57 protein-coding genes (1 of these 57 running past the window's edge) are annotated in these 54,940 nt (G+C 74.3%); 17 read left to right on the top strand and 40 right to left on the bottom strand.

Features of this window, described 5'->3' with window-relative positions:
* Positions 1-35: 35 nt before the first annotated feature.
* From VFZ92_RS09275 to VFZ92_RS09260, 4 genes are all read right to left on the bottom strand, one after another.
* On the bottom strand, positions 36-1,247 hold the full coding sequence (locus VFZ92_RS09275) for an acyl-CoA dehydrogenase family protein (protein WP_330875416.1): 1,212 nt from the start codon (positions 1,245-1,247) through the stop codon (positions 36-38).
* A 3-nt stretch (positions 1,248-1,250) separates the two neighbouring features.
* On the bottom strand, positions 1,251-2,252 hold the full coding sequence (locus VFZ92_RS09270; protein ID WP_330875415.1) for a phosphotransferase family protein: 1,002 nt from the start codon (positions 2,250-2,252) through the stop codon (positions 1,251-1,253).
* Positions 2,249-2,896 (bottom strand): HAD family phosphatase, encoded by a 648-nt coding sequence (locus VFZ92_RS09265; RefSeq protein ID WP_330875414.1) that lies wholly within the window; start codon positions 2,894-2,896, stop codon positions 2,249-2,251. Before VFZ92_RS09265 ends, VFZ92_RS09270 begins: the two co-directional genes overlap by 4 nt.
* 313 nt (positions 2,897-3,209) lie before the next feature.
* Complete coding sequence (locus VFZ92_RS09260; RefSeq protein WP_330875413.1) at positions 3,210-5,999, bottom strand: AfsR/SARP family transcriptional regulator; 2,790 nt, start codon at positions 5,997-5,999, stop codon at positions 3,210-3,212.
* Positions 6,000-6,171: 172 nt separating this feature from the next.
* On the opposite strand from VFZ92_RS09260, the gene VFZ92_RS09255 reads away from it, so the two are divergent.
* Positions 6,172-6,576: a hypothetical protein gene (locus tag VFZ92_RS09255; RefSeq protein ID WP_330875412.1), complete on the top strand. Its 405-nt coding sequence runs from the start codon at positions 6,172-6,174 to the stop codon at positions 6,574-6,576.
* Between the two features lie 49 nt (positions 6,577-6,625).
* On the opposite strand, the gene VFZ92_RS09250 is transcribed toward VFZ92_RS09255, so the two are convergent.
* The 6 genes from VFZ92_RS09250 to VFZ92_RS09225 form a co-directional block, all read right to left on the bottom strand.
* The gene (locus VFZ92_RS09250; protein WP_330875411.1) at positions 6,626-6,838 is read right to left on the bottom strand and encodes a hypothetical protein; all 213 of its coding nucleotides are present in this window, start codon (positions 6,836-6,838) and stop codon (positions 6,626-6,628) included.
* Positions 6,839-6,951: 113 nt separating this feature from the next.
* On the bottom strand, positions 6,952-8,718 hold the full coding sequence (locus VFZ92_RS09245; protein WP_330875410.1) for an IucA/IucC family protein: 1,767 nt from the start codon (positions 8,716-8,718) through the stop codon (positions 6,952-6,954).
* A gap of 63 nt (positions 8,719-8,781) precedes the next feature.
* A complete protein-coding gene (locus tag VFZ92_RS09240) occupies positions 8,782-10,350 on the bottom strand; it encodes an ABC transporter ATP-binding protein (protein WP_330875409.1) in 1,569 nt (522 codons plus the stop codon).
* Positions 10,347-11,231, bottom strand: a complete 885-nt coding sequence (locus VFZ92_RS09235) for an ABC transporter permease (protein ID WP_330875408.1) — start codon at positions 11,229-11,231, stop codon at positions 10,347-10,349. The genes VFZ92_RS09240 and VFZ92_RS09235 overlap by 4 nt, the downstream gene beginning before the upstream one ends.
* Positions 11,228-12,232: an ABC transporter permease gene (locus VFZ92_RS09230; protein WP_330875407.1), complete on the bottom strand. Its 1,005-nt coding sequence runs from the start codon at positions 12,230-12,232 to the stop codon at positions 11,228-11,230. The genes VFZ92_RS09235 and VFZ92_RS09230 overlap by 4 nt, the downstream gene beginning before the upstream one ends.
* Positions 12,229-13,992 (bottom strand): ABC transporter substrate-binding protein, encoded by a 1,764-nt coding sequence (locus tag VFZ92_RS09225; protein ID WP_330875406.1) that lies wholly within the window; start codon positions 13,990-13,992, stop codon positions 12,229-12,231. Before VFZ92_RS09225 ends, VFZ92_RS09230 begins: the two co-directional genes overlap by 4 nt.
* Positions 13,993-14,102: 110 nt before the next feature.
* On the opposite strand from VFZ92_RS09225, the gene VFZ92_RS09220 reads away from it, so the two are divergent.
* Positions 14,103-14,918, top strand: coding sequence for a M55 family metallopeptidase (locus VFZ92_RS09220; RefSeq protein WP_330875405.1), 816 nt, complete (start codon positions 14,103-14,105; stop codon positions 14,916-14,918).
* The gene (locus VFZ92_RS09215; RefSeq protein ID WP_330875404.1) at positions 14,911-16,197 is read left to right on the top strand and encodes a M20/M25/M40 family metallo-hydrolase; all 1,287 of its coding nucleotides are present in this window, start codon (positions 14,911-14,913) and stop codon (positions 16,195-16,197) included. The genes VFZ92_RS09220 and VFZ92_RS09215 overlap by 8 nt, the downstream gene beginning before the upstream one ends.
* On the opposite strand, the gene VFZ92_RS09210 is transcribed toward VFZ92_RS09215, so the two are convergent.
* A complete protein-coding gene (locus VFZ92_RS09210) occupies positions 16,189-16,383 on the bottom strand; it encodes a carboxylesterase family protein (RefSeq protein ID WP_330875403.1) in 195 nt (64 codons plus the stop codon). The two genes, VFZ92_RS09215 and VFZ92_RS09210, sit on opposite strands and share 9 nt — an antisense overlap.
* Positions 16,384-16,520: 137 nt before the next feature.
* Between VFZ92_RS09210 and VFZ92_RS09205 the strand changes: the two genes are divergently transcribed.
* Complete coding sequence (locus tag VFZ92_RS09205) at positions 16,521-17,051, top strand: hypothetical protein (protein WP_330875402.1); 531 nt, start codon at positions 16,521-16,523, stop codon at positions 17,049-17,051.
* Here VFZ92_RS09205 and VFZ92_RS09200 read toward each other — a convergent pair.
* Positions 17,044-18,099 (bottom strand): aldo/keto reductase, encoded by a 1,056-nt coding sequence (locus VFZ92_RS09200; protein WP_330875401.1) that lies wholly within the window; start codon positions 18,097-18,099, stop codon positions 17,044-17,046. The genes VFZ92_RS09205 and VFZ92_RS09200 overlap by 8 nt on opposite strands.
* 150 nt (positions 18,100-18,249) lie before the next feature.
* Between VFZ92_RS09200 and VFZ92_RS09195 the strand changes: the two genes are divergently transcribed.
* The 3 genes from VFZ92_RS09195 (at position 18,250) to VFZ92_RS09185 (ending at position 21,748) form a co-directional block, all read left to right on the top strand.
* The gene (locus VFZ92_RS09195; RefSeq protein ID WP_330875400.1) at positions 18,250-19,122 is read left to right on the top strand and encodes an AraC family transcriptional regulator; all 873 of its coding nucleotides are present in this window, start codon (positions 18,250-18,252) and stop codon (positions 19,120-19,122) included.
* 114 nt (positions 19,123-19,236) lie between these two features.
* Positions 19,237-20,181: an SDR family NAD(P)-dependent oxidoreductase gene (locus VFZ92_RS09190; protein ID WP_330875399.1), complete on the top strand. Its 945-nt coding sequence runs from the start codon at positions 19,237-19,239 to the stop codon at positions 20,179-20,181.
* Positions 20,182-20,257: 76 nt separating this feature from the next.
* The gene (locus VFZ92_RS09185; RefSeq protein WP_330875398.1) at positions 20,258-21,748 is read left to right on the top strand and encodes a BTAD domain-containing putative transcriptional regulator; all 1,491 of its coding nucleotides are present in this window, start codon (positions 20,258-20,260) and stop codon (positions 21,746-21,748) included.
* An 8-nt stretch (positions 21,749-21,756) separates the two neighbouring features.
* Here the strand turns inward: VFZ92_RS09185 and VFZ92_RS09180 are convergent, their stop codons facing one another.
* The 4 genes from VFZ92_RS09180 to VFZ92_RS09165 form a co-directional block, all read right to left on the bottom strand.
* Positions 21,757-23,190, bottom strand: coding sequence for an aminotransferase class V-fold PLP-dependent enzyme (locus VFZ92_RS09180; protein WP_330875397.1), 1,434 nt, complete (start codon positions 23,188-23,190; stop codon positions 21,757-21,759).
* Complete coding sequence (locus tag VFZ92_RS09175; protein WP_330875396.1) at positions 23,187-24,812, bottom strand: ATP-binding cassette domain-containing protein; 1,626 nt, start codon at positions 24,810-24,812, stop codon at positions 23,187-23,189. Before VFZ92_RS09175 ends, VFZ92_RS09180 begins: the two co-directional genes overlap by 4 nt.
* A 167-nt stretch (positions 24,813-24,979) precedes the next feature.
* Positions 24,980-25,690 (bottom strand): helix-turn-helix domain-containing protein, encoded by a 711-nt coding sequence (locus VFZ92_RS09170; RefSeq protein ID WP_330875395.1) that lies wholly within the window; start codon positions 25,688-25,690, stop codon positions 24,980-24,982.
* A gap of 69 nt (positions 25,691-25,759) precedes the next feature.
* Positions 25,760-26,278 carry a hypothetical protein gene (locus VFZ92_RS09165; RefSeq protein ID WP_330875394.1) on the bottom strand — a complete coding sequence of 173 codons (519 nt, stop codon included), beginning with the start codon at positions 26,276-26,278 and terminating at the stop codon, positions 25,760-25,762.
* 485 nt (positions 26,279-26,763) lie between these two features.
* Here VFZ92_RS09165 and VFZ92_RS09160 point away from each other — a divergent pair, with 485 nt between their 5' ends.
* A complete protein-coding gene (locus VFZ92_RS09160) occupies positions 26,764-29,199 on the top strand; it encodes a helix-turn-helix transcriptional regulator (RefSeq protein ID WP_330875393.1) in 2,436 nt (811 codons plus the stop codon).
* On the opposite strand, the gene VFZ92_RS09155 is transcribed toward VFZ92_RS09160, so the two are convergent.
* From VFZ92_RS09155 to VFZ92_RS09130, 6 genes are all read right to left on the bottom strand, one after another.
* A complete protein-coding gene (locus tag VFZ92_RS09155; protein WP_330875392.1) occupies positions 29,129-30,607 on the bottom strand; it encodes an FAD-binding protein in 1,479 nt (492 codons plus the stop codon). The genes VFZ92_RS09160 and VFZ92_RS09155 overlap by 71 nt on opposite strands.
* Positions 30,608-30,697: 90 nt before the next feature.
* Complete coding sequence (locus tag VFZ92_RS09150) at positions 30,698-31,075, bottom strand: hypothetical protein (RefSeq protein ID WP_330875391.1); 378 nt, start codon at positions 31,073-31,075, stop codon at positions 30,698-30,700.
* The gene (locus VFZ92_RS09145; protein ID WP_330875390.1) at positions 31,072-31,848 is read right to left on the bottom strand and encodes an FHA domain-containing protein; all 777 of its coding nucleotides are present in this window, start codon (positions 31,846-31,848) and stop codon (positions 31,072-31,074) included. The genes VFZ92_RS09150 and VFZ92_RS09145 overlap by 4 nt, the downstream gene beginning before the upstream one ends.
* Before the next feature lie 263 nt (positions 31,849-32,111).
* Positions 32,112-33,392 carry a hypothetical protein gene (locus VFZ92_RS09140; RefSeq protein ID WP_330875389.1) on the bottom strand — a complete coding sequence of 427 codons (1,281 nt, stop codon included), beginning with the start codon at positions 33,390-33,392 and terminating at the stop codon, positions 32,112-32,114.
* On the bottom strand, positions 33,385-34,002 hold the full coding sequence (locus tag VFZ92_RS09135) for a sigma-70 family RNA polymerase sigma factor (protein WP_330875388.1): 618 nt from the start codon (positions 34,000-34,002) through the stop codon (positions 33,385-33,387). The genes VFZ92_RS09140 and VFZ92_RS09135 overlap by 8 nt, the downstream gene beginning before the upstream one ends.
* 55 nt (positions 34,003-34,057) lie before the next feature.
* Positions 34,058-34,399, bottom strand: coding sequence for a nuclear transport factor 2 family protein (locus VFZ92_RS09130; RefSeq protein ID WP_330875387.1), 342 nt, complete (start codon positions 34,397-34,399; stop codon positions 34,058-34,060).
* Positions 34,400-34,624: 225 nt separating this feature from the next.
* On the opposite strand from VFZ92_RS09130, the gene VFZ92_RS09125 reads away from it, so the two are divergent.
* On the top strand, positions 34,625-34,891 hold the full coding sequence (locus tag VFZ92_RS09125; RefSeq protein ID WP_330875386.1) for a hypothetical protein: 267 nt from the start codon (positions 34,625-34,627) through the stop codon (positions 34,889-34,891).
* Positions 34,892-34,930: 39 nt separating this feature from the next.
* On the opposite strand, the gene VFZ92_RS09120 is transcribed toward VFZ92_RS09125, so the two are convergent.
* On the bottom strand, positions 34,931-35,743 hold the full coding sequence (locus VFZ92_RS09120) for a nitroreductase/quinone reductase family protein (RefSeq protein ID WP_330875385.1): 813 nt from the start codon (positions 35,741-35,743) through the stop codon (positions 34,931-34,933).
* A 223-nt stretch (positions 35,744-35,966) separates the two neighbouring features.
* On the bottom strand, positions 35,967-36,815 hold the full coding sequence (locus VFZ92_RS09115) for an EamA family transporter (RefSeq protein ID WP_330875384.1): 849 nt from the start codon (positions 36,813-36,815) through the stop codon (positions 35,967-35,969).
* A 69-nt stretch (positions 36,816-36,884) separates the two neighbouring features.
* Between VFZ92_RS09115 and VFZ92_RS09110 the strand changes: the two genes are divergently transcribed.
* Entirely contained in the window at positions 36,885-37,730 is an 846-nt protein-coding gene (locus VFZ92_RS09110; RefSeq protein ID WP_330875383.1) for a LysR family transcriptional regulator, read from the top strand.
* Between the two features lie 43 nt (positions 37,731-37,773).
* A complete protein-coding gene (locus VFZ92_RS09105) occupies positions 37,774-38,526 on the top strand; it encodes a GNAT family N-acetyltransferase (protein ID WP_330875382.1) in 753 nt (250 codons plus the stop codon).
* A 3-nt stretch (positions 38,527-38,529) separates the two neighbouring features.
* On the opposite strand, the gene VFZ92_RS09100 is transcribed toward VFZ92_RS09105, so the two are convergent.
* The 4 genes from VFZ92_RS09100 to VFZ92_RS09085 are packed head-to-tail and all read right to left on the bottom strand — an operon-like array spanning position 38,530 to position 40,920.
* A complete protein-coding gene (locus tag VFZ92_RS09100) occupies positions 38,530-39,192 on the bottom strand; it encodes an RraA family protein (RefSeq protein WP_330875381.1) in 663 nt (220 codons plus the stop codon).
* Between the two features lie 9 nt (positions 39,193-39,201).
* A complete protein-coding gene (locus VFZ92_RS09095; RefSeq protein WP_330875380.1) occupies positions 39,202-40,260 on the bottom strand; it encodes a TetR family transcriptional regulator in 1,059 nt (352 codons plus the stop codon).
* A 51-nt stretch (positions 40,261-40,311) separates the two neighbouring features.
* The gene (locus VFZ92_RS09090) at positions 40,312-40,446 is read right to left on the bottom strand and encodes a hypothetical protein (protein ID WP_330875379.1); all 135 of its coding nucleotides are present in this window, start codon (positions 40,444-40,446) and stop codon (positions 40,312-40,314) included.
* A 9-nt stretch (positions 40,447-40,455) separates the two neighbouring features.
* The gene (locus VFZ92_RS09085) at positions 40,456-40,920 is read right to left on the bottom strand and encodes a GNAT family N-acetyltransferase (RefSeq protein WP_330875378.1); all 465 of its coding nucleotides are present in this window, start codon (positions 40,918-40,920) and stop codon (positions 40,456-40,458) included.
* 96 nt (positions 40,921-41,016) lie between these two features.
* On the opposite strand from VFZ92_RS09085, the gene VFZ92_RS09080 reads away from it, so the two are divergent.
* The 4 genes from VFZ92_RS09080 to VFZ92_RS09065 are packed head-to-tail and all read left to right on the top strand — an operon-like array spanning position 41,017 to position 43,784.
* Positions 41,017-41,442 carry a helix-turn-helix domain-containing protein gene (locus VFZ92_RS09080; protein WP_330875377.1) on the top strand — a complete coding sequence of 142 codons (426 nt, stop codon included), beginning with the start codon at positions 41,017-41,019 and terminating at the stop codon, positions 41,440-41,442.
* Positions 41,439-42,263, top strand: coding sequence for an alpha/beta fold hydrolase (locus VFZ92_RS09075; protein WP_330875376.1), 825 nt, complete (start codon positions 41,439-41,441; stop codon positions 42,261-42,263). The genes VFZ92_RS09080 and VFZ92_RS09075 overlap by 4 nt, the downstream gene beginning before the upstream one ends.
* A complete protein-coding gene (locus VFZ92_RS09070) occupies positions 42,260-42,577 on the top strand; it encodes a DUF4180 domain-containing protein (RefSeq protein WP_330875375.1) in 318 nt (105 codons plus the stop codon). Before VFZ92_RS09075 ends, VFZ92_RS09070 begins: the two co-directional genes overlap by 4 nt.
* A 40-nt stretch (positions 42,578-42,617) precedes the next feature.
* Positions 42,618-43,784, top strand: coding sequence for a glycosyltransferase (locus tag VFZ92_RS09065; protein ID WP_330875374.1), 1,167 nt, complete (start codon positions 42,618-42,620; stop codon positions 43,782-43,784).
* Here the strand turns inward: VFZ92_RS09065 and VFZ92_RS09060 are convergent.
* The 5 genes from VFZ92_RS09060 to VFZ92_RS09040 form a co-directional block, all read right to left on the bottom strand.
* Entirely contained in the window at positions 43,773-44,033 is a 261-nt protein-coding gene (locus VFZ92_RS09060; RefSeq protein WP_330875373.1) for a hypothetical protein, read from the bottom strand. The two genes, VFZ92_RS09065 and VFZ92_RS09060, sit on opposite strands and share 12 nt — an antisense overlap.
* A 16-nt stretch (positions 44,034-44,049) precedes the next feature.
* A complete protein-coding gene (locus tag VFZ92_RS09055) occupies positions 44,050-44,262 on the bottom strand; it encodes a hypothetical protein (RefSeq protein WP_330875372.1) in 213 nt (70 codons plus the stop codon).
* Between the two features lie 19 nt (positions 44,263-44,281).
* On the bottom strand, positions 44,282-45,991 hold the full coding sequence (locus VFZ92_RS09050) for a M6 family metalloprotease domain-containing protein (protein ID WP_330875371.1): 1,710 nt from the start codon (positions 45,989-45,991) through the stop codon (positions 44,282-44,284).
* Between the two features lie 223 nt (positions 45,992-46,214).
* Positions 46,215-46,583: a hypothetical protein gene (locus VFZ92_RS09045; RefSeq protein ID WP_330875370.1), complete on the bottom strand. Its 369-nt coding sequence runs from the start codon at positions 46,581-46,583 to the stop codon at positions 46,215-46,217.
* A gap of 264 nt (positions 46,584-46,847) precedes the next feature.
* Positions 46,848-47,573: an SDR family oxidoreductase gene (locus VFZ92_RS09040; protein ID WP_330875369.1), complete on the bottom strand. Its 726-nt coding sequence runs from the start codon at positions 47,571-47,573 to the stop codon at positions 46,848-46,850.
* A gap of 95 nt (positions 47,574-47,668) precedes the next feature.
* Here VFZ92_RS09040 and VFZ92_RS09035 point away from each other — a divergent pair, with 95 nt between their 5' ends.
* Positions 47,669-48,505 carry a LysR family transcriptional regulator gene (locus tag VFZ92_RS09035; RefSeq protein WP_330875368.1) on the top strand — a complete coding sequence of 279 codons (837 nt, stop codon included), beginning with the start codon at positions 47,669-47,671 and terminating at the stop codon, positions 48,503-48,505.
* Positions 48,506-48,509: 4 nt separating this feature from the next.
* On the opposite strand, the gene VFZ92_RS09030 is transcribed toward VFZ92_RS09035, so the two are convergent.
* From VFZ92_RS09030 to VFZ92_RS09005, 6 genes are all read right to left on the bottom strand, one after another.
* Complete coding sequence (locus VFZ92_RS09030; protein ID WP_330875367.1) at positions 48,510-49,151, bottom strand: adenosylcobinamide amidohydrolase; 642 nt, start codon at positions 49,149-49,151, stop codon at positions 48,510-48,512.
* Positions 49,148-49,534: a hypothetical protein gene (locus VFZ92_RS09025; protein ID WP_330875366.1), complete on the bottom strand. Its 387-nt coding sequence runs from the start codon at positions 49,532-49,534 to the stop codon at positions 49,148-49,150. Before VFZ92_RS09025 ends, VFZ92_RS09030 begins: the two co-directional genes overlap by 4 nt.
* Positions 49,531-50,010: a hypothetical protein gene (locus VFZ92_RS09020; protein ID WP_330875365.1), complete on the bottom strand. Its 480-nt coding sequence runs from the start codon at positions 50,008-50,010 to the stop codon at positions 49,531-49,533. The genes VFZ92_RS09025 and VFZ92_RS09020 overlap by 4 nt, the downstream gene beginning before the upstream one ends.
* A gap of 122 nt (positions 50,011-50,132) precedes the next feature.
* Positions 50,133-50,918 carry an ABC transporter ATP-binding protein gene (locus VFZ92_RS09015; protein ID WP_330875364.1) on the bottom strand — a complete coding sequence of 262 codons (786 nt, stop codon included), beginning with the start codon at positions 50,916-50,918 and terminating at the stop codon, positions 50,133-50,135.
* A complete protein-coding gene (locus VFZ92_RS09010; RefSeq protein ID WP_330875363.1) occupies positions 50,915-52,024 on the bottom strand; it encodes an iron ABC transporter permease in 1,110 nt (369 codons plus the stop codon). Before VFZ92_RS09010 ends, VFZ92_RS09015 begins: the two co-directional genes overlap by 4 nt.
* 16 nt (positions 52,025-52,040) lie before the next feature.
* Positions 52,041-52,964 carry an ABC transporter substrate-binding protein gene (locus VFZ92_RS09005; protein ID WP_330875362.1) on the bottom strand — a complete coding sequence of 308 codons (924 nt, stop codon included), beginning with the start codon at positions 52,962-52,964 and terminating at the stop codon, positions 52,041-52,043.
* A 238-nt stretch (positions 52,965-53,202) separates the two neighbouring features.
* Between VFZ92_RS09005 and VFZ92_RS09000 the strand changes: the two genes are divergently transcribed.
* Positions 53,203-54,045: an alpha/beta hydrolase gene (locus tag VFZ92_RS09000; RefSeq protein ID WP_330875361.1), complete on the top strand. Its 843-nt coding sequence runs from the start codon at positions 53,203-53,205 to the stop codon at positions 54,043-54,045.
* Between the two features lie 26 nt (positions 54,046-54,071).
* Here VFZ92_RS09000 and VFZ92_RS08995 read toward each other — a convergent pair whose 3' ends face one another.
* On the bottom strand, positions 54,072-54,940 hold the 3' portion of the coding sequence (locus VFZ92_RS08995; RefSeq protein WP_330875360.1) for a hypothetical protein. The gene runs 25 nt beyond the window's last position; only the last 869 of its 894 coding nucleotides appear in the window; its start codon lies off the right edge, out of view; it ends in the stop codon at positions 54,072-54,074.

The following is a 54,940-nucleotide window of genomic DNA, read 5'->3' as shown; positions in this document are numbered from 1 at the left end:
GGAGGCGCGGGGGAACTCCCGCGCCTCCCGAGGGGCTAGCGGTACTTCTTCAGCTCGCGCTTGGCGAGCGACATGCGGTGCACCTCGTCGGGACCGTCGGCCAGCCGCAGCGTGCGCGCCGCCGCCCAGAGGTTCGCCAGCGGGAAGTCCTGGCTCACGCCACCCGCGCCGTGGGCCTGGATCGCCTTGTCCAGCACCCACTCCGCCATCAGCGGCACCCCGATCTTGATCGCCTGGATCTCGGTGTGGGCGCCCTTGTTGCCGACGGTGTCCATCAGCCACGCCGTCTTGAGCACCAGCAGCCTCGCCTGCTCGATCCGCACGCGCGACTCGGCGATCCACTCCTGCACGACGCCCTGCGCGGCGATCGGCTTGCCGAAGGCGACGCGCTCGTTGGCGCGCTTGCACATCAGCTCCAGCGCCCGCTCGGCCATGCCGATCAGCCGCATGCAGTGGTGGATGCGGCCGGGACCCAGCCGGGCCTGGGCGATGGCGAAGCCCTGGCCCTCACCGGCGATGAGGTGGTCGACGGGCACGCGCACGTCGGTGAAGACGACCTCGGCGTGACCGCCGTGCGGGCCGTCGGTGTAGCCGAAGACCGTCATGCCGCGCTTGACCTCGACACCGGGGGTGTCGCGCGGGACCAGGATCATCGCCTGCTGCTGGTGGCGCTCGGCCTCCGGGTTGGTCTTGCCCATCACGATGAAGATCGCGCAGTTCGGGTTCATCGCGCCCGAGGACCACCACTTGGTCCCGTTGATCACGTATTCGTCGCCGTCCCGCTCGATGCGGGTCGCGATGTTCGTCGCGTCCGAGGACGCCACGTCGGGCTCGGTCATGCAGAACGCCGAGCGGATCTCGCCGTCCAGCAGGGGCCGCAGCCACTGCTTCTTCTGCTCCTCGGTGCCGAACATCGCCAGCACCTCCATGTTCCCGGTGTCCGGCGCGGCGCAGTTGAACGCCTCCGGGGCCAGGTGGGGGCTGCGGCCGGTGATCTCCGCGAGCGGCGCGTACTGGAGGTTCGTCAGGCCCGCGCCGTGCTCGGCGTCGGGCAGGAACAGGTTCCACAGCCCGGCCTCGCGGGCGCGGGCCTTCAGCTCGTCGACGACCGGCTTGCGCGTCCACTCGTCGTCGGAGGCCGCGAGCTGCTCCTCCAGCACCGCCTCGGCGGGGTAGACGAACTCGTCCATGAACGACAGCAGCCGGGTGCGGAAGTCTTCCGTCTTGGCGTCGTACGCGAAGTCCATCGGTCAGTACTCCTTGATCGCGAGCAGGCCCTGGCGCACGAGCGGCAGGGTGAACGAGCCGAGCTGGGAGAACCCCGCGCCCACCGTCTTGCCCGTGGTGTAGCGGTAGTGGATCCCTTCGAGGATCACGGCGAGCTTGAAGTAGCCGAACGCGACGTACCAGCCGAGGTTCGACACGTCGGCGCCGGTGCGGGCGGCGTAGCGGGCGACCAGTTCCCCGGCGCCGGGGAAGCCGGGCAGCGACGGGACGGTGCCGGTGATCGGGTCCTGGTCGATGCCGAGGCCGTGCCAGTAGACGTGCAGCAGGCCGACGTCGGCGAGCGGGTCGCCCAGCGTGGCCATCTCCCAGTCCAGCACCGCGCTGATGCCCAGGGGGTCGCGGGTGACCAGCACGTTGTCCAGCCGGTAGTCGCCGTGGATGATCGTCGCCCGCGCCGAGTCGGGGACGCGGTCGCCCAGCCTGTCGCGCAGGTCGTCGATGCCCTCCAGGTCGCGGCTGCGCGAGGCGTCGAGCTGCTTGCCCCACCGCTTCACCTGCCGCGCCAGGAAGCCCTCCGGGCGGCCGAAGTCGCCGAGGCCCACCGAGTCGGGGTCGACGGCGTGCAGGTCGGCCAGCACGTCCACCAGGCGGTTCGCCAGCACCGCCGCGGCGTCGGGGGTGAGCCAGTCGCACTGGGCGCGGTCGCGCAGGGCCGCGCCCGCGACCTCCTCCATCAGGTAGAACGGCGCGCCGATCACCTCGGGGTCGGTGCACAGCAGCTCCGCGCGCGGCACGGGCACGGCGGTGTCGGCCAGCGCGGAGATCACCCGGTGCTCGCGGGTCATGTCGTGCGCGGTGGCCAGCACGTGGCCCAGCGGCGGGCGGCGCAGCACCCAGCGGTCCCGCCCGTCGGTCACCCGGTAGGTGAGGTTCGAGCGGCCACCGGGGATCAGCTCGCCGGTCAGCGGGCCCGTGCCCAGGTGGGCGGCGAGCTTGTCGAGGTCCAGGCCCGGCAGGTCGGTCACGGCTTCACTCCCAGGTCGGCCAGCGCGGCACGGGTGCTGTCCGCGTCGGTGTGCAGGTGCGCGTGCAGGCCCACGGCCCTGGCGCCGTCCACGTTGACCTGCATGTCGTCGAAGAAGACGCACCGGTCGGCCGGCAGGTCCAGCAGGTCGAGGGTGTGCGTGAAGATCGCGGGGTCGGGCTTGCGCAGCCCGATGCGACCGCTGATGACGAGCGTGTCGAACAGCTCCAGCAGCAGGTCCTCGGGGTAGCCCTCGCCCCAGCTGTTGGACAGCAGCACGGTCCGGACGCCGCTCGCGCGGACCTCGCGGACCAGCTCCACCATCGCCGGGTCGGTGTTCGCGGTGCCGAACATGCGGCGCAGCAGGCCCGACGCGGCGATCTCGCCGCCGTCGACGGTGACCAGCTCGGCGGCCAGCAGCCGTTCGAACTCCGCGACCGGCAGCTGACCGGTCTCCAGGCGGGCGACCGGGTTGTCCGGGAGCGCGTCGCGCCCCATCCAGGCCCGGATCGTCACCCCGTAGCGCTCGCGGTCGATGTTCTCGCTGTGCAGCCAGTCCTCGACGAACCGCGGCACCGACACCGTGAGCACCCCGCCCCAGTCCAGCACCACCGCGTCGATCTGCCGTTCGTCGTCGTTGCCCACGACCAGGAGCGTACCGACCAGTTGGTATGTCAGCAATGGGAACCCGTCCCGGAACGCGGTCCGGCGGGCGCTGGACGGGTCGCGGCGGCCCATCACGTGCTCGGCGAGCACCTGCGCGGGAGCGTGCGGACCGGGATGAGGTGCGGCTACCGGCCATGGCGGGCCGCCGGGTCGTCCGCGGTGGTGGGTGCGCCGGGGCCCCGTGGGTTGCTCGTCGCGCCGCCACCGGGTTCGGGCGACGCGGTTCTGCCGCTCGTGCGGTTCCAGGGCCTGTCCGCGTCGACGGGTGCGCTGACGGTGGGCGGGTGGCCCGTCAGGCGGGCGCCCGGTCCAGGTCCTCCAGCTGTCGTCGGGTTCGGGCGGCGTCCGTGGTGCGGTGCTGCCGCTCGTAGAGGTCCAGGGCCTCCAGCCAGGCCTCGCGGGCCTGCTCCGGGCGGTCCAGGGCGGCGTGGGCCTGGCCGACCCACTCCAGGCACACCGGTTCGTGGTGGGCGTCGCCCGTCTGGCGGAGGAGGACCAGGCACGTCCGGTAGTGGTCGAGGGCGTGTTCGTGCCTGCCGGTGCGGTGGGCGAAGTAGCCGAGGTTGCCCAGGGTGGCCGCCTCGCCCGCGAGGTCGTGGTGCCTGCGGTTCAGGACCAGGGCGGCCTCGCAGTGGACCGCGGCGGTCTCGTGGTCGCCCAGGCGGGCGGCGAACCAGCCGACCACGTTGAGCGTGCGCGCCTCGTCGACCGGCTGGTCGAGGGCGCGGTAGAGGTCGAGGGCTCGGCGGGCGTGCTCCAGGGCCTGCCGGTCGTCGCCCTGCCAGCCGCGGGCGCGTGCGAGGTCGTAGTGGGTGTGGGCCTGCTCGACGGGGTCGCCGTGCTGGTCGGCCAGGGTGAGGGCCTCGCGCAGGTGCCCGGTGGCCTCCTCGTGCAGGCCCAGCCCGGACCAGGCGCGGCCGAGGAGCCGGTGGGCCAGGGTGCGCGGGGTGGGGTCGGGCAGGTGGGCGGCGGCGTCGGCGGCGGTCTGCCACACGGCCAGCTCGTCGTCGTGGTGCCCGCGCCGGGCGTGGAAGGTGGTCAGGGTCCAGGCCAGCTGCCACACGGCCTCGTGGCCGTGGTGCGCCGCGGCGGTGCGCTGGGCCGCCAGCAGGTGGGGGTGGTGGACGTCCAGCCACGCCAGCGCGGCGCCGGGGTCCGGCAGCTCCTGGGGTCGCACGCCGGGAACGGGCGGGGTGAGGTCCACCGGCGGGCGGTGCGGGGAGAGGAGGAGCGCGGCGGTGTGGGCGGTGTGCAGGTAGAAGTCGACCACCCGCTCCAGCGCCGCCCGCCGCGCGGGCTCCGGCAGGTCGGCGACCGCGGTGGTGGCGGCGTAGGCGCGGACCAGGTCGGGCATGGCGTACCGGCCGCCCGGCGCGTCCGCGACCAGCGAGGTGTCCGCCAGCGCCCGCAGCGCGGCGCGCGCGTCCCGTGCGGGCAGCCCGGTGAGGCTGGTGGCGGCGGGCAGGTCGGTGTCCGGTCCCGGTGCGATGCCCAGCAGGCCGAACACGGTCCGCTGCTCGGCGGTGAGGTGGCGCAGCGACCAGGACAGGACGGCGGGCAGGCTGGCGTCGGGGTCGTCGGAGTCCAGGGCGTCCAGGCCGAGGTCGCGCAGGTCGGCCAGGACGTCCTCGATGAGGGCGGGGCGGGTGCGGATGCGGGCGGCGATCAGGCCCAGCGCCAGCGGGAACCCGCCGCACAGCCCGACCAGCTCGGTGACGGCCCGCTCGGCGGTGGCGCGGGCGTCGCCGAGCGCCGCGTCGAGCAGGGTGCGGGCCTCGGGCTCGGTGAGCACGTCGAGGTGGACGGGCAGGGCGCCGTGGCGGGTCAGCAGGGCGGGCAGCCGGTGGCGGCTGGTGATCAGCACGGTGCACGTGGTGCCGCCGGGCAGCAGGGGGACGACCTGCTCGGTGGTGGCGGCGTTGTCCAGCAGCACCAGCAGGTGCTTGCCCGCGGTGCGGGTGCGGTAGAGCGCGGCGCGGGCGTCGAGGTCCTGCGGCTGGTGGTCGCGGTCGACCCCGAGCGCGGTGAGGAAGTCGGCCAGCACGCCCGCCGCCTGCTTCGGCTCGTCGGGGCCGAAGCCCCGCAGGTTCACGAACAGCTGCCCGTCGGGGAAGCGGTGCAGGTTGCGGTGGGCCCAGGTCAGGGCGAGCCACGTCTTGCCGATCCCGCCGGTGCCACCGATCGCGGAGATCACCGCCGTCACGCCCGCGTGCTGGGCGCCGTCGGGGGCGAGGGCTCGGTCCAGTTCGGCCAGTTCGGTGACGCGCCCGGTGAACGGGCCCGGCGCGGTGGGCAGCTGGAGGGGCACGGCGGCGGAGCCGTCCGCCGGGGTGCCCGCCAGACCGGGGTCGGCGGCCAGCACCCGGCGGTGCAGGTCCCGCAGCGCGGGACCGGGGTCGGTGCCCAGCTCCTCGACGAGCCGTTCCCGCAGCCGCCGGTAGTGCTCCAGGGCGTCGGCGGTGCGCCCGGCCTGGTGCAGGGCCAGCAGGTACTGGCCCGCGACCCGCTCGTCCAGCGGGTGCGCGGCGGCCCGTCCGGCCAGCTCCACCACGAGGTCGCCGCCCTCGCCCAGGCGCAGCCGGGTGTCGGCCAGGTCGTGCTGGGCGGCCAGCCGCTCCCCCTCCAGCAGGGCCCGCTCGGTCTCGGCCCACTCGCCGTCCAGCCCGGTCATCGCCGGGCCGCGCCACAGCAGCAGCGCCTCGGTCAGCACCCGTGCCGCCACGGCGTCGTCGGTCTCCCCCCGTGCACGGGCGCACAGGTCGCGGAAGCGGTGCACGTCGACCACCTGGTCGGGCCGGTCCACCAGCAGGGCGTAGCCACCGGCCCGGCTGACGACCTCCGCGGCGCCGACGGCCGACAGCGCCTGGCGGAGCCGCGAGACGTGGCTGTACAGCGTCTTGCGGCCCCGGCGCGGCACGTCCACGCCCCAGACCCGCTCGACCAGCCTGTCCGCGGGCACGAGCCGGGGCGCGTCCACCGCCAGCGCCGCCAGCACGCACCGCTGCTTGGCAGGCCCCAGGTCCCCGGTCCGACCGTCGACGCGCACGGTCACCTCACCGAGCAGACCGAACTCCACCCCCACGACCGCCTCCCCCGTTCCCCCGCCCATGCATAACCCCGTGACCAGCGCGATGCAGGAATCTCGCAACCAATTCACACGATCGGCCGCGCACCCTGCCACCGAGGCGGTACGAGGGGTCCGCCTCACCGCGGCCCTCGGGGCCGACCGTCCACCGATCCGGGGAGAACAGACCATGCGTGAACCGAGCAAGCGCCTGTCCGCCACGAAGTCGTTCACGCTCGCGGGAGCCGTCGCCGCGAGCCTGCTGGGAACGGCGGTGACCGCGTCGGCCGCGCCGGGGGCGGCGCCCGCCGACCCGTTCGCCGCCTGCACCCAGCCGGTGAACCCGGTCCGGGCCGGGTCGGCGACCGTCCACCTGTTCAGCTGCTCGGACGGCTGGCACGGGCAGATCACCGGCGCCACGCCCGGTGACGAGATCTGGGTGACGAACGCGTCGGGCAGGGTGACCGGGTGGCGGACCGTGCCGACCGGCGCGTCCTCGGCCAACAGCGGCACGGTCGGCACCTTCGGGTCGCCGTGGCGCGCCTGCGGCAAGGACATCAGCGCCGGTGCCATCGGGTGCACCGCGTACAACTGATCCGATCGGCGCCCCTCCACCGCGTCCCGCGCGGTGGAGGGGCCGCCCGTCACCGGATCCCCGCCACCTCCCGCAGGCAGGCCGAGTTGACGGTCATGACCTCGTCGACGCCCTTCACCGGGCCGGTGAGGGAGTTCGGGTCGGCGTCGGTCAGGTCGAGGCGCTGCCGCGGCCGTTCGGCCGGGGGCGGCGTCGGGAGGCCGCGGAGGAGGACGCGGTCGTGAGGGAGGCGACGCCGGTGGGCCGGGCCGGTGCCGAGCACGCGGCCAGGACCAGGAGCGCGCCCAGGACCAGGAGCGGGGAGGACCTCGTACCGGTGGGGCGTGGCCGGGCGGTGTCAGGAACCCGTTCGGCCGCCGTGGTCCCCCTGTGGTCTCACCAGCCGTCGGGGGGTTCGACGGCCGTCACCGCTGCCAGCGGGTTCGGCACCTCCCCCGAGGGCCGCACCGACCGGTGGCCGGGCTGCTCGGCGTACCCGGTCACGAGCAGCCGGTCGCCGTTGAGCGGGTAGTGCGGGAACGACGGCCCCAGCAGGTCGGCCGCGTCGATCCGCTCCGCGAGCGCGGGGAAGCGCCGCCGGTAGGCCTCGACCTCGCCGCGCACCCGCCGCCACAGCTCGGCCCTGGGCAGCAGCAGGTCGAGCGGCTGGCCTACGCCGACCAGGAACGCGTTGACCAGGTAGGACCGCAGTGCGGGCCAGTCCCGGCGCGGCAGCACGGGGGCGTGCTCGTCGGGCGCGGGACCGCGCTGCGGCACGGGCTCCAGCGACAGGCTGACGTCGTCGATCAGGTCCTTCACCGCGATCCGCGCGGGCAGCCCGTCCGGTCCCTCGACGACCAGGATGTTCTGCCCGTGCGGGTTCACCGTGACGCCGTAGTGGAACAGCAGGTGCAGCAGCGGCCGGAGCAGCGCCGCGAGCAGCGCCGACACCCACGTCCGCTGGTCGACCCCGGCCCGTGCGACGAACTCCTCCACCAGCGGCTGCCCGTGGTGGTCGACGTGCAGCACGGCGGCCAGCGGCCAGACCCGCTCCCCCGCGGCCAGTCGCGGTTCGACCGGTTCGCGCCACACGCACGCCAGCGTCTCGCGCAGCCGGTAGGGCGAGCCGTCGATCCCGTCGATCCGGGGGTGCGCGACCGCGACCGAGGCGACCTCGCCGAGCAGTTCCGCGCGCCACCCGGCCAGCAGCTCGTCGGAGGCCCACAGGCCCTTGAGCCACTGGGTGACCACGGGCGCGGCCACGGCGATCTCCGGCAGCACACCGCGCCAGACGGTGGTGTTGAGGATCCGCAGCGGCAGCTTCACCTGGAGGCGGTCGACCCGGTCGACGTTGGACAGCGTGCGGATCGACTGCGTCGGCAGGTACTCGTCCGGTGCCTCGCCCAGCGGCACGATCCGGTCGCCCGCCACCTCGGGGGCCCACATCGTGCGCACCACGTTGTCGAGCTGCCACGGGTGCACCGGCATCCACACGTAGGCGTCCGGGTCCAGGCCGCGGTCGCGCAGCACGGCCGTGAACGCCGCCACCGTGTCCTGGTCCAGCTCGGCGGCGCGCAGCGCGTGCTCCGAGAGCGCCGGGACGCAGCGGAACTCGCCGAGGCCGCGGTGCACCGCCAGCCACGGCAGCCGCAGCACGCGCCGCGACTCCGGCGCGTAGGCGGCCACGTCGGAGGCGGAGAAGCCGATCCGGCCCTTGTTCGCCACCAGCCTCGGGTGGCCGGTCAGGTGGCCCTCCAGCTCGCCGTGGTCGAGCTTCGCCAGCTCGGCCGCGGGCAGCGCGGTCGCCGCGAGCGCCACGTCCGCGGCCAGGGTCGAGGTGATCTCCAGCAGGTAGTTCGCGAGCGTCACCGGGGCGATGCCCAACCCGTCGGCGGCCTCCACCAGGAACAGCTGGACGTCGTCGGCCGGACCGGGGGCGCCGGGGCCGTAGCGGCCGACCGGGACGCGCCGCAGGCTCGCCGGGTCCAGCCGCCAGCCGCCGAACGCGCCGCGCGCGGCGGTGAACGAGTACCGCGAGGCACCGAGGTCGAGCAGGTAGCCGTCACCGTCCGGCTCGGGGTGCAGCAGCGCCTCGAACGCCAGCTCGCCGATCAGCTTGCCCAGCAGGGCTGTGGACGCGGTGCTCCAACGCGCACGGCTCATGTACACCTCTCCGGCCGGGACCAAGATCAGTGTTCACCGCCGGTGACGGTTTCCGCTACGGCCTCACGGGGTGGTGCTCGGCACTGCCGCGAGCAGCCTGCGGGTGTACTCGTGCCGCGGGGTGAGCAGCACCTCCTCCACGGTCCCCTGCTCGACCAGCACGCCCTCGTACATCACCGCGACCCGGTCCGCGATGCTCCACGCCAGCCCCAGGTCGTGGGTGATGATCAACGCGGCCAGGCCGAGGTCGCGGCGCAGCCGGAGCAGCAGCGCCAGGATCTCGCCGCGCACCGACGCGTCGAGCGAGGCCACCGGTTCGTCGGCCACCAGCAGCCGGGGGCCGAGGGCCAGGGCGCCCGCGATCACCACCCGCTGCCGCTGGCCGCCGGACAGCTCGTGCGGCAGCACCGGGAAGAACGACTCGGGCGGGCGCATCTCGGCCTTGGCCAGCGCGTCGGCGACCAGCTCGGCCTCGTCGCCGGGCACCCGGTGGATGCGCAGGCCCTCGGCGACCGACTCGTACACCGTGTGGCGGGGGTTGAGCGCGCTGGTCGGGTCCTGGAGGACCAGCTGCACCTGCCGCCGGTACTCGCGCAGGCCCTTCGCCGACGTGGGCAGCTCGGCGCCCTCGAACAGCACCCGCCCGGCGGTCGGCGCGCGCAGTCCGAGCAGCGTGCGGGCGGTGGTGGTCTTGCCGGAGCCGGACTCGCCGACCAGCGCCACGATCTCGCCGGTGCCGATCTCCAGGTCGACGCCCCGCACCGCCCGCACGACCCCGGCGCGGCCCCGGTAGTCGACCCGCAGGCCCTCGGCGCGCAGCAGCGGCGCGGACTCCCGCACCTCGTCCGGCCGCACCTGCCGGAACGCCGGGTCGCCGACGACGGGGAACGCCGCGGCGAGCGCCTGGGTGTGCGGGTGGGTGGGTGCGGCGATGACCTCCCGCGCCGGACCCTGCTCGACGATGGCGCCGTGCCGCATGACCGCGAGCCGGTCGCACGTGCTGGCGAGCACCGACAGGTCGTGGCTGATCATGACCAGCCCGATGCCCTGCTCGGCGACCAGCCTGCTCAGCACGCCGAGGACCTGGGCCTGCACGATCACGTCCAGCGCCGTCGTCGGCTCGTCGGCGATCACCAGCCTCGGGTCGCAGGCCAGCGCCATCGCGATCATGATCCGCTGCTTCTGCCCGCCGGACAGCTCGTGCGGGTAGGCCCGCGCCTTCGCGGCGGGCAGTTCGACCTGGTCGAGCAGGTCGGCGACGCGGGCCGAGCCGCCGTGCAGCCGGATCGGCTCGGCGATCTGGTCGCCGACCCGCCGCACGGGGTTGAGGGCGTGCATGGCGCCCTGGAACACCACCGACGCCCGCGCCCAGCGCACCGCGCGCAGCCTGCCCCAGGTCATCGTGGTGACGTCCTCGCCGTCGAGCAGGATCTCCCCGTCGACGCGCGCGGACTTCGGCAGCAGCCGCAGCACCGACATGGCCACGGTCGACTTGCCGCACCCCGACTCCCCCGCCAGGCCCAGCGTCTGCCCGGCCTCCAGGGTGAGGTCCACGTCCCGGACGGCCGTGACCTCGCCGCGGTCGGTGCGGTAGCGCACCCCCAGACCGCGCAACTCCAGCAGCGGGCTCACCGGTCTCCCCTCAGCCTCGGGTTCAACACCGTCTCCAGCGCCCGCCCGACGAGCGTGAACGTCAGCACGACCACCACCACGCCCAGGCCGGGCGGCAGCAGGAACCACCACGCCCGCTGCGACACCGCGCCGTGCAGGTTCGCCGCGCGCAGCATCGACCCCCACGACACCGCCGCCGGGTCGCCCAGCCCCAGGAACGACAGGGTCGCCTCGGCGACGATCGCGTTCGCCACGGTCAGGGTCGTGTTCACGAACACCAGCGGCAGCACGGCGGGCAGGACGTGCCGCCCGATCACGTGCGCGTGCCCGCCGCCGAGCACCCTGGCGCGCTCGATGTAGGGCCGGGCCTCCACGCTCAGCGTCTGCGCCCGCACCAGCCGCGCGGTCGACGCCCACGACGTCACGGCGATCGCCAGCACGATCGTCCAGATGCCGCGCGGCAGCACCGAGGACAGCGCGATGGCGAGCACCAGCGACGGGAGGACGAGGAAGAAGCTCGTCACCCACATCAGCCCCGCCGACGGCCACCCGCCGAAGTGCGCGGCCGTGATGCCGACCAGGGTGCCGATCATCACCGACAGCACGGTCGCGGTGAGCCCGACCAGCAGCGAGATGCGGCTGCCCCACCACGTCAGCAGCAGCACGGACCGGCCGGTGTGGTCGGTGCCGAACCAGTACTCGCCGCTGGGCGGCTGCCAGCGCTCCCCGGCGGCCTTCGTCACGTCCAGGGCGGCGGGATCGGTGACCAGGGGCGCGAGCAGCGCCAGCACCACGACGGCGCCGAGCACCACCAGGCCGATCAGGCCGCCGCGGTCGCGGGTGAAGTCCCGCCAGGTCGAGCCGACCGCCGCCCGGCGGCGCTGCCACACGATGCTCGTCACGACGCACGCACCCTCGGGTCGAGGACCTGGTAGAGCAGGTCCGCCAGCACGTTCATCACGATCACCGAGCCCGCGAGGACCACGAACGTGCCCTGGAGCAGCGGCAGGTCCGGTCCGGCGAGGGCCTCGTAGGTCAGCAGGCCGAGACCGGGCCAGGAGAACACCGTCTCCACGGTGATCGCGCCGGTGACGACGAGCCCGATGTGCAGGAACACCAGCGTCACCGTCGGCAGCAGCGCGTTGGGCACGGCGTGGCGGCGGCGCACCTGGTCGTCGCGCAGGCCCTTGGCGCGCGCGGTGGTCAGGTAGTCGGCGTTCATCTCCTCCAGCAGGGAGGAGCGCATCACCAGCTGGTACTGGGCGTAGACGACGGCGATGAGGGTCAGGCACGGCAGCACCATGTGGTGGGCGACGTCCAGCGCCTGCGACCAGAAGTCCGGCGGGGTGTTGGAGAACCGCATCCCGCCGCTGGGGAACAGGTTCCCGGTGGCCATCGACAGCAGCATCCCCAGCCAGAACGCGGGCATCGCCCACCCGACCAGCGCCACGCCCGTGGAGGCCCGGTCGAACGGGCTGTCGCGCCGCCACGCGCCGCGGATGCCCAGCCACAGGCCCAGCGTCACCGCGATCAGCGTGGACGTGCCGACCAGCAGCAGCGTCGGCCAGACCCGTTCGGCGATCAGCTCCGCCACCGTGCGCCGGTAGAACAGCGAGGTGCCCATGTCGCCGTGCAGCAGCCCGCCGACGTACTGGCCGAACTGCTCGACGATCGGCCGGTCGTAGCCGTGCAGGGCGCGCAGCTCGGCGATCTGCGCCTCGTCGACCTGGCGGCCCCTGGTCATCGTGACCGTCGGGTCGCCGGGGATGAGCCGGAACAGGAAGAACCCCAGCACCACCACGCCCGCGAGGCCCGCCAGTGCGCCGCCGAGCTTCCCCGCGACGTGGCGCAGGACGCCGCCGCCCCGTCGCGGGGAGGACTCGGCCAGGGGCGGAGCGGTCACTCCCGGTCCCCGGCGGTCGCGCCGCGACGCCTGGCCAGCAGCCACACGCCGCCGCCCACCAGCAGGACGACCACGACGGCACCCGCGACCAGGAGCCCCTTCGGCCCCGAGGAGCCCGTCGAGGCCGCCACGGGCACCGCGCCGTAGTAGCCCCACACGCCGTTCTGCGCCATGATCACGCCGCCGGGGTCGGGCTGGATCGTGAAGCTCGCGAAGGTGTCGTTGCGGTAGGCCTCCAGGGCGTTGTCGTGGCCGAGGATGATCGCCGGGACCTCGTCGTAGAACCGCTGCTGCATCCGCTTGACCAGCTCGGACCGCTTGGCCGGGTCGAGTTCGGCGCCCTGCTGCCGGTACAGCTCGTCGTAGGTGGCGTCGCAGAAGAACGAGTCTGTCGTGCCGGTCGCGGTCGGCGAGGCGGGCCGGGCGTCGCAGGTGTGCAGCGACAGGATGAAGTCCGGGTCCGGGTTGGTGCCCCACCCGCTGAAGATCAGGTCGAACTTGCCCGCGACGCCGTACTCGTCGAGCAGCGTGTCCGCCACGAGCTGCACGTCGACCGCGATGCCGACGTCGGCGAGCGACCCCTTGACGTACTCGCCGGCCTGCTCGTCGTAGGCGCGGCTGGTGTGGCCGATCAGCCGGAAGCGCAGCGGGGTGCCGTCGGGGCCGACCCTGGTGCCGTCGGCGCCCCTCGGGTAGCCCGCCTGGTCGAGTTCGGTGTTCGCCGCCGCCGGGTCGAACGGCCGCACGGTCTCCGGTGTGAGGTGGAAGTCCGGGAACACCGGCGGGATCGGCCCGGTGCCGCGCTCGGCGTAGCCGCCGTTGACCCGCGCGATGATCGCGTCCTGGTCGATGGCCTTCGCCACCGCCCGGCGCACCCTCACGTCCTTGAGGGCCGGGTGCCCGTCGCCGATCGGCTCACCGGTCCTGGTGGCGGCGCCGGAGTTGAGCACCAGCTCGTTGAAGCGCCTCCCCTGGGCCTTGTTGAGGGTGATGCCCGACTTGCCCTTCAGCGAGTCGAACTGCGCCGGGCCCATCCGGTTGACCAGGTCCAGCTCGCCCCTGTCCAGCGCCTGCACGGCGGCGTCGACGGTCTTGTAGTAGACGAAGTGCAGCTCGTCGTACTTCGGCGCGCCCCGCCAGTAGTTCTTGTTGGCCTTGAGCTTGATGAACTCGTTCGCCCGGTACTCCGAGAGGACGAACGGGCCGCTGCCCACGACCGGCGGGGTGTCGTTCTTGTAGTCGGCGATCTTCCCGACGCCCTTCCAGACGTGCTCGGGCACGATCGGCACGTCCAGCGCCAGCATGCTCGCCTGCGGCGCCCTGGTCTTGATCACGACCGTGCGGTCGTCCGGCGCCGTCACCGACTCGAAGCCCGCCACGAAGCTGCCGTTGGCGGTGGCGGCCTCCTTGTCGGTCATCATGAGGTTGTAGGTGAAGGCGACGTCCCCGGCCGTGATCGGCTGGTCGTCGGACCACTTCTTGCCGTCCGGGACGGTGAACGTCCAGGTGAGGTTGTCGGCCGACTTCTCCCACGACTTCGCCAGGGCCTCGACCGGCCGCTGGTCCTTCGCGTCGTAGGCCGTCAGGTAGTCGTACATCAGCCGCCCGACCTCGGTGCTCGCCTGGTAGGTGGCGAGGAACGGGTTGAGCGAGTCGACCTGCTGGACGATGGCCACCCTCAGGGTGACCGGTTGTTGTGCCTGTGCCGACGGGGCGAGCGACGACGCCGCCAACCCCACCGCCCCCACGATCGAGGCCACACGCCTGATGGTTCCCACTGGCCCTACCTCTCCCCAGAGTGCTGCCGCGCGAAAGTAACCATTTACTCCATCAACTCGACAAAGACCACCCAAGCCCTACGCTGACGACCATGCGGATCATGATCTCGGCGGACATGGAGGGCGCGACCGGCGTCACCTGCCCCGCCGACGTCGAGCCCGGCACCGAGCAGTGGCAGCGCTTCCGCCGCCTGTTCACCGGCGACGTCAACGCCACCGTCGCCGGGCTCGGCACCGAAGTCCTCGTCAACGAGGCCCACAACAGCCAGCGCAACCTCCTGCTGGAACACCTCGACCCGCGCGCCCGGATGCTCACCGGACGGCACAAGCCGCTCTCGATGATGCAGGGGATCGACAGCGGTGTGGAGGGGGTCGTGTTCCTCGGTTACCACACCGGCGCGGGCGAGGACGGCGTGCTCGCCCACACCTACCTGGAGAACTCGATCACCCAGGTCCGCCTCGACGGCGTGCCCGCGAGCGAGGGCAGGCTCAACGCCGCGGTGGCCGCGGAACACGGTGTTCCGGTGCTCCTGGTGTCCGGTGACGACAAGACCTGCGAGGACGCCGCCGACTACGCGCCGGGGGCGGAACTCGTGCCGGTCAAGGAGTGCGTCAGCCGCTACGCCGCGATCTGCGACCCGCCCGAGGTCACCGCCGCGCGCCTCACCGCCGCCGCGGGGCGCGCCGTCCGCCGCGCGGGCCTGGTGACCCCGGTGACCGGCGAGCACTGGGTCGAGGTCGACTTCGACGCCACGCACCTCGCGCACGCCGCCGCCGTCATCCCCACCGTGGAGCTGATCGGCACCCGCACGGTCGGGTTCGACGCGGCCACCATGACCGACGCCATGAAGGCGTTCAAGATCGTCACCGCCGTCGCGGCGGGAGCCGTGGAGGACGTGTATGGCTGAGGACGTCGTCGACCTGTGCGCGTCGCTGATCAGGATCGACACCACCAACCGGGGCGGCGGGGACGCCGAGGGCGAGCGCGAGGCGGCCGAGTTCGTCGCCGCGCACCTGTCCGCGCTGGGCGTCGAGCCGACGGTGTACGAACCGGCGCCGCGCCGCACCAACGTGGTGGCGCGCGTGCCGGGTGGCGACCCGGCGCTGCCCGCGCTGCTGGTGCAGGCGCACCTGGACGTGGTGCCCGCCGACCCGGCCGAGTGGACCGTGCCGCCGTTCTCCGGCGAGCTGCGCGACGGCTACCTGTGGGGCCGGGGCGCGGTGGACATGAAGGACATGGTCGCGATGGTCCTGTCCGTGCTGTCGACCTGGTCGCGCGAGGGCCGGGGTCCGCGCCGCGACCTCGTGCTGGCGTTCGTCGCAGACGAGGAGGACCAGGGCGAACTCGGGGCGCAGTGGCTCGTCGACCGCCAGCCGCACCTGTTCGCCGACTGCGCCGCCGCCATCAGCGAGTCCGGCGGCTACTCCTACCGGGTCGGCGACAAGCGCGTGTACCCCATCGGCACCGCGGAGCGCGGCAGCTCGCACCTCAGGCTCACCGCCCGCGGTCGCGCGGGCCACGGCTCGCGGCGCAACGACGACAACGCCGTGGTCACGCTGGCCAACGCCCTCGCGCGGCTGGCCGCCCACCGCCACCCCGTCCGGCTCACGCCGACCGTGGAGGCGTTCCTCGTCCGCACCGGCGAGGCGCTGGGCGTCGAGGTGGACCTGGACGACGTCGACGCCACGCTCGCCCGGCTCGGCCCGGCGGGCGCGCTGGCCGAGTCGACGGTCCGCAACAGCACCACGCCGACCATGCTGTCGGCCGGGTACAAGGTCAACGTCATCCCCGGCACCGCGACCGCGCACGTCGACGTCCGGACCCTGCCCGGCACCGTGGACGAGCTGATGAGCACCGTCGACAGCCTCATCGGCCCGGACGTGACCCGCGAGTTCGTGGAGCACCTGCCGCCCGTGCAGGCGCCGATCGACTCGCCGTGGTTCACCGCGATGGCCGACGCCCTGCGCGCCGAGGACCCCGAGGCCGTCGTCGTCCCGTACTGCCTGGGCGGCGGCACCGACGCCAAGGCGTTCAGCGCGCTGGGCATCGACTGCTACGGCTTCGCCCCGCTGCTGCTGCCCGAGGGCTACGACTACCGGGCGATGGCGCACGGCGTGGACGAGCGCGTGCCCGTGGAGGGGCTGCGGTTCGGCGCGCGGGTGCTGGACCACCTGCTGTCACGCTAGCTCCGCCCCGCCGTCGAAGCCGGGGTGGCCGGTGGTGGCGAACCGGGTCCACACGGTCACCGGTTGAGACGCGGCGAAGCGGTGTAGGCCGAACGGTGGGTCCGCGAACGGGATCCCGAGGTGCGCGACGACCTCCGGGCCCGCTCGGAAGCCCCTGACCCGGCCGGTGCTGATCGTGACGTCCACCGTGGTCACCGTGCCCGAAAACGGTACTCAGCGCGTCCGGATTGTGCCCGTTTCAGCTCACTATCCGCACATGGTGAACTGATCGTCACCTGCTGTAACACCTTCCCATCCGCTGAAAGGTGCCTATAGTTGTCACGATGGGTCACATTTCGGAAGTCATCGACCGGCTGCGCCAGGCCGCCTCCGACGGCCGGATCGATCTCGTCGTGACCGAGCGGGCTCCGGGGGCCCCGGCGCCCGCGGGACCGCCCGGCTACACCGCCCTGCTGACCGAGGTGGGCCGCGTGTCGTGCCACCGCGAGTTCGCGGGGGTGACGCTCCGGTTCGCCGTGGTGGACGAGAAGGGCGCCACCGCCCTCAACGGCGAACTGGTCCACCCGCTGCGCGACGGCGTGTCCACGGCCCACCTGGTCGCCTTCGCCGAGGCCGGTGACGACGCGGCCTGGTGCTTCGACATCACCGACGAGACCTACCCCGTGTACTACGTGCACCGCGACGAGCCCAGGGCCAGGCTGGCCGACACCGGCGAGTGGGAGAACCCGGCCGACGCGCCGCCGGACTTCCCGTCGTTCGACGCCTGGCTGGACGCCATGGCCGACGCGTTCACCGCCGACCCGCCGCCGCGCTGGTTCCCCTACCTCGGCCAGCCCGGCCTGGCGTTCACCTGATCGAGGCCGACCGCCGCCGCAGGGAGGGGTCGACCAGCGCGGGCGGCCACCAGCCGACGTCCTCCGGGTTGACGTCGGTCCCCGGCGGCACGATCCGGTCGATCCGGTCCAGCACGGCGGGCTCCAGCCGCACGTCGGGTGCCGACAGCTGCGCCTCCAGCTGCTCCATCGTGCGCGGGCCGATGATCGCGGCGCTCACGGCGGGGTGTTCGAGCACGAACGCGAGCGCCATCTCCACCATCGTCAGACCCGCGTCGGCGGCGACCCCGGCCAGCTCGGTGACGATCTCCAGCTTGCGCTGGTTGACCGGCACCGCGAGGTCGAAGCGGCCACCGGCTCCCGGCCGCCCGGGCAGCCGCCGGTCGCGCTCGCTGGTGTTGGCCCTGCCCGCCCCGAACCCGCCGGACAGCCAGCCGCCCGCCAGCGGGCTCCACGGGATCACGCCCATGCCGTAGGACCGCGCCGTCGGGAGCACGTGGGCCTCCGCGCCGCGCACCAGCATCGAGTAGGGCGGCTGCTCGGTCCGGAACCGCTCCCGCCCGCGCCGCTGGGCCACCCACTGGGCCTCGACGATCTGCTCGGCGGGGAAGGTCGAGCTGCCGAAGGCCCGGATCTTGCCCGCGTGGACCAGGTCGCCGAGCACGCCGAGGGTCTCGTCGACGTCGGTCGTCCCGTCCGGTCGGTGCACCTGGTAGAGGTCGAGGTAGTCGGTCCCCAGCCTGCGCAGGCTGGCCTCGCACGCGGCCGTGATCCAGCGCCGCGACGCCCCGCGCGCGTTGGGGTCGGCGCTCATCGGCGAGCCGACCTTGGTGGCCAGCACGACGCTCGACCGGTCCACGGCCGCGAGGGCCTTGCCCACGATGACCTCGGACTCGCCCGCCGAGTAGACGTCGGCGGTGTCGATGAAGTTGATCCCGGCGTCCAGCGCCCGGTGGACGATGGCGACCGACTCGTCGTGGTCGCCGTTGCCCCAGGCCCCGAACATCATGGTGCCGAGGCACAGCGGGCTGACCCTGATCCCGGTCGTGCCGAGGGTGTGCGTGTCCATGCCGTCTTCCCCGTGTTCCGTTGGCGGACCTCCACCAGACCACGGGCGCGGCGCGGGCCGTGACGCCGATGCGGGCGCGGTCGTGCCCGATCCGGTCGACCTCGACCGGATCGCGCGGCACCGCCGCACCCGGCGTGCTTGGCTCGGGCCGTGGACCTCCTGGACGAACTGCGCACCCTGGTGCCCGCGCGCACCCGCGCCGAGGGGCGGCGGAAGGTGCGCGTGCTCGACGGCGTCTCGCTGACCGCGGTCGACGAGCCGACCCCGCCGGTCAGCGCGATGTCGGAGCCCTCGTTCGCCGTCGTCGCCCAGGGCGTGAAGCGCACGACGCTGAACGGCACGCCGCACGACTACCGCGCGGGCCAGTACCTCGTGGTCACGGTCGACCTCCCGGTGACCGGCCAGGCGGTCGAGGCCAGCCCGGACGCGCCGCTGGTGGTCTTCAGCATGACGCTGACGCCGCGGGCCATCGCGCCGCTGCTGCTGGAGACCGCGGCGGCCCCGCGCAGGCCGGGGTTCACCGGCCTCGCCACGAGCACCGCGCCGCCGGAGCTGCTCGACCCGATCGTGCGGCTGCTGCGCCTGCTCGACCACCCGGACGACCTCCGCGTGCTCGCGCCCGGCATCCGGCGGGAGATCCTGTGGCGCCTGGTGACCGGTGAGCAGGGCGCGCTCGTCCGCCAGATCGGCATCGCCGACGGCAACCTCGCCCACGTCTCCCGCGCGATCCGGTGGATCCGCCGCCACTACGACCAGCCGGTGCACGTCCCCGACCTCGCGCGCACGGCGGGCATGAGCGTGTCCACCTTCCAGCGCCACTTCCGCGCGGCGACGACGATGACCCCGATCGAGTTCCGCAGGCAGATCCGCCTCCAGGAGGCGCGCGTCCTGCTCAGGGCCCGCGCGGCCACCGTCGCCGAGGTGGCGTACCTGGTGGGCTACGAGAGCCCGTCGCAGTTCAACCGCGAGTACCGGAGGACCTTCGGCGCGTCCCCCGGCCGGGACGCCGCCGTTCCCGACTGAGGCGCGTTCGTCCCCGTGTCCCCGAGGTGGCTAACCGGAGTTCGTTCCGGTTATGGTGGAACTAAGCGGAACAAGCTCCGGTTAACTTCGCCAGAATTCGGAACGAGGACCACGGTGACCACTCCCACCCGCATCACCACACCCTTCACCCGCGAGAGCACCGCGGCGGACGTCGTCGGCGGGACCGACCTGACCGGCAGGCGGATCGTCGTCACCGGTGCCGCCTCCGGCATCGGCGTCGAGACCGCCCGCGCCCTGGCCGAGGCCGGCGCCGAGGTGACCCTGGCCGTCCGCGACGTCGACGCGGGCCACCGCACGGTCGCCGACATCACCGCGACCACGGGCACCGCCGCGCTGTCCGTCGCCAGGCTCGACCTGTCCGACCTGGGCTCGGTCGCCGCGTTCACCGACGCCTGGACCGGCCCGCTGCACGTGCTGGTGAACAACGCCGGGGTGATGGCGACGCCCGAGACCCGCACCCGGCGGGGCTGGGAGCTCCAGTTCGCCACCAACCACCTCGGCCACTTCGCCCTCGCGCTGGGCCTGCACGACGCCCTCGCGCTGGCCGACGACGCCCGTGTCGTCTCCGTCAGCTCCAGCTCCCACCTCCGGTCGCCGGTCGTGCTCGACGACCTGCACTTCCGCGAGCGCCCGTACGACCCGTGGCAGGCCTACGGCCAGTCCAAGACCGCCAACGTGCTGTTCGCGGTGGAGGGCACCCGCCGCTGGGCAGCCGACGGGATCACCGTCAACGCCCTCATGCCGGGCGCCATCCGGACCGGCCTCCAGCGCCACCAGACCAAGGAGCAGATGGACGCCCTGCTCGCCGCCGCGAGCGGCGCGGGCGTCCAGTGGAAGACGCCGGAGCAGGGCGCGTCGACGTCCGTGCTGCTGGCGACGTCCCCGCTGCTCACGGGCATCGGCGGGCGCTGCTTCGAGGACAACGCCGAGGCGCTGCCCCACACCCCGCCGGCCCGCTCCGGTGTGGCCGCCTACGCGCTGGACCCCGACGTCGCCGCGACGCTGTGGGAGGTCTCGACCGACCTGGTCGCCCGCTAGCCGGAGCAGGACCGCGCCGCGGGGAATCCGCCGGATGCGCGTTGAACCTCCCGCCCCGGATCGGTATCCAGGAAGGGTGGAGGGGGACGACGACGGAACCCGGCGGCCGGATGTCGTGGTGGGGGTGCTGGGCGGTCTGGAGGTCCGGCGCGGCGACGAGCTGGTCCCGGTGGGGCACGCCCGCCAGCGGTCCGTGCTGGCGGCGCTCGCCGCGGACGCCAACCGGGTGGTGCCGGTCGACGGCCTGCTGGACCGCGTGTGGGGCGAGCGGCCACCGAGCAGGGCGCGCTCGGCGCTGCGCACCTACCTGTCCCACCTGCGCCGGGCGCTCGCACCGGTCGGGATCACGATCACCCGCCAGGGCGTCGGCTACCTGCTGGCCACCGAACCCGAGACCGTGGACGCGCACCGCTTCCACCGGCTGCTGGCCGCGGCCCGCGCGCGGCAGGACCCCCAGCTCGCCCTGGACCTGGTGCAGGACGCGCTGGCGCTGTGGCGCGGCGAGCCGCTGGCCGAGCTGGACACCCCGTGGGCGCTCCGGGTGCGGGAGCGGTGGCGGCAGGAGCGCGCCGCCGCCGAGGCCGACCGGATCGACTGGCGGATGGCGTGCGGCCTGCACGGGGAACTGCTCCCGGAACTGGCCGCCCGCGCCAACGCCCACCCGTTCGACGAGCGCGCCGCGGGCCAGCACATGCTCGCCCTCTACCGCAGCGGTCGCCAGGCCGAGGCCCTGGAGCAGTACCGGCGGACGCGCCACCGCCTGGCCGACGCGCTCGGCACCGACCCCGCCCCGCCGCTGCGGGAGGTGCACCAGCGCATCCTCACCGCCGACCCGACGCTGATCGGCCCCCTGCCGAGCCCCGCCGTGCCCCGGCAGGACCCTCCCACGCCGATCGGGGGTGCCGGGCCGCCCGTCCGGGACGGCGCCGGTCCCCCACCGGCCGCGGGCGGCCGTCTGCGCCGCGGGACGGGCGCCGTGCTGCTGGTCTGCTCCCTGCTCGCCGCGGTGACGGCCGCCGACGCCGGCCTGTCGTCGGCGCCCCCGCCCGATCCGTGTCCGGCCGCGGTGCGGACGGGCGACGTGGGCGCGTGCGTGGAGGAGGTGCAGTCGCTGCTGGTGCGGGCCGGGCTGGCGATGCCCGTGGACGGTGTCTACGGGCCGTTCACCAAGATGCGGGTGGCCGTCTTCCAGCTCCACGCGGGCATGGCGGGCACCGGCGTCGTGGACGGGGACACGCTGCGCGCCCTCCGCGCGGGTACCACCCGGATCGACGTCTGGCCTGCCGAGCGGGTGGAGCGCAGGCTGCGCGAGGTCTTCCCGGAGGAACCCGACCGCGTGGTCGACCTGGTGCGGTGCCTGTCCCACCTCGACCCGGTCTGGATGATCAGGTACGCCGACGGGACGAGGACGTGGGGGCTGTTCCAGCTCACGGACCGGGAGGTCGTCTTCGAGCAGCGGGGCGGCTACCTCGCCGCGCTGGACCCGGAGTGGAACGTCCTGGCCGCCCGCGCGATCCGCGACCGCACCGGCGGCCTCGACCGGTGGACGTGCCCGCCCGCGGGCTGAGTCCCGCGTCAGCACTGCTCGCGCGGCGCCAACCCGGAGACGTCCGGGACGCGGTCGCGGTACGCGGCCTCGGCGAACGCGACGAACCGCTCCACGTCCCCCACCGTGGACGCCACCCCGAACGACACCCGCACGGCGCCCGCGGTCGGCAGTCCGACCAGCCGCAGGTACTCGTCCAGCGTGCGCACCCGCGCCCCGCGCAGGCCCCGCAGCGCCCGCTCGTCCACCCCGAACGCGTTCTCCCCGGCTCCGGGGTTGCAGAAGCAGCCCGTGCGCAGCGAGATCCCGTGCCGCGCGGACTCGGCGGCCACCAGCCGCTCGTCGACCACGTCGCCGTCGGGGGTGAGGAAGTTGAACGTGACCGTGCCGCCGCGGGCAGGCGTCGTGAGCGGCCCGTACACCCGGACCAGCGGCTCGCCGTTGGTGTGCCGCAACGCCGTGAGCCGCTCCAGGGTCCAGCCGGTCAGTGCCCGGACCCGCCGCTCGACGGTGTCCACCCCGATCCCGGCCAGCCACTCCAGCCCCACCCGCACGTCCGGGATGGCCAGGAAGTTGACCGTCCCGTCCTCGAACGCGGCCTCCGCCGCCGCCATCACGTGCCACCGCGCCCGGACGCTGACGGCCTTGATCGTGCCGCCCGAGAACCAGGGCCTGCGCAGCCGCGCCAGCGCGTCGCGGCGCGCGACCAGGCTGCCGACGCCCGTGGGGTAGCCGAACAGCTTGTACCAGCTCACCAGCACGAAGTCCGGCCGCACGACGCTCAGGTCCAGCCGGTTGGTCGGCAGGAACGCCGCGCAGTCCAGCAGCACGTCGTACCCGCGCGCCCGTGCCAGGTCGACCCACTCCAGCGGGTGCCGCACGCCGGTGAAGTTGCTCTGGGCCGGGTACGCGAACAGGCCCCTCCCCCGGCGCAGCGCCCCGGTCACCGCCGCCGTCGACGCCCGCAGGTCCGGTGGCTCCATCGGCACGTACGTCGTCCGCGCGCGACCGGCCCGCGCGAACTCGCGGATGCCGTTGACGGAGTTGTGGTTGTCGAACGTGAGCACGAACCGGGTGCCGCGCCGGAACGGGTACGCCTCGCCGACCAGCCGGGCCGCCGCGGTGGCGTTGGCCGTGAAGACCACCGCGTACTCGTCCGGGTCCGCGTGGAGGTACCGCAGCACCTCCCGCCGCGCGCCCTCCACCAGTGCGGTGGACGCGGCGGACGTCGGGTTCACGGAGTGCGGGTTGCCGAAGACCCCGCTGTCGAGCCGCTCCCGGTGGGCCCGGTACTGCGCTCGCGCGGCCAGCCCGGCACCGGTGTAGTCCAGGTAGGTGTGGCCGTGCTCGTCGAGGTAGGAGTACTCGGTGGCGCGCAGCCGGTCCAGGACGCGGGTCCGCGCGTAGTCCGGGTGGCGCCGCAGGAACTCGGCGGGCTCGACCCCGGTCCGCGCGGTGCTCATCGCCGCACCCCCACCTTGCGCCGCAGCACCGCGACCGCGCCCACGGCGAACGCGACCGCGAAGGCGGCCAGGACCACCCAGTTCCGCCCCGGCGGGCCGTCGAAGGAGTCCCCGTAGGACGCCAGCAGGGGCGGCCCGAGCGGCGAACCGCCGTGCGCCCACAGCTCCGGGAGTCCCGCGATGGCGCCCAGCGCCTCGAACGCCCACCGGTTGGTCATCGCGGCGCTCAGCCACCGGCCGACGTCGGCCATGACCGGGACCGGCAGGAACGCGCCGACGAACAGCACCTGCGGGAAGCTCAGCACCGGCACCATCAGCGCCGCCTGCGACGGGGTGTCCACGGCGGCGGCGCACAGCAGCCCGAGGGTCAGCGCGCACAGCGAGGTCAGCGCGAGGGTCAGGAACAGCGCGCCCGCGTCCGCGTTCGACGGCAGGCGGTCGGTCACGCGCAGCAGCACCAGCAGCAGCGCGTCGACCGCGCACAGCGGCGGGAGCAGCGCGGTGATCTTCGACAGCACGTACGGCACCAGCCGCAGCCCGGCCCGCCGTTCGGCGCGCAGGATCGGGAACTCGTCGCAGATCTGCGACAGCCCGTAGGTGAGGCCGAAGAAGAAGCCGCCGAACGCGATCCAGAACAGGATCATCACCGTCGTGCTCGGGCTCGGGTTCGCGGCGTCGAACGCCCGGGGGCGGAACAGCATCAGGAACATCACCGCGATCACCACCGGCGAGCCGACGAGGATCGCCGCCGTCAACCGGTTGCGCACCAGCAGTCCCACGGTGCGCTGGGTCAGCAGCCACCACTGGCGGACCGCGCCGGAACCGCCCGCCTGCCGCCGGGGGTCGGCCACCGGGACGGCGGCGCCGGTGGCCTCCCACACCAGGTCCTCGTCGGACAGCCGGTCGTAGATCTCCTCCACCGACGTCGCCGAGAAGTGCTCCAGCGCCCGTGCCGGCGGGCCGGTGAACGCGAGCCTGCCGCCGGGGGCGACCGCGATCAGGTGCTCGCACCACGCCGTGTCCGCCGGGTTGTGCGTGGTGAAGACGACCGTGCTGCCGCGAGCGGCGATGGCCTTGAGGTGCCGCACCAGTTCCCGGCCGGTCGCGGGGTCGAGGCCGCTGGTCGGCTCGTCCAGGAACAGCACCGGCGGCCGGCCGACGAGTTCCACCGCGATGCTGGCGCGCTTGCGCTCGCCGCCGCTGAGACCGCCGACCGGCCGGGTCGCGCGGTGCGCGAGGCCGAGCACGGCCAGCACGTCGGTGACGGCCCGGTCGACCTCGGCCGCGTCGAGCCGCCGGGCCGAGCGCAGGCGGGTGGCGCAGGCGAGGGTGCGGTCCAGCGGGAGCCTCGGGTGGACGAGGTCGTCCTGCGGCACGAACCCGATGCCCGGCGACGTCCCGGCGGGGTCCGCGCACTCGTGCCGGACCTGCCCCGCGCTCGGCACCCTGATCCCCGCCAGGATCTCCAGCAGCGTCGTCTTGCCCGCGCCGCTGGGTCCGATGATCGCCACCGGCTGACCGGCCCCGATGTCCACCGAGGTCGGTCGCAGGACGGTTCCGCCCTTCCTGGCGACCCACGACGCGTCCGTCGACCTGATCCGCAGTCCGGTGACCACTCGCACCTTCCCACTGGTAGAAGTCCTACGACCTCCATGGTGAGCACGAGTCGACCGAACGCCCGCCAGCGGCGACGACAATGGCGACAAGACGCCATATCAATTCGCACCCGGCCCAAAATCCCTTGTCCGACAATTCTGCCGGTGCTGTGTTCGCGAGGTGGAGCAGATCCTCACGGCTTGCTGTGCAGGATCTCGCGGGCCTGTTCCGCGGCGCGGACGATGCTCTCGGAGACGAAGTCGACGAACCGGGCGATGTTCTCCAGGCGGACGCCTGCGGGGGTGCCGGAGCCGAGCACGCCGACGCCCTGCCGCGCGATCCGGACGAGGTGGGCGGACGCGCGGGCGCTTGCCATCATCGACTCGTACCAGACGTCGTCGTCGACGACGTAGCGCTCGCGGCGGCGGTCGTCGCGCTCCCGGCGGACGAGGCCCTGCTCCTCCAGGAACGCGATGGCCTTGGAGATGGACGCCGGGCTGACCTGGAGGCGCTGGGCGAGTTCGGCCGCCGTCAGGCTGCCCGAGTCGGTGATCGAGAGGCAGACCAGCACCCTGGACATCATCTTGGGCGTGCCCGCCCGCATGAGGACGGTGGTGAACACCTCCTCGTACTCGCGCACGGCCTCGGCGTCGCGCCCGTGGTCCTGCGGGAGTTCACCGACCCCGGCGGGCGCGGCCTGCCTGCGCCGGTGGGTGCGGCGCTCGGTGGCGCGGTGGGCCAGGTCGGCGCGGTAGGCCGAGACGCCGCCGTTGCGCATCACCTCGCGCGTGACCGTCGAGGTGGGGCGGTCGAGCCGCCTGGCGATCTCCGCGTAGGCGAGGCCGTCGGCCAGACCCAGCGCGATCTGCTGGCGTTCCTGCTGGGTGAGCCTGCCGCCCGGCATCGCGCATCTCCTCCGCCCCTCGCTCGAAGCGTGGAGCGTAGCGTTTCCCCGGCTCGAAAGCGGCGACCGCTACCCCTGGCGGGCGTGCTCGCGCACCGCGGCGTAGTAGGCGTCGACCGTGTCGCCGTCCACGCCGACGAAGCCGTCCACCCGCGCGGCGGCGGCGCGGACGAGGACGAGCAGGATGTCCAGGCCCTTCGGCCCGCGCAGGGCGTGGAGAACGGGCGCCGCCAGGTCGCCGTCGTCGGACGCGATGGCGGTGATCAGGTCGGTCGCCAGGTGCACCGCCCGCCTGCCCCGCGCGTCGTCCGGCGCGGCGGTGACGTCCAGGGTGATGCGGGCGCCGCGGCGCAGGCCGCCGTGCGGGAACCCGTTCAGCAGGATCCCGCTGAGCAGGTCGACCGCCGCCATCGTGGAGTCGTGGTCGCGCAGGGCGTGCTGGACCGCGGTGATGGCGACCCGCACGTCGCGCCGGTTGAGCGCGCCTACCGCGGCCGACGCCCACTCCCCTGGGGTGAGCACCGCGACGGGGTCCGCGGCCGGCACCGCGGGGATGGAGGGGCCGTCGTCCTCGGCCGTGCTGCTCATGGGGAACGCGCTCTCCTCGGCCGAACTCCGCGTCGTGAGCGTGCGAGTGCCCGTTCACCTGGTGCAGAGAAAATACCGGCGGGCCGGTGGGCGTGCACGATGAACGGACGAAAGGTTTTCCAGGCCCCGATAATTGCGGCGTTTCGAATCGTGTGGAATAGCCCGAACGTGTCAGCGGACCCGCCGTGTCGCTGATGAAGTCCCAGCTCAACATCCATGAACGAATCCGTGAATTCTTTTTCGCTCCTTTGTCCCGCAGGCGCGAACCGAGAGGTCCAACCATCGATCGAACAGGTGACGCGGGCATTCGCGGCACGGGTTTCCACGGTCGACCGGCGGTGTCGCCCGGCACCCGCGCGTCGACGGCGGTCCCGCCCACCGCCGGATCCGGAGGAGATCGTGCGGGACACCGCCGCGAGCCTCGACGCACGCGCTGCCACCAGCGTCGCGGGCAGAACCGGTCCGAAGTGAATTACGGTACGAAAATGGCGGGTAGCGGAGCGCGCAGGGCCACCTCGGCGGGGAACCTCCCGCCGGGCGGGCCCGCGCTGTCCCGGTTCATCGGCCGCCGGTCCCTGATCGCCGAGGTCCGGGAACGCCTCGGCCACCGGCGGCTGGTGACGCTGACCGGTCCCGGTGGCACGGGCAAGACGCGCCTGGCCTACGCCGTGGGCGACCGGGTGCGCGCCGCCTACCCGCGCGGGGTGTACGTGGTGGAGCTGGCGGCGCTGCGGGACGTCCCGGTCGAGCAGCACGACGTCGTGCTCTACCGCGAGCTGGCCCAGGCGTTCGGGATCCGCGACCTGTCGCAGTCCGAGCCCGTCGACCAGGTGCTGGAGCACCTGCGGCAGGGCGACGACATGCTCGTGATCGTCGACAACGCCGAGCACATGCGCGACGCCGTCGCCCTGCTGGCCGCGACCCTGCTCCAGAAGACGCCGCACCTGCGGATCATGACCACGAGCCGCGAGATGCTCGGCGTGCCGGGGGAAGCACTGGTGCTGGTGCCGCCGCTGACCGTGCCGCCCTCGGCGCACCTGCCGGTGCAGCTCCACCACGAGGCGGTCGCGCTGCTGCTCGACCGCGCCGCCGACAGCGCGCCGCGGTGGACGATCACCGACGCGAACTGGCCGCACGTGGTCACCCTGCTCCAGCGCTGCGCGGGTCTGCCCCTGGCCATCGAGCTGGCCGCCGGGCGCCTGCGGCACATGCCCGTCGAGGTCATCACCGCCCGCCTGGACGAGATGTTCCGGGTGCTCACCGGCAACGGCAGGACCGTGCAGCTCAGCCACCAGTCCCTCCGGCAGGTCATGGACTGGAGCCACGACCTGTGCACGCCCGCGGAGCGGACGCTGTGGGCGCGGCTGTCGGTGTTCGCCCGCGGCTGGACGCTGCACGCGGCCGAGGAGGTGTGCTCCTGCGAGGAGATCGACCGCTACGACGTCGCCGACCTGCTCGCCGCGCTGGTCGACAAGTCGATCGTGCGCACCAGCGCGGACCTGTCGCGCTACGAGCTGCTCGAACCGCTCCAGCAGTACGCCCACGGCCACCTGGTCGCCTCGGGCGAGGAGCCGGTGCTGCGCCGCAGGCACCGCGACTGGGTGGTCGCGATGTTCGCCACCGCGACGGCGACCTGGAGCGGTCCCCGCGAGCTGGACGTGCTGCGGGAGGTGCGGCTGGAGCTGGACAACGTGCGCGCCGCCGCCGCGTGGACCGCCCGCACCGACCCCGAGTCGGAGATCGGGCTGGCCATCGCGGTGGACTTCCTGCGCCTGCGGACGCCGTACTTCTTCGGGCTGCTCTACGAGGCCTCGGCGCTGCTGGACGAGATGCTGCACGCCGCGCCGGACACCCCGACGCCGATGCGGGTGTCCGCGATGTCCATGGCGACCTGGCTGCTGCTGTGCCAGGGCGACGCGGAGGCCGCGGGCCGCGGGCTCCACGACGCGGTCCGGACCCACGCGCGGCTGCCCGGCACCCCCGTGCTGCCCGCGCTGGAGATGGCCAAGGGCGCGTACATGATGCTGGCGCGGGCCGAACCGGAGGCGCTGCCCGTGCTGCGGAGGTCCCGCGACCTGTTCGCCGACGCGGGCGCCCACGGCGACGCGCTCATGGCAGAACTGCTGCTGGCGCTGGGGCACGCGCTCATGGGCGACGACGAGCGGACGACGTTCGCCGAGGTGACCGGCCACCTGCACCACACCCGCGGCCTCGGCGCCCCGTGGATGATCGCCTGGTCGCAGATGGCCTACGCCATCGCCTGCCTGCGGTTCGGCCGGTGCGCCGAGGCGCAGGAGCACGTCCGGGCCTGCGTCCGCGAGCAGCGGGCGATGGACGAGCGCTGGGGCACGATGTGGGGCGTCGAGGTCCAGGCGTGGCTGTCCGCGCACTCGACGCTGTGCGCCGAGTCCGGGGGCGACCTGCCCGCCGTGGCGACCAGGGCGGCCACGCTGCTGGGCGCGGCCACCCGGCTCCAGCGGATCACCGGCCTGGACATCGCCGGGCTCGGCCCGTTCCACCACCAGCGGCGGGTGGCGATCGACCTGGTCCGCGCGGTGCTGTCCGAGCAGGACTTCGACGCGGCGTTCGCCGCCGGGCTGGCCACCGAGTCCTACGAGCACGCCCTCGCGCTGGCCCTGGACGAGCCCCGCGGTGACGCGCCCGCCGGTCCCGCGGCCCGCGCCCTGCTCACCCCGGCCCAGTGGAACGTCGCACTGCACGCGGCCACCGGTTTGACCAGCAAGGACATCGCCGCCCGGCTGACGATCTCCCCCCACACCGTCAACTCCCACCTGGAGGCGATCTACAGCAGGCTGGGGATCACCAAGCGGGTGGAGCTGGCCCGGTGGGTCAACGAGCAGAACGGGCCCGGTCCGCGTCCTCGACCGGCACCGGGTGGACGCCCGCGCCGCGCGTCATGATCCGGCGGGGGTCGTAGCGGTCCTTGGCGGCCACCACCCGCTCCCACTGCGGCCCGTAGTGCCGCGCCCACTTCTCCGGGGACCGGTCCGAGGTGCCGATCTGGTAGAGCAGGCCGCCCACCGGTTCGGCCGCCGCCTCCAGCGCGCGGTTGCGCTCGCGCATCCTGGCCGCGAAGTCGGCGTCGCCCGGCCACACGGTGAGGACGTCGAACAGCCAGAACCACCCCGAGTCGCTCTCGGGCACCCGCAGCAGCGGCCGGGTGACGGTCGCCGTGCGCTGGGGGTGCAGGAGCACGAAGCTGGTGGGCGGGCCGTCGAACTCCTCCCGCGACAGTGCCCCGACCACCGGTTCGACGAACGCGCGCACCGCCTCGTCCGGCAGGAACACGTCGAACCACGGTTTCGCCCTGTCGTCCCAGTCCTCCCGCGCCCGCACGCCGTCGATCATGTGCGTGGCGGCCTCGGCCTGCTCCAGGTAGGACGTCGTCATCGCCGACGTCGGCGCGACGGCGAGGCCCCGCAGCAGCACCGCGTCCTCGACGGCGGCCTCGCCCGGCGCGGTGAACCTGGTGGCGTTGAGCTGGTAGACCGGCGCCCCGCCCGCGACGGCGGCCGGGTGCACCATGCAGAACACCTCGTCGAACTCGTCGCGGTCGAGCACCAGCCCGGCGTCGCGGAAGAACCCCTCGGCGTCGGGGTAGTCGAGCTGGAACACGCGCGCGGTCGCGGGCGCCGGTTCGACGGCGATCCGGAAGCGGGTGATCACCCCGACCTGGCCCAGCCCGGCCAGCGCGGCGTCGAACAGGTCGGGGTGCTCGGTCTCCGAGCACCACAGCCGCCCGTGCGCGGGGGTGACGACCTCCAGCCCGCGGACCCCGCCGACCTGGCAGCCGCGCCCGTAGTCCGCGCCGATCCCGCCCACGCTGAGCGTCCCGCCGAGCGTCAGCCGCAGGTAGCCGGTCAGCGCGCACGCCACCCGCAGCCCCTGCGTGGCCAGCGCGCGCACGAGGTCGATCCACTGCGCGCCCGCCTCGACGTCGACCACGCCCGCGTCCAGGTCGAGGCCGACGAGGCGGTTCAGCGGGCCCGTGGTGATGACCAGGCCGTCGGTGAGGCCCTGGCCGTCGGTGGTGTGCGCCTCGCCGCGCGCGCTCACCGCGATGCCGCGGGCCGCGCAGAACGCGACCATCGCCTCGACGTCGGCGACGGACGCGGGGTGCAGGACCGCGCCGGGGCGGCGGGTCACGAGCCGCCCCAGGTCGCGGGAGGCGCGGTCCAGCGCGGCCGGATCGGCCGTGAGGGTGCCCGCCAGGTCGGGGACCGCGTGGTCGGGATCGGCGAGACCGGTCGTCCAGGCCTGGGCGGCAGGGGCGTAGCCGCGGATTCGGTGCGTGTTCCCACTGGTCATGGCCAACTCCCGGAGGTCCGGCGACGGTGCGCCCCCAGTGTCGGCCGGTCCGTCCGGGGAGGCCATCGGAAGGTCTTCCCAGACGGGTGGTTACAGCCCGAGCCCGACGGCCGCGGCGAGCGCCTCCAGCGCCGACCAGAGGGTGCCGCCCGCCGTGACGACGCCGCCCGCGCCGGTGATGACGTCGCGGACCGAGCGGACCCGGTCGGCGAGCCCGCGCGGCTCGCCGCTCGCGACGTCGCGGTCCACCTCGTCGAGCGCGTCGTGCGCCGCGTCCCTCGTCCGCCGGTCCAGCGGGGCGGCGTCCAGCTCGTCGCGGAGCGCGCGCACCAGGGCCGCCACCCGCCGGGGGTCGACACCCCCGGTGACGTGCTGGTGGTGGCCGTGGTTGTTGTTGATGTCGCCCTGGGCGGCGGTGTTCATCGTGCCCGCCGTGACGTTGCCGTGGAAGTGCACCCCACCGCTCATCGGGGCCTCCTCTCCCTCCGTGCTCGTGCGGACCTGGACACCACCAGGCCGATGCCGTTGACGACCATGCCGAGGACGAACAGCCCGAAGCCCACCACCCCGAGCGGCACGCCGTCGAGGACGGGCGGGCCCAGGAGTTCGGGCGGGGTGAAGTCCGCCGACGGGGCGGAGACCGTGCTGGAGATCGACGCGATGAACCGGAGGATGACGGCCGCCCAGATGCCGAAGCCCGCCAGGATCATCACCAGGCCCAGCAGCATCACGGCACGGCCCGCGCCGCGACCGGTGGCCAGTTCCTCCAGCGCCTGGCCCTCGGGGGTGGTGAACTCGAACCGGTTGTGCCGGCTCTGGTCGTAGGAGTTGTTGACGTCGCGGCCCGCGTGGTTGAACGTCCCGGCGGTGACGTCGCCGTAGGACGTGCCCGGTGCCGGACGCCTGCTGACCCGCGTGCGCGGGTGGTGGGTGTCGCCGCGCGCCGGATCCCGGTAGACCACCCCGACCGACCCGAACTCGACCCGGTCGCAGTGGCGCAGCTCCCGTTCGCGGCCCTCGGCCAGCCTGCTGCCGTTGAGCCACGTCCCGTTGGTGGAGTTCGCGTCGGTGATCCAGGTGCCGCGGCCGTCCCGGCGGATCCACGCGTGCCGCGCGCTGACCTCCGGGGACGGGAGCCGCAGGTCCGCGTCGTCGGCCCGGCCGACGAGCACCATGCCGCGGGGTAGTTCCAGCCGACCTCCGTCGGCGACTTCGATGAAGGGAGCGCCTGTCGCTTCCATGGTGGCCACCTCCACAGTGCCCTCCCCCACTAGAGCCGCGAGCGGGCCGGTGGATACCACGACGTCGCCGCACGGGCGCCGTGCGGCGGCGGCGAGCTCCAGGGCCGTCCGGCCGTGCGCGACCGGTGCCGAGCCGCGCGGCGACCCGGACGGCCACCGGGGCGGCGAGGTCGGCCGGGTCGCGGATCGAGGGTGGTCGAGGCCCCGCCCCTCGAACCCGTCGGCGGTGGTGGGGCCCCGACGCGGCACGTGCGCGCGCCCGGTCAGCGGCCGACCGGAAGCTCCTCCACCACGGCTCCCGCCGCGTCGCGGACGACCACCGCGGCCCCGTCGAAGTCGCTCGGCGATCCCGTCGTCGCGGGCCCCCCGAGCACGAACGTGCCGTTCTCCACCACGGCCACCGCGTCCGGGAACCCCGCGCGGGTCAGCGTGATCGTCGCGACCCGGTCGTCGAGGACGAGACCGGCGTAGGTGAAGGCGTCGGCCACCGTGCCCCCGGTCGGCGTGGACCGGAAGTCGTGGAGCCGCACGGCGGCCCAGACGGACCTGCCGACCAGGTTCAGGTCGGTGGCGTTCGTCCCCGTCAGGTCCGCCAGGTCGATGACGTCGAAGAACGGTGATCCGTCCTCGCGGGTGGCGCACGCGCCGAGCAGGTCGCCGTACCGGCCGAGCTGGAACCCGCCGTGCGCACCGACCCCCGCGTGCGCGCCCGGCGTCCAGTTGGCCGGGTCCGGAGCACCGTCCGGGCCCGCGTCCAGGCACGCGCCCAGTCGCCGACCCGCCTCGCTCGCGCGGTCGCCGCCCGGCCTCGGTCGGTCGACGGTGGGCTCGCTCGGGCGCGGCAGGTCCCGTGCCGGGAACTCCTGGTCGCGGCCGACGGTGAACACCACGCCGTCCTCGACGCCGCGGAACCCCTCGGGGGTCAGGAAGACGTCGCCGGTGACGACCGGGAACGCGGCGGTGGTGGCGCCGGGCGCGTGCAGGCGGAGCTGCTCGACCCCCGGTCGCACGAAGCCCGCCACGGACCCGCGCGAGGAGAGGAACCGGATGCTCGCGGGCGCTCCCCCGGTGTCCGGTGCGGCGGGCCGGGACACCGAGACCGACGCCGGGGTGGTCTCGCAGAAGAACACGCCGTCCGGTCCGGTGCTGAACGCCGACAGCGTGGTCCCGTGGACCACGCTCGTCACCAGGGGCGTCCACCCCTCCTTCGGCGGCAGGTCCCCGGCGACGGCCGCGCAGCGGTCGACCACGTCGGGCGGGGCCCAGCCGTCGCGCGCGTGGAGCTGGTCGTGCAGGTCCGGCGGCGGCGCGGGCACCGGCGAGGAGGTGGCGGGAGCCGTGGCCGCCGCCCCGCCGCCCGCGGCGTCCCTGGTGACGACGGCACCCGCGCCCGCGAGCAGCACGACCGCCGCGGCGATCACCACGGGTGCGCGCCGCGTCGGGCGGTGGGGGTCGGCCATGCCCTCGGACAGGCGGCGGCGGGCCCGGTCTCGGACGGTCTCGGGCAGCGGGCGGGGCGGCGGGAAGTCCAGGGGGTCACTCATCGTGGGTCCTCGTGGTCAGGTCGCGGAGCTTCGTGCGGGCGCGGGACACGCGGGAGCGCACGCTCGCCTCGGCGATGCCGAGGAGTGCGGCGGCGTCCGCGACGGGCATCTCGCCCAGCAGGCAGAGCTGGGCGACCTCGCGTTCGGAGCGGGGCAGGCGTTCGACGGCCGCGACCACCAGGCGCAGCCGGTCCCTGGCCTCCGACCGGGCCGCCAGGTCCTCGGCGTGGTCGGTCACGGTGGTGTCCGCGGCGGAGGTGAGCCGGGCCAGGACCCGCCGCCTGCGCCGACCGGCCCGCCACTCGGTGCGGGCGAGGTTGGCCGCCACGGTGCAGAGCCACGGCAGGGCCGACTCGCGGACCAGGACGCCGTCGCCGCGCTTGCGCCACGCGGCGAGGAAGGTCGCGGACAGCAGGTCCTCCGCCGTCGACCACGACGCGGTGAGCCGGTAGGCGTAGTTCCACACGCGCTCGGCGTGCCGTTCGAACAGGGCGGTGAAGGCCGCGTGGTCGTCGTCGCCGATCAGCCGCCACAGCGTCGCGTCGGACGGCGGCGGCTCGCCGGGGCGCGACGCCGCCACCCCCGTGGTGGTGCTCCTGGTGCTCGTCACACCCGCTCAGGGCCGGCCGGGCCGGATCGTTGCGTGATGTGGGTCACATTGGTGGTCAGACGACGAACCAGACGCGCTCGATCTTCTCCCGGCCCACCTCGTACATGGCCACGGTGGCCCTGGACTCGCCCGCGCCCACCCCCGTGACCAGCTCGTGGTCGATCACGATCCGGCCGTGCACCACCCGCGTCACGAGCTTGGCGTGCAGGTCGGGGTAGGAGTCGAACAGCTCCCGGTACCGCTCGCGGAACGCGGCGCCGGAGCGGTCGGCCAGCACCTCCCCGGCCGGGAAGGTCGCCACCGGAACGTCGTCGACGTAGAAGCCGAGGAACCGGTCGAGGTCGCGGGCGTTGTAGGCGGCCAGTTGGCCGGCGACGATCTCCTCGGGAGACAACAAGGACCCCTTTCCTCGAAGCCCGCGGGTACGGGACGTCGGAATTTTCCCCGTGATCATGCCGGCGCGGAGGGCCGTTCCGGGCACCTGTTCGCTCCGGGCTCCCCCGGCGTCGAAGGTGACGCTGCGCCGCGATGTCGACAGCGGTGGGTGATGTGCGATGTTGACGTCATGAGCAGTCCTCCGGCCCGACCGTCCACACGGCACACTCCTGACCCGACGAGGCAGGTGGAGGCATCGCAGCACGGCGGCGAACCGTACCGTGCCGGTGCCACCGGCTGGGTCGTCCACGCCGTCCAGGCGATGGGCGGTCCGTCGTTCTGGTGCGGTCCCGACTACGGCGACGGCACGGCGGCGGGCCCGTTGGAGAGCGCGCTGTACTGGCCCGACCGCCGGTCGACCTACCGCGCGCTCATGCAGGCGTTCGGCTCGGTCGCCAACGCGAGCGCCAAGGGGTTCTCCCCCATCGAGCTGCCCGACCAGTCCGGCCGCTGACCCGTCGTGGGTGGGCGGACGGCCCACCCACGACGCCGGTCACCTCGGTGGCCAGGGCACGTCGCCGAGCACGGGCAGCAGCCACCCCTCCTCGCGGTCGAGGTGCGCCTCCAGCTCCTCCGCGAGCCGGTCCAGCTCGGCCCGGAAGCCGTCGGCGTCGGAGGCGGCCAGCAGCGCGAGCAGGTCGCCCTTGATCCGCGCCACGACCCGGTGCTCCTCGCGGAGCCGGTGCAGCGCGCCCGCCAGGTGCGGGTGGTGGACCTCGACGCCGGGGAAGACGTGCTCGTCCTCGCTCGTGTGGTGGAACGTCAGCGCCTCGCAGAAGGTCAGGCAGTGCTGCCGCAGCTCCAGCCCGAGCGCGCCGGGCGGTCCGGACTCGGCCCGGATCTGCCGCACCTGCTCGCGCAGCCAGGTGTGGACCTCCACGAGCTTGTCCGCCAGCGTGGTGACCCGCGCCGTGCGCGTGAGCACCACGACGGGCGGGGTCCGGGTGGTCCGGCGCTGGTGGTCGGCGTAGCCGGGCGCGGCCCGGACGACCAGCGCGAACAGCTCGTCCCGCCGCGCGCCCTCCGCGGGCGTCGCGACGGCGGTGAACGACTCGGTGCCCAGCTCGACCCGCACGGCGGGGTCGGCGAGGACGTCGTGGAACCAGTCGGGGTGGTGGTCCGCCCCGTCCGCGGAGCCGACGACCAGCAGGTGGTCGCCGTCGCGGACGAAGCCGAGCGGAACGGTGCGGTCGGGTCCGGACCGCGCGCCGGTGGTGGTGAGCAGGAGGAGGTCGCCGTCGGGGAAGGAGGCGACCTCGCCGCCGTTGGCGCGGAACTCGTCGATGACGGAACGGGTGAAGGACACGGTTGTGCTCCAGGAACGGGTGCGGTGCAGCTGGGGACGGAACCGGACGCACGCGCCGAGGTGCGGTCACTCGGGGTGCGTGGAGCGGTTACGTCGGACGCGGGAGGCTCATGGCGTGGTCCCGTGGGTGAAGGGGTGTCGCCCGGTCTCCGACCCGCCCACAGCTCTTCGGTCGGGACCACGCGCACCGCGCCACCATTAGAGCGAGCCCGCGATCCCCGTGTCAAACCACGGGTCCCCCCGCGCTCCGCACCGCGCCCACCCCGGCGACGACGACCAGGGCGACGGCGGCGACGTCCAGCGGGCCGAGGCGCTGGCCGAGGACGAGGTGGCCCGCCACCGCGGCGACGGCCGGTGAGAGGCTCATGAGGACCGCGAACGTCGACTGGCGCAGCGTCCGCAGGGACAGCAGCTCCAGGCTGTAGGGCAGTGCCGACGACAGCAGGGCCACGGCCGCGCCGAGCCCGAGCGCCACGGGGTGCAGCAGCGCGGTGCTCGCCCCGAACGGCAGGCTGATCACGGCGCTGACGGCCATGGCCAGCGCGAGGCCGTCGGCCTTGGGGAACCGGCTGCCCGTGCGGGCCGAGCACAGGATGTAGACCGCCCACATCGCGCCCGCGCCCAGCGCGAAACCGGCGCCCACGAGGTCCAGCCCGCCGAGCCCGCCGCGCCCGAGCAGCGCGACGCCCGCCAGGGCGAGGGCGGCCCACAGCCAGCTCGACGCGCGCCGGGCCGCGACGACCGACAGGGCCAGCGGACCCAGCACCTCCAGGGTGACCGCCGCGCCCAGCGGGATGCGGGCGACGGCCTGGTAGAACATCATGTTCATCGCGGCCAGCGCCACGCCGAACGCCCCGATGACGGCCCAGTCGGCCGGGCGGTGCCCGCGCAGCCGGGGCCTGCACACGGCGACCATGACCGCCGCGGAGATCGTCAGCCTCAGCGTCACGACCCCGAGGGGCCCGGCGAGCGGGAACACGAGCGCGGCCACGGCGGCGCCGAACTGCTGGGAGACGACACCGCCGAGGACCAGGCCGACGGGGACGGTCGCACGGGGCGCGGTGGTGGTCACGCACGCCACGCTACGAACGCAGGGAACGCCTGTGAAATGCCTGTCCTCCAGCGGTTATGCTTGCCGGACATGACCGTTGAGCTGCGTCACCTGCGCTGCTTCCTGGCCATCGCCGAGGAAGCGAACATCACCCGCGCCGCCGCCGTGCTGCACGTGGGGCAGCCCGCGCTGTCCCGCACGCTCCGGCAGCTGGAAGAGCACCTCGGTGTGCGGCTGGTCGACCGCTCGACCCACCACCTGCGCCTCACCGAGGCCGGGCACGCGTTCCGGACCAGGGCGGCGGCCGCCGTCGCCGCCGTGGACGACGCGCTGGACCCGGCCCGCGTCGGCACGTGGCCGCTGCGCCTCGGGCACGCGTGGGCCGCGCTCGGCGACCGCACGACGACGTTGCTGCGGCGCTGGCGGGAGACCCACCCGGACACCCCGCTGGAGCTGCTGCGGATCACCGACCCGACCTCGGGCCTGGCGGCGGGCAAGACCGACGTGGCGGTGGTGCGCGGGCGGACCGACGGGCCCGGAGCGCCGCTGACGACCGAGCCCCGGCTGGCGGCCGTGCCCACCGGCGGCGACCTGGCGGAGCGCTCGACGCTGGAGCTGGCCGACCTCGTCGACCAGGTGGTCACCCTGAACCCGCCGACCGGCACCACGACGATGGCGCTGTGGCCCGCGGCGGCGCGGCCGAGCCGGACGCTGGTCGTGGCCAACACCGACGACTGGCTGGCCGCCATCGCGGCGGGCCGCGGCGTCGGCGTCACGACGACCGCCGTGGCGGGCATCCACGCCTACCCCGGCGTCACCTACGTCCCGCTCACCGACGCGCCGCCCGTGCCGGTCCACCTGGTGTGGACCGACCCGCCGCGCCACCCGGCGATCCCGGCGCTGCTCGCGCTGGCCCGCGAGGTCCTCGCGGGCTGAAACCCGGTTGCCCCCGCGCCGCCGGTCGTGGTCGGCTGCCGCGATGGACAAGCAGGCGGTGCTGGCCGCGTTCGACCACCAGGTCCGCAGGCACCCGACGACCGACGGCGAGGTCGAGCGCGACCCCGACGTCATCCGCACGATCAGCCCCGGCTGGACCGGCGTGGAGTGGTCCTCCGTGGACGCCTCCCGAGCCGACGCCGTGATCGCCGCCCAGGTGCGGCGGTTCGCGGGCACGCCCTGGGAGTGGAAGCACTACTCCTACGACTCCCCCGCCGACCTGCCCGACCGACTCGCCGCCGCCGGGTTCACCCCGGAGCCGCCGGAGACCCTGCTGGTCGCCGAGATCGCGGACCTGCGCCTGGACGTGGCGCCGCCGGAGGGCGTGGAGCTGGTGCCGGTCGTCGACCGGGCCGGGGTCGACGCGCTGGTGGCCGTGCACGACGAGGTGTTCGGCGGCGACCACGCGGCCGTCGGGGACCTCGTGCTGGCCGGGCTGGACCGCGACCCGAGCACGCTCGCGGCCGTGGTCGCGGTGGCCGGGGGCACGCCGGTGTCCGCCGCGCGGGTGGAGTTCCACCTCGGCACCGAGTTCGCGAGCCTGTGGGGCGGCGGCACGCTGCCGGGGTGGCGCGGGCGGGGCGTGTTCCGGGCGCTCGTGGCGTTCCGGGCGGCGCGGGCGGCGGCACGCGGGTTCCGCTACCTCCAGGTCGACGCCACCGCCGACAGCCTGCCGATCCTGCGGAGGCTGGGGTTCGTCGACCTCGCGACCACCACGCCGTTCACCCACCCCTGACCGTCAGACGATGAACCCGAGCCTGCTCGGGGTCCCGTTGAGGACGTTCTCGCGGTGGGTGCGGAAGTTCATCGCCGAGAACAGGCTGCCGCCGTCGGCCAGCATCGCGAGCACGGCCTCCTCGCTCGCGTTGATCGCCTCGGCGGTGGCCACGGCGGCGGTGAGGCGCTCGACGGACGTCACCAGCACCCCGTCGTCGTCGCCGAGCACGAGCGCGCCGGGGCGGATGTTCACGCCGCCGCAGCGGATCGGCACCTGCGTGCGCGGCGGCACGAGCGCGGTGCCGGACCGCGGGCAGCTTCCGCGCGCGTAGACGGTGAACCCCAGGGCCTTCAGGGTGTCGAGGTCGCGGACCAGTCCGTCGACCACGATGGCGGACAGGCCCCTGCGGTGGGCCTCGGTGGCGAACAGGCCCCCGGCGACGGCGACCACCGGGGTCGTGGACGCGTCGACGACGAGCACGTCACCGGCCTGCGCGAACTCCAGGCCCTCCAGGACCGAGAGCAGGTCGCCGTCGGAGTGGACGGTCACCGCGCGGCCGGCGACGGTGCCCGTCCCCGAGACCCGGCGGATGCCGTGGTCCATCGTCGGGAGGCTCTTGTCGGCGTCGCTGACCACGGAGACGGGCAGGAGGCGGGCGCGGGTCAACAGGGTGTCGAGGTCCATGGGGGAACCCTAGGGCGACCGGTCGGCCCCCGCGGGGGTCGCGACGGCGTCGCCCGCGCCGAAACCGGTGGCACGGGCCACGATCCGGCCCGCTTCCACCCGGACGGCGGACTCGGTGGTGTCGCCGACCGAGGGCACGCCCGCCGCGGCGGCGAGGAACCCGCGGTCGTCGACGACGACCCGCAGCCGCGGCCACGCCGAGCGCGGGAACGCCCCGCGCAGGTGGTTGCGGAGTTCGGTGACGGTGAGCCGGACCAGCGGCGCCAGCTCGTCGGGCTGCCCGGTGACCACCACGGCGGTGACGGCGGCGCCCGCGCGCAGGGCGGCCTCGACCGCGGCGACCCGGTGCGTGCCCAGCACCAGCACCACGCCGTCGAGCGGCGCGGGCTCGCCGGTGAGCAGGTCGGTCGCGGGCACCGGCTCCCACGGCTCGTCCACGACGTGCGCGGCGGCGGCGAGGTGCGGGTCGAACCACCGGTCGTCCAGGTCGAGGTCCGCGAGCTGCTCGCAGGCGCGGACGACGTTGAAGATCTCGCCGAAGCCGGGCGCGGCGGCGGCCAGCGCGGTCGCGCCGTGCAGCGCGGTCAGCGCGGCCTCGGCGACCCGGACCAGCCGTCCGGCGGTCGGGTCCAGCCGTTCCAGCGCGAGGCCGAGCACGATGGCGTCCAGCATCAGCAGCTGGGCGTACGGGAGGCGCGTGACCTCGTCGGCCATGACCTCCGGGACCAGGTCCACGCCGAGGCGGGCGGCACCGTGGGCGGGGTCGGTCGCCATCGGCAGCCCGGCGACCCACGTGCGGGCGAGCAGGCCGAGCGCCTCGCGGACCGTGCGGCCGGGTTCGGTCGACGGCTCGGGGGCGCGGGCGGCGGCGTCGGCCAGCACGGCGAAGTACAGGGACCGCTTGCCGGGGAAGTTGGAGTAGACGGCGCCGCGGGTGAGGTCGGCGCGGTCGGCGATGCCGTCGACCTTGGCGTCCCGGAAACCGCGTTCGGCGAACTCGGCCCTGGCGGCGGCCAACACCCTGGCGCGGTTGCGCTCCTGCGTCTCCGCCCTGGTCAGCCGGGCCATCGTCCTCCTGCCGTGGTCACGGCCCCCAAGATACCGCGATCACGCGCACGGTCACGTCGTCCGGGCCCGCCCCTGGACGGCGTCCCGCCGAGCCCGGCGGGCTGGAGCCCGACGCCGCCCGGAGGTGATCGGGACCAGCGGGAACAGGTGGCCCGGCGAGGGCGGGGACACGAACGGCACGCGCACGGGAACCTCCTAGCGGGAGAAGAGGGTCATCGTCACGCCGGGGGCGAGGTCGCGGAGGCCGGTCGGGGCGAACCCCCGGCGGCGGTACAGGGCCACGGCGGGCAGGTTCGCCGTGCCGGTGGCGACCACGGTCCGGGCGGCGGGTTCCAGCCGGTCCAGCTCGTCGAGCAGCGCGCTCGCGACGCCGGTCCGGTGCGCCCTCGGGTGCACCACCAGCCGGCAGATGTCGAGCGTGCCGTCGTCGAGCCTGACCCACGACACCGCGCCGGTCAGGCCCTCGGTGCCGAGGAACGACTCGCCGCACGAGCGCAGGTCGTCCGGCGACTCGTGCAGCGGCGGGATCGCGTCGAACCCGATCAGCTCCGCCTCCACGGCGTACGCGGCGCGCTGCAACTCCCACAGGCCGCGCAGGGTGTCGGGGTCGGACAGGTCGAGTCGGCGGATCACGGCGGGGTGTGCGGACGGGGTCACCACCCTCCCACCGTAGCCGGCGATCCAGGATCACGTCGTCGAGCGCCCATTATTCCCTATCTTCCACTCACTGAAATCAGATAGGGTAGTTTGCGGAACATGTCCGCAGAGCTCTACTCCGTCGAGCAGGTCGCCGAGAAGCTCGGCCTGCACGTCCGCACGGTCCGCAACTACGTGCGGGACGGGCGGCTGAAGGCCGTCCGGATCGGCAAGCAGTACCGGATCGCGCGGGAGGACCTCGACGAACTGGTGGGGCAGGCGCCCTCGGCGTCGCCGCCCGCGTCCCGGCACGTGGAGGTGTCCAGCGTCGTGCGCGTGGACGGGATCTCCGCCCGCGACGCCGATCGGATCATCACGCTGCTCATGGCGCTGGTCAACGGACCTCGGGACGGTGACGGGCCGCTGCGCGTCGAGACGATGCACGATCCGGAGCGGTCGAACCTGAAGATCATCGTGCTGGGGAGCGCCGACACGACGAGCGAGCTGCTGAAGGGCATCGGAATGATCACGGGGGAGGACGGATGAGCGAGATCTACCGCACGGCCGCGGGTGGTGAGGCCGTGCGCGAGCGGTACCGGACCGCGCTGGACGAGTGGCCGGTGCCCGCGACGCGCCTGCGGCTGGACACCCGTGCGGGCGAGACGTTCGTGCTGGTCAGCGGGCCCGTCGACGGGCCGCCCGTGGTGGCGCTGCACGGCTCCGGCGGGAACGCGACGACGTGGATGGCCGACATCGCCGTCTGGGCCCCGCACCTGCGGGTGCACGCGGTCGACGTGATCGGCGAACCGGGGCTGAGCGCTCCGGTCCGGCCCGAGCTGGGCTCGTCCGCGCACGTGGAGTGGCTGGACGACGTCGTCGACGGGCTGGGCCTGGACCCGACCGCCCTGCTGGGGATGTCGCTGGGCGGCTGGCTCGCGACGGAGTACGCGAGCAGGCGACCCGAACGGGTCTCGCGGCTGGTCCTGCTCGCGCCGGGCGGCTTCGGGCGGCGAACGTTCGGCTGGGTCCCCCGCGCCCTGCCGTTCCTCGCGCTGGGCGCGTGGGGGCGGCGGCGGGTCGTGCGGATCGTGACCGGCGCCGACCTCGGCCCGGTGGCGACGTCGATCGGCGCCACCTTCGGGGAGTTCCGGCCCCGCAGGGAGATCCCGGTGTTCCCGGACGCGGTGCTGGAGCGGTTGACGATGCCCGTGCTGGTGGTCGTCGGCGACCGGGATGCGATGATCGACTCCGCCGGGACCGTCCGCCGGGTGGCTGCGCTGGTGCCGCACGCCGACGTCCGGGTCGTCGACGGTGCCGGGCACCTGCTGCTGGGGCAGGCCGGAGCGGTGCTGGAGTTCCTGCGATGACCGGGGTGCTGAGGCTGTCACCGGACGGCCCGCGGCTGCGGGTCGAGCAGGACGCCGCCGACGTGATCGGCGAGGCGTGGTCGGTGTCCGCGCACACGGTGGTGGTTCCGGTGGAACGGCTGGACGAGGGGTTCTGGACGTTGAGCACGCGGGTCGCGGGCGCGGTCGTCGGGAAGTTCGCCACCTACCGGCTGCGGCTGGTCGTCGTCGGGGACATCTCCGAGCGTCTCGCCGCCAGCGCGACGCTGCGGGCGTTCGTCGACGAGGCGAACCGGGGACGCGAGGTGGCGTTCGTGGAATCGTTCGAGGGGTGACCCCGGCGGGGACGTCGGGCGGACGCGGGGGGTGGGGGCGATGAGGGTCCTGTTCAGCTTCGTCGGGGGCGGCGGGCACTTCCAGCCGATGGTGCCGCTGGCGCGGGCCGCGGCGGCGGCGGGTCACGCGGTGGCGTGCACGGGTGCGGCGGCGTTGCTGCCGCTGGTCGAGCGGGAGGGGTTCACGGCGTTCGCGTCCGGGCCGAGCCGGGTGGCCGCCGCCGAACGGCGACCGCTGCTGCCGCTGGACCGGGAGCGCGAGGAGCGGGACGTGCGGGAGGGGTTCGCGCGCAGGACCGCCCCGGAGCGGGCGGACGCGGTGCTGGAGCTGATCGGGCGGTGGCGGCCGGACGTGGTGGTGTGCGACGAGATGGACTTCGGGGCCATGGTCGCGGCCGAGCGGGCGGGGATCCCGCACGTGCCGGTGCTGGTCATCGCGTCCGGGTCGTTCCTGCGGCCGGACGTCGTGGCCGAGCCCCTGGAGGGGCTGCGGGCCGCCCACGGGCTGCCCGCCGATCCGACCATGACGATGCTGAGCCGCGACCTGGTGCTGTCGCCGTTCCCGCCGTCGTTCCGCGACCCGGCGTTCCCGCTGCCGCCCACGGCGTTCTCCTTCCGGGCGGCGGTCGACGGCCCTCCGCCCGCGCCGATCGCCGTGCCGGAGGACGTGCCGACGGTGTACTTCACCCTGGGCACGATCTTCAACATGGAGTCCGGCGACCTGTTCACGCGGGTGCTGGACGGGCTGCGGGAACTGCCCGCCCACGTCGTGGTGACCGTGGGCGGGCAGATCGACCCGGCGGAGTTCGGCCCGCAGCCGCCGCACGTGCGGATCGAGTCGTACCTCCCGCAGGACACGGTGCTGCCCCGCTGCTCCGTCGTCGTGTCGCACGGCGGTTCCGGCACCGTCCTGGGCTCGCTGGCCCACGGCGTGCCGTCCGTGCTGATCCCGATGGGCGCCGACCAGCCGCACAACGCCGACCGGTGCGCGGCGCTCGGTGTCGGCGTGTCGCTGCACGCCGAGCACGCGACGTCGGCGGAGATCCGGGACGCGGTCGCGACCGTGCTCACCGACCCGGCCTACCGGCGGGCGGCGCGGCGGGTGCGCGACGACATCGCCGCGCTGCCCGACCAGACCGCCGCGCTGGCGCTGCTGGAGGACCTGGTGGCCTCCCGGACGGGCAGGCGCCCGACGTCAGGTCCCTGAACCCGGTCCGGCGCCGGGGGGTTCCGGCAGCTCCGCCAGGGGGCGCGGTTCGGGGGCCGACGCGTCCGGGAGCGCGAGCGCGTCGACCGGCAGCGGGCTCGGGCCGTCCCCGGACGGCGCGCCCGCGGGGCCCGGCCGTCCCAGGACGTCCAGCGGCAGCGGGCGCGGTGCCTCACCGCCCGCGGCCGCCCCGGCGGGCGGCGACTCGTCTGCGCTGCCCGAGATGTGGATGGTCACGCTGGTTCCCATGGGAGTCTCCCGCCGGTCAGAGGTAGGCCTGGGTGATGTTGTCGCCGCCGTCCAGGACGACGAACGCCTGCTTGTCGTTCGCCTTCGCGGCGGTCAGCACCAGGTGGACGTTGGTCGTCCCGTCGGTGGCGTTGGGCAGGATCTTGTGCCAGGCCGAGGTGCTCGCCAGGTGCGCCCAGGCGTTCTGCGAGTGGTGGCTGGCGAAGATCTGGTTGATGGTCGTCCACATCGGAGGGTCACCTTCCCGCTCAGAGGAGATACGCGTCGTAGACCGACGTGGCGTCGGCTGTGATCGAGACCTTCTTGCCGTTGGCGCGCGCTTCGGTGAGGACCGCCAACATGTTCGTGACGCCGTCGGGGTTCCCGGCCCGCACCTGGCGCCAGCCGAGGCCGGCGAGCGCGGCCCACGCGTTGCCCGAGTGGTGGCTGGCGAAGACCATGTCGACGGCGAGGTCGCCGTACCACTGCGGTCCCGTCGCCTTCGTCCGCACGGTCATGGTGGCGCCGGGCGCGGAGATCTCCTCGATCTCCAGCCCCGACGCGCTGCCGTCCCACCAGTTGCTGTTCGGCGCGGTCGCGCTGCCGAACGCCGGGGCCGCGGGTCCGCCGTGCAGGTCCTCGCTGTCGCCCGCGTTGGCCCGGTGCTCCAGGTCGAAGCGGTTGTCGGCCTGCTCCAGCGAGAGCTCGTAGTGCAGGGCCGGGGTCATCTGCTCGTTGCTGTTGTCGCCCGTCTCGTCGACGTGCCAGATGGCCAGCCCCGCGTCCGGCACCGCCGTGTCGCGGCCCGCCTGCCGCCGGTTCTCCATGATGAAGTACTCGGTGGCCGACCTCCGGTGGACGAGGAAGTCGTTGCTGCCCGCGGCGATCGACGTGGTCGTGCCGGGGGTCAGGGTGGTGAGCCTCGACGTCCACCCGGCCGCGTTCTTCAGGTAGGCGTCGACCTGCACCGGGTTGGTGTCCGATCCCCCGAAGCACATGAGGCAGTAGTGGCCGACGCCGTTGCCGACGAGGACGCTGTCGTAGTCGTAGAGGTCGGGGAAGTCGCAGACCATGTGGCCGTTCTCGTGGCAGAACGTCCGCAGCGTCAGCCTGGTCCCGAGGTCGGTGATCTGGTAGTCGGAGAACGTCCTGGTCGCCGAGGCCGCGTACGGCGTCGCCAGCGCCCACGAGTGCGGCCAGAGGCCTTCGGACCAGTTGTTCACCCGGTCCCCCGCGTAGAACAGGCTCAGCGCGTGGACGAAGCCGCCGCTGTCGCTGCTGAGGACCGAGAAGTCGAACCCGCTCGCCTTGAGGTGGTCGAGCGCCTCCTTGATCAGCTCCTGCGCGCGGGTGCCGTACGGGATGGCCCGGTCCGTGTAGTGCGCGCGGGGGTGCTCCGCGCGGTGGTAGGCCGCCACCCGGTTGCGGTACCGGAGCTTGCCGTCGGACACCGCGAGGAAGTAGTCGTAGGCGGACCCGTTGTTGCCGAAACCGGTGAAGCCGACCTGGTTGCAGAAGTTGTCGACGTCGTTCCTCGTGATCGTCGCGGGCACGTCCGGGAACTCCACGAGGAGCACCAGCCCCGTGTAGTCGCCGACGGTCGCCGCGGGCGGCGGGGCACCGGCCGGACCGTCGGCCGCGCCGCGCTGGGCGAGCCTGGCCCGTCGCCGGACCTGCCAGCGGGGCTCGCCGCCCAGTTCCTCGCGGACGGTCCGCGCGCGGGCGGTCACGGCGGAGCGGGCGGCGCGCAGGTGCGGCGGCAGGGCGAGCGCCCGCGCGTCGGCGGCCACCGTCTCGCCGCTCGGGACGAGGTCACCGCTGTCGGTGTCGAGCGCGGCGAAGTGGTAGAAACCGCTGTCGGGATCCGGGACGACCGTGTAGCCGTCGGTGGTCTCGAAAACGGCGCTGAACTGGTTCCCCCAGCCGCGGACCTGGAATTCCGATCCGTCCGGATTGCGAAAGGTGAACTGTTCACCCACGAATGGACTGGGCATGTCTTCGGCCCTCCCCGGTCGAGTGGTATCGGCTTCCCCCGCGTCGTCGCCGAGCCGTGAGGAGCCTCTGCTGGGGTAATCGGCGGTCGCGGGGAAAGCGCGCCGGCCTCCGGGCCAGGTTCAGCCGAACGGAGCAGTCACGCTGGCCGAACGCCGCACCCGCTCGGCCGTCGCCGGGAGGACGGGCGCACCGGGTCCCGGCGGTCGGTCACCACCCGCTGCCGGGCCACCAGGTCTGGGCGTCGATCTCGCGCTGGTCGGCTTCCCGTTCGCGCCGACGCACCTGGCGTTCCTGCTGGTCGAGCAGGTGGGCGACCTGGTCCTGCTCGGCCTGGCGCCTCCCCAGTTCGGCCGCGCGGGAGTCCAGTCCCCGCTCGCGCTCGTCGTTGCGCGTCTCGCACCGGTGGAGCCAGCGCTCCCGTTCGTCCCCCTCGGGCCGGTGCGTGGTTCGGCCGTGGCACAGGGCAGCGGCCGACACGGCCGACTCCCGGTCGACCAGGTCCTGCTGCCGGGCCTTCTCGCCGTCCTCGACCGAGCCGGTCATGTCATCGCCCCACCTCGTCCACCTGTCGAGCATGGCAGCACTCCGCATTTCGCGACGATTCCGAAGCCCCGATCCGCACCTCGGCTGAAAGGAATTCGCGAACCGCCCTCGGTCGGCCGCTCCGACGCCCACCGGTCGTCGCGGCGGATTGTCCAGCGGTGGCAAGGCGATCGAAAACGCGTCGGCATCCGGTTCGCGATCGCGTCCCGGAACCCGCCCCCGGTAGTACCACCCCACTGGCATCGAATCGGATCGATTGGGAATCGATTGCGCTGGTCCCGACCGAGCGGCGGCCCGTCACCAGGGCACGGCGCCGTCGGCGTCGAACAGCCCTCCGGTCGGGCCGTCGTCCGGCAGCGTGGCGAGCCGGATCGCGACCCTGGCGCCGTCCGCGGGCGTGCTCGTCCCCCGGAAGCCGTTGAGGTCGGTCGCCACGTAGCCGGGGCAGGCGCCGTTGACCTTGACGGCGGTGCCGGCCAACTCCTTGGCGTACTGGACGGTGAGCGCGGTGAGGTAGGTCTTCGACGGCGAGTAGGCCGCGCTGACGCCGCCGAAGTCGACACCGGGGGTGGACTGGAGGGTCAGGGAGCCGACGTGGCTGGACTGGTTGACGATCCTCGGGTGTTCGGAGCGGCGCAGCAGCGGCAGCATCGCGTTGGTGACCCGGATGACGCCGACGACGTTGGTCTCCAGCACCGCCCGGACGTCGTCCGGGGTGGCGGTCGAGGGCGTGTCCGGCCACGCCCCGGCGACACCCGCGTTGTTGACCAGCACGTCCAGCCGCCCGGCCCGCTCCTCCAGCAGCACGGCGGCGGCCCGCACGCTCGCGTCGTCGGTGACGTCCAGCGGCACGCCGAACGCGTCGACGCCCGCCGCCCGCAGCGCCGCCACGGCGTCCTCGCGCCGCCGCTCGTCCCTCGCCCCGATCCCGACGCTCCAGCCCAGCGCGCCGAGCCCGGCCGCGATCTCGTACCCGATCCCCTTGTTCGCGCCGGTGATCAACGCGGTCGTCCGTTCGTTCATGCCGTTGATCGTGGCCGCGCGGCGGCCGGGCACCAACACCGTCTGGGTGGTGCGTCGATACCCTGGCGGTATCGATCGGCCGGTAGGCTGGAGCCGTGGAGACGCGGGAGCTGCGGTACTTCGTCGCGGTCGCCGAGGAGCTGCACTTCGGCCGTGCCGCCCAGCGCCTCGGCATCGCCCAGCCGCCGCTGTCGCGGACGATCGCCCAGCTCGAACACCGGCTCGGCGTCGCGCTGCTGGACCGCACGAGCCGCAGGGTGGCGCTCACCGGAGCCGGGTCGGTCCTGCTGGCCGAGGGGCGGGCGGTCCTCGGGGCGCTGGCCGCGGCCGAGCGGCGGACCCGGCACGCCGCGACGAGCACGCCCGCGCTCGTGCTGGCCGCCAAGACCGGCGCGTCGGGCGACCTGCTGGCGAAGCTGCTCGACGCCTACGCCGCCGAGCCGGGCGCGGTGGCCGTGGACCTGCTGCTGTGCGAGTCCCAGCCCCAGCGCCCGCTGCACGACGGCCGGGCCGACGTCGCGCTGCTGCACCTGCCGTACGACTCGACGGCCGACCTGGACACCGAGGTCCTGACCACCGAGGGCCAGGTCGCCGTCCTGCCGACCTCGCACCCGCTCGCCCGCCGGTCCCACGTCCGGACGGCGGAGGTCGGCTCGCTGCCGGGCCTCCCGATGGCCCGCTGGCCCGGCCCCGACGGCACCTACCCCGACGGTCCCGGCGCCGAGGTCCGCAACCAGACGCAGCTCTTCCAGCTGATCGCGCTCGGCCGCACCACGGTGGTCCTGCCGGAGTCCTGCCGCGCCGCCCTGCTCGACGGCCTGACCGCCGTGCCGGTCGTGGACGCGCCGCCCGTGACGACCGTCGTCGCCTGGCCGCCGCACAGCCGGTCCCGAGCGCTCGCCGACCTGGTCCGCACGGCCACCCTCCTCTGAGCGCTCACTCCCCCGGCCGGTCGGCCCAGGTCATCGGCGACGTGCGCAGGCCGGCCCGCACGGCGGCGTGCACGGCGCGCGCCAGCCGGGCGCCCTGCACGGACCGGGGCCCGCCGTAGGGCTCGGTCGGACCCGTCGTCGGGCACAGCAGCACGGTGGCGTCGGTCGGGGTGCCGGTGCCGGGCACACCGCCCTCCAGCAGCGCCTGGGCCTTGGCCTCCGCGACGGTCGCCACGGCGTTGACCAGCGCCGCGGGCGTCAGCCGCACGGGGAACCAGCCCACGACGTTGATCGTGCCCGGCAGCCACGCCAACTCCTCGTCGCCCGCCGCCCAGGTCGGGTGGGCGCCGATCCCGGTCGTCGCCGTGACGGTCACCCCCCGGTCGGTCACGGTCTCCGCCCGGTGCACGTCCAACGCCGTGAGCACTCCGGTGCCGGGTCCGGTCGCCCCGCACGCGGCGGCGAGCGCGGCCACGTGCTCGCCGGGGTCGTCGCGGTCGTAGTCGGAGCGCACGGTGGCGTTGAGGACCCAGTTCCGCTCGCCGAGGCCGCCACCGTGCACGGCGGACGAGATCGCCAGCCACGGCCGGTCGGCCCGCCACAGCAGCACCGGTCGGCCCTCGACCTCGTGGTGCTCCAGCCTCACCCGGCTCCCCCCGCCCGGACCCGGAACGCCCGGTGGGCGAGCAGCACGCGGGCCGCCGTCCAGCCCGGCATCTCCGGGAGCGGCACGAAGGCGGTGCCGCCCAGCGGCAGCGGCACCGTGACGAGGCCGCTGACGGTGACGAACGGGGACTCGCGGGAGCAGGCCGTCATCCGGGCCCGGTCGGGTCCTCCGCAGGTCGGCGGCGGCTCGCCGAACGGGAAGCAGGCCTGCACGGCCGAACCGCCGGCCCCACCGCCGACGTCGAGCAGGCGCGCACCGCGTCCGAGCCGGGCCCGCCCGCCCACGGCGTGCGGCGCCGCGCCGGGGAGGTCCTGCGTGCGGTGCTCCGGCGCGAGGTCCTCGGTGGGGCCGGCGGCGGTCACGCCCGGAAGCCGAACGACGCGACGAAGGCGAAGTTCGCGGACGAGTTGCTCAGCCGCACCAGCAGGAAGTCGTCGTACAGGCCGGGCGGCACGTCGGTGTCGACCTGGACGCGGACCCCGACGAAGGCGGGGAACGCCAGCCCCGAGAGGTCGACCTCCACCTCCTTGACGTTGTCGTCGGCGCTGGTGAGCCGTTCACGGGCCAGGACGGTGCGGTTGGCGTGGTTGGGCTGGGTGGGGTCGGGCACGTAGGCCGCGACGGTGATGAGGTGGCCGGGGTAGCCCTGGAACGTCTGCACGTCCCTGGTGCGCACGACGAGCGTCGTCGTGTCCGGCGCCGACTGGTCGGTCTTGTCTAGGGTGATGGGCAGTTCGACGCCAAGGCCGCTGTAGGCGGCGTCGCCGTGGATCCCGGGCTCGTCGCCCAGGTGCGTCCGGCCCTGCCAGATGAGTTCCGCCTGTGCGCTCAACGCCATGATGTCCTCCTGGTTCCGTTGTCAGGTACCTGTCCGTCGTCGGGGTGGGGTCGGGCCGCCGCCGGGCAGCCGCGCGGGACCGTCGGCGCGGGTGCGGTGTTCCACGGCGGGCCTCCTCGGGGTCAGCGGGTCCTGACGGGCACGACCACCGGCCGGTCGTCGGCGTCGATCACCCGCACCCTCGCCTGGTAGTGGGTGGCGAGCACCTCTTCGGTGATCACCTCGCGCGGTGTGCCCTCGGCGACCACTCGGCCACCGGCCAGCAGCACGACCCGGTCGGCGTACGCGCCCGCGGTCGACAGGTCGTGCATGGTCGTCAGGACGGTCAGCTCGTGGTCGTGGCGCAGGTCGTCGACGAGGTCGAGCACGTCCTGCTGGTGGCCGATGTCGAGGGCGCTGGTCGGTTCGTCGAGCAGCAGGAGCCGCGTCTGCTGCGCGAGGGCGCGGGCGAGGAACACCCGTTGCAGCTCGCCGCCGGACAGCGTCACCAGCACGCGGTCGGCGAAGTCCAGCAGCTCCAGCCGGACCAGGACGTCGCGCACCACCTCCAGGTCGGCCCGCGACTCGCGGCCGAACCGGGGCAGGTACGGGGTGCGGCCGAGCAGCGCGTAGTCGAGCACCGTGATGCCCGGCGGCACGATCGGCGACTGGGCGACCGAGGCCAGGACGCGGGCCCGGTCGCGGTGCCGCATCCGCCGCACGTCCCGGCCGAACAGCCGCACGTCGCCGGTCGCGGGCACCAGCCCGCTGACCGCGTTGAGCAGGGTCGACTTGCCCGCGCCGTTGGGGCCGATGACGGCGACCCACTCGCCCGCGGTGACGGTCAGGTCGATCCCGTCGAGGATGCGGCTGCCGCCCAGCTCCACCCGCACGTCACGGGTGGCGATCACCGGTTCGGGGGCGGTCACGACCGCGTCCCCGTGCTGGTGCGCAGCACCAGGACGAAGAACGGCGCGCCCAGGAACGCGGTGACGACGCCGATCGGGATCTCGGCGGGCGCGGCGGCGGTGCGCGCCACCAGGTCGGCCAGCACCAGGAACGCGCCGCCCACCAGCATCGAGACCGGGAGGATGGTGCGGTAGCCCGCGCCCGCGAGCAGCCGCACGGTGTGCGGCACGATGATGCCGACGAACCCGATCAGGCCCGAGACCGACACCGCCGCCGCGGTGCCCAGCGACGCCACCGCGGTCAGCACGTACCGCGTGCGCCGCGGGTCCAGCCCCAGGCCGGAGGCCTCGGCGTCGCCCACCGACAGCACGTCCAGGTCGCGCCGGTGCAGCAGCACGACCACGGCGGTCACCACCGCGTAGGGCAGCACCAGCAGGACGTCGCGCCAGCCCGCCGTGCCGAGCCTGCCGAGCAGCCACGAGTAGACCTCGCGGATGGCGTCGGCGTCGCGCTGCATCAGGAACGTCTGCCCGGCGGACAGGAACGCGGACACCGCGACGCCCGAGAGGATCAGGGTGGCGGGCGACCGGTCGCCCGCCGCGCCGCCCCGCGCGGCCAGCGCGTAGGTCAGGGCCACGGCGGCGACGGCGCCGACGAACGCGGCCAGCGGGGTGGCCAGCGGCAGCACCGTGGCCGCACCGCCGTCCGCGCCGCGGCGCAGCGTGATCACCGCGGTGACGCCGAGCCCGGCGCCCGCCGCCACACCGAGCAGGTGCGGGTCGGCCAGCGGGTTGCGGAACACGCCCTGGTAGCAGGCGCCCGCCAGGGCCAGCAGCCCGCCGACGAGCAGGCCGAGCACGACCCTGGGCAGGCGCAGGTCGAGCAGCAGCGCCCGTTCCCGCTCCGACAGGCCGCTGTCCAGGTCGACGCCCGGCAGCAGGCTGAGCAGTTCCGCGGCCACGGAGCCGGGCGGCAGGGTGACCGGGCCGGTGCTCACGCCCACGAGCAGCGCGGCCACGACCACCACCAGACCCGCCACCAGCCACACCGCGCGCAGCCGAGGGGGCCGCAGCGGGACCGGAGAGGGGACCCGCCGCGCGGACGTGCCGTCCGCGAGCGGCTTCACCACGACGAGCGGCCGTTCATCGGACCTCGCCCGCCGCGTCCGCGATCGTCCGGACCAGGTCCACCACGCGCGGGCCCCAGCGCGAGGCGATGTCGTCGTCCAGGGGCACGACGCGGTTCGTGCGCACCGCCGTGATGCCGCTCCAGCCCGGCCGGGCCTTGACCGTGTCCGGGGTCTGCCCGCAGCACTTCGTGTCGGCGAGGAAGATCAGGTCCGGATCGGCCTGGAGCAGGAACTCGGCCGACAGCTGCGGGTAGCCCCCGTTGACCTGGCTCGACTCGACCGCGTCCGCCACGTTGACCAGCCCCAGCCTGCCGAACAGCTCCCCGATGAACGTCTGCCCGGTCACCGAGTACAGCGCCTGGTCCAGCTCGTAGTAGTAGGTGGGCTTGTCCTGCCGCTGCGGCGTGTCCGCGACGATCTTGGCGATGTCGTCCTTCATGCGCGTGACGACGTCGGCCGCCTCGGCGGTGTGGCCGGTGAGCCTGCCCAGCTCGGTGATCTGGGTGTAGCTGTCGTCCAGGGTGCGGGCCGGGGGCGCCAGGTAGACCGGGATCCTCAGCGTGCCGAGCTGGTCCACGATCTGGTTGAGGTCGTTGGAGATCACGACCAGGTCGGGTTCGTGGCCCGCGATGGCCTCGGCGCTGGGCTGGAAGCCCGACAGCGCCGACCTCGGCGCCTCGGCCGGGTAGGTGGAGTTGTCGTCGACCGCCTCGACCTGCTCGCCCGCGCCGATCGCGAAGAGCATCTCGGTCGCCGACGGCGCCAGCACCACGATCCGGGTGGGCTTCTCCTCCAGCGTCAGCGTGCCCGCGGTGACCGGGAACCCGGCCGACCCGGCGGGTGGCGCGGGCGGGCGCGCGGGCGTGGACGAGCCGCACGAGCCTGCCAGGACGGCCAGCGCCACCACGAAAGCGGACACGCGGACGTGCTTCACCATCGGAACGTTCTCCCCCTGTCGAGCCGACCACCGCGAATCCTCACGGACCGGGTTCGCCACGTCGACACCTCCCCGAGCACGTCATCATCCCCGATCGGATCCGGCGGTGCCACTTCGGTTCGGCCTACTCACCTTCGCCCGAACCGACGCCCCGCCCGTGGTCGGAGCCGTGCGACGCGGTGGTGCGGTTCCGCACGTACCGTGTGCCGGACCGCTCAGCCGTCCCGGAGGTTCGACGATGCACTCGTTCCGCACGCCCGACGGCGTCACGCTGGGGGTCGAGCACTTCGGCGACGCGTCGGACCCCCTCGTCCTGCTCGCGGGCGGCACGACCATGCTCTCCTGGCCCGACGCGCTCTGCGGGGCGCTCGCACTCGGCGGGCGCCACGTCGTGCGCTACGACCTGCGCGACTCCGGCACCTCGACGACCGTCGACCCCGAGGCGCCCGCCTACTCGCTCCGCGACCTCGCGGCCGACGCCGCCGCGCTCGCCCGCGGCCTCGACGACCGGCCCGCGCACCTGGCGGGGATCGGCGTCGGCGGGATGGTCGCCCAGGTCGCCGCGCTCGACCACCCCACCGCGTTCTCGGCGCTCACCCTGGCGGGAACGCGGCCCGTCGCACCTGGTCCGGTCGACGACGACCTGCCCGACCACGACGCGGCGGCGATGGGCCCGCTGTTCGCCCTCCCGATGCCCGACTGGTCCGACCGCGGCGCCGTGGCGGAGTTCGCCGCCGCGAGCGCGGAGGTCCTCGGCGACGACCCCGCCGCGGCACGGGCGGTCGCCGAGCGCGTCTTCGACCGCACTCCGGGCACCGACCCCGCCGTCCGGGTGGCCAACCACCTGGGCGTGGTGTTCTCCAGGCTCGACTGCGCGCCGCGCTGGCGCGAGCGGCTGCCGGAGATCGCGGTGCCGACGCTCGTCGTGCACGGCCGCCGAGACCCGTTCTTCCCGCTGGGCAACGGTGAGGCGCTCGCCCGCGAGATCCCCGGCGCACGACTGCTGGTGCTCGACCGGGCCGCGACCGCGATCCCCGGCTCGGCCGCCGACGAGGTCGCCGCGGCGATGCTCGCGCTCTAGGCCTCCACGTCCGTGACCAGGCGGTCTCAGAGCGCCAACCGTCCGGCCCGGTGCAACGTCCGCACCGCTTGGACCGTGGCGTAGCCACGCCACTCCAGCGCGGCGGCCGGGGAGAAGCTGGCGAAGTCGACCTCCCAGCCGCCGTCGTCCCGCTGCCGCTCGGCGAGCCGGTCCAGCTCGGCCTCGATCACGCCGGGGCGCAGCAGCGCGCCCGCCGGGGTCCCCGGTACCGGCGCGAAGTTCAGCGCGCGCATGGTCTCGCCCTCGCTGCCGCCCGCGACCGGGGCCAGCCCGGTGTCCGGCACGAACCTCCCCAGCCGTTCCAGCAGGGTCGCGGCCTCCGGGTGGCGGTCGTGGGCGGCGTCGAGGAACCGGATGGCGAACGACAGCTCGATCGCGTGCGGCCGGGCCTCCACCGCGGCGATGGCGTCCAGGCAGAACGCGGTCGCCCGCGCCAGCCACGGGTGTGCGGCGACGGCGGGGTCGTGCGCGGCGACGCGGTGGGCGACACCGGCGGCGAACGCGGTGCTCTGCAAGGCCGACACCGACGGGTCTGCCTGGGCCCAGAACGTCGCGCACCCCGTGGCGTCGGCGACCGGCAGCGCGAACGGCAGCCCGCCGTCCGGCAGCGTCACCGAGTCCAGCCAGTCGCACAGCTCGACCGCGCGCGGGGTCGTCACCGGCGCGACGTCCTCGAACACCTCGAAGGCGTGCAGGGCTCCGGCGGGCTGGCTCTCCGGGGCCCGCAGGTCCGGTTCCAGTCCCCAGCCGTAGCCGCCGTCGGGGTTGCGGTAGCCGTCCACCGCGGCCAGCACCGCGTCCGCACCGGCACGGCCCAGGAGCAGGTCGAGACAACGGCGGTCGAGCACCCGGCCGTGGCCTGCCAGGAACGCCG

The sequence above is a fragment of the Umezawaea sp. genome (genome assembly GCF_036375055.1).
Classification (GTDB): domain Bacteria; phylum Actinomycetota; class Actinomycetes; order Mycobacteriales; family Pseudonocardiaceae; genus Umezawaea.
This window is presented reverse-complemented; position numbering and strand designations above follow the sequence as displayed.

What these genes read in the sequence shown, in the direction of transcription:
- VFZ92_RS09150 (WP_330875391.1), bottom strand. Translation starts at nt 31,075, where the DNA reads ATGAGCGGTGGGGTGCACTTCCACGGCAACGTCACGGCGGGCACGATG.
- VFZ92_RS09275 (WP_330875416.1), bottom strand. Translation starts at nt 1,247, where the DNA reads ATGGACTTCGCGTACGACGCCAAGACGGAAGACTTCCGCACCCGGCTG.
- VFZ92_RS09045 (WP_330875370.1), bottom strand. Translation starts at nt 46,583, where the DNA reads ATGCTCGACAGGTGGACGAGGTGGGGCGATGACATGACCGGCTCGGTC.
- VFZ92_RS09055 (WP_330875372.1), bottom strand. Translation starts at nt 44,262, where the DNA reads ATGTGGACGACCATCAACCAGATCTTCGCCAGCCACCACTCGCAGAAC.
- VFZ92_RS09145 (WP_330875390.1), bottom strand. Translation starts at nt 31,848, where the DNA reads ATGGAAGCGACAGGCGCTCCCTTCATCGAAGTCGCCGACGGAGGTCGG.
- VFZ92_RS09205 (WP_330875402.1), top strand. Translation starts at nt 16,521, where the DNA reads ATGGGTCACATTTCGGAAGTCATCGACCGGCTGCGCCAGGCCGCCTCC.
- VFZ92_RS09220 (WP_330875405.1), top strand. Translation starts at nt 14,103, where the DNA reads ATGCGGATCATGATCTCGGCGGACATGGAGGGCGCGACCGGCGTCACC.
- VFZ92_RS09070 (WP_330875375.1), top strand. Translation starts at nt 42,260, where the DNA reads ATGACCGGGGTGCTGAGGCTGTCACCGGACGGCCCGCGGCTGCGGGTC.
- VFZ92_RS09105 (WP_330875382.1), top strand. Translation starts at nt 37,774, where the DNA reads ATGGACAAGCAGGCGGTGCTGGCCGCGTTCGACCACCAGGTCCGCAGG.
- VFZ92_RS09200 (WP_330875401.1), bottom strand. Translation starts at nt 18,099, where the DNA reads ATGGACACGCACACCCTCGGCACGACCGGGATCAGGGTCAGCCCGCTG.
- VFZ92_RS09000 (WP_330875361.1), top strand. Translation starts at nt 53,203, where the DNA reads ATGCACTCGTTCCGCACGCCCGACGGCGTCACGCTGGGGGTCGAGCAC.
- VFZ92_RS09095 (WP_330875380.1), bottom strand. Translation starts at nt 40,260, where the DNA reads ATGGCCCGGCTGACCAGGGCGGAGACGCAGGAGCGCAACCGCGCCAGG.
- VFZ92_RS09040 (WP_330875369.1), bottom strand. Translation starts at nt 47,573, where the DNA reads ATGAACGAACGGACGACCGCGTTGATCACCGGCGCGAACAAGGGGATC.
- VFZ92_RS09100 (WP_330875381.1), bottom strand. Translation starts at nt 39,192, where the DNA reads ATGGACCTCGACACCCTGTTGACCCGCGCCCGCCTCCTGCCCGTCTCC.
- VFZ92_RS09165 (WP_330875394.1), bottom strand. Translation starts at nt 26,278, where the DNA reads ATGAGCAGCACGGCCGAGGACGACGGCCCCTCCATCCCCGCGGTGCCG.
- VFZ92_RS09170 (WP_330875395.1), bottom strand. Translation starts at nt 25,690, where the DNA reads ATGCCGGGCGGCAGGCTCACCCAGCAGGAACGCCAGCAGATCGCGCTG.
- VFZ92_RS09075 (WP_330875376.1), top strand. Translation starts at nt 41,439, where the DNA reads ATGAGCGAGATCTACCGCACGGCCGCGGGTGGTGAGGCCGTGCGCGAG.
- VFZ92_RS09020 (WP_330875365.1), bottom strand. Translation starts at nt 50,010, where the DNA reads ATGGCGTTGAGCGCACAGGCGGAACTCATCTGGCAGGGCCGGACGCAC.
- VFZ92_RS09060 (WP_330875373.1), bottom strand. Translation starts at nt 44,033, where the DNA reads ATGGGAACCAGCGTGACCATCCACATCTCGGGCAGCGCAGACGAGTCG.
- VFZ92_RS09245 (WP_330875410.1), bottom strand. Translation starts at nt 8,718, where the DNA reads ATGAGCCGTGCGCGTTGGAGCACCGCGTCCACAGCCCTGCTGGGCAAG.
- VFZ92_RS09005 (WP_330875362.1), bottom strand. Translation starts at nt 52,964, where the DNA reads ATGGTGAAGCACGTCCGCGTGTCCGCTTTCGTGGTGGCGCTGGCCGTC.
- VFZ92_RS09160 (WP_330875393.1), top strand. Translation starts at nt 26,764, where the DNA reads ATGGCGGGTAGCGGAGCGCGCAGGGCCACCTCGGCGGGGAACCTCCCG.
- VFZ92_RS09080 (WP_330875377.1), top strand. Translation starts at nt 41,017, where the DNA reads ATGTCCGCAGAGCTCTACTCCGTCGAGCAGGTCGCCGAGAAGCTCGGC.
- VFZ92_RS09140 (WP_330875389.1), bottom strand. Translation starts at nt 33,392, where the DNA reads ATGAGTGACCCCCTGGACTTCCCGCCGCCCCGCCCGCTGCCCGAGACC.
- VFZ92_RS09110 (WP_330875383.1), top strand. Translation starts at nt 36,885, where the DNA reads ATGACCGTTGAGCTGCGTCACCTGCGCTGCTTCCTGGCCATCGCCGAG.
- VFZ92_RS09155 (WP_330875392.1), bottom strand. Translation starts at nt 30,607, where the DNA reads ATGACCAGTGGGAACACGCACCGAATCCGCGGCTACGCCCCTGCCGCC.
- VFZ92_RS09180 (WP_330875397.1), bottom strand. Translation starts at nt 23,190, where the DNA reads ATGAGCACCGCGCGGACCGGGGTCGAGCCCGCCGAGTTCCTGCGGCGC.
- VFZ92_RS09065 (WP_330875374.1), top strand. Translation starts at nt 42,618, where the DNA reads ATGAGGGTCCTGTTCAGCTTCGTCGGGGGCGGCGGGCACTTCCAGCCG.
- VFZ92_RS09215 (WP_330875404.1), top strand. Translation starts at nt 14,911, where the DNA reads ATGGCTGAGGACGTCGTCGACCTGTGCGCGTCGCTGATCAGGATCGAC.
- VFZ92_RS09255 (WP_330875412.1), top strand. Translation starts at nt 6,172, where the DNA reads ATGCGTGAACCGAGCAAGCGCCTGTCCGCCACGAAGTCGTTCACGCTC.